The sequence below is a fragment of the Sulfuricurvum sp. PD_MW2 genome, assembly GCF_002633015.1.
GTDB lineage: Bacteria > Campylobacterota > Campylobacteria > Campylobacterales > Sulfurimonadaceae > Sulfuricurvum.
On sequence record NZ_NSIU01000007.1, the window covers coordinates 1 to 57,671 of the forward strand.

Consider the following 57,671-nt stretch of genomic DNA (forward strand, 5'->3'; position numbering starts at 1 on the left):
ATGTGTAAGAGACAAGTATCACAGTGTGAATATTACACATTTCAAGAAAATTACGTATATTTTTATGAAATTCAGAAATATTTTAGTGGCATAACAAAGATTAACACTTAAGCGTCTGGTCAATCTCAAATTATTAAGGTTCTCTAAGCGTCTTTGGATAAACTTCTAACTCGGCGACCTTCCTGGTGTGTTGGTCGCTTAGAATTTTCTAATTTTACTCTTTGTGCATGAGTAATAGCTACAGCCATTGCATCCGTTATATCTAACGGCTTGATCTCTTTTGTTATCCCCAATATTTGTTTTACCATAAACGCCACTTGTTCTTTTGCCGCTTTCGCTTTCCCTGTCAACGCTTTTTTCACCTGAAGGGGCGTATATTCCGCAAACATCCCATACTCTTGTAAAAGCTTCAAGGTAATAGCTCCGCGAAACTGGGCAAGTTTTAAAACCGTTTTCGGATTGTGTGCGTAAAAGATATCTTCCATCGCCACTTCGTCTATTGTATGTGCGTGAAATAGCTGTTCGATTGCTTCGGCGACCTGAGGGATTTGATATTGAAGCGATTCGGCTTTAATCTTTATCAATCCGGCTTCAACCAGACGAATTTTTTGACCTTCGATAGTAACGATAGCATATCCGCAATTTCGTGTTCCAGGATCGATCCCTAAAATATTCATTATATTCCTTATTCACATGAGTGAAAAACTTCTATTCACTCCTTCTTTGATCCTAATTATAGGGAAATATCGGTATGATTTGGCAATTTATTCACAGGGGTTGAAAAAACGATGAATTCGATCGGTATACAGGTTTTAAATGCTTTAAAAGGTGAAATCAATGAAATTGATTACCTACGATATATTAAACAATTAACCTATGATGAAACCGAATCCAAAAGCAATCTTGCAATCTACCGTGCCCCAAACGCATTGATTGCCAACTGGGTAAGAACCAAATTTTCCGATAAAATTGCCCATCTTTTTGAAATCAAAACCAATATTAAACCGACCGTTTCTATTCTCATACAATCCGCAAGTACATCCGCAGCTCCTGCTCAAAACCAAGCAGTTGTCGTTAATACGGAACGACCAAGCGGTTCATTGCTCAACCCTTCTTATACGTTTCAAAACTTTGTCGTCGGTGATTCGAATAACTTTGCCTTCATCGCCGCCAAAAACGTCAGTGAAAAACCGGGAGTCGTCTACAACCCTCTCTTTATCTACGGAGGGGTAGGATTGGGTAAAACGCACTTGATGCAATCGGTCGGGAATGTTATGCTCGCTCAGGGGAAAACGGTTATTTACACTTCAGTAGAACAGTTTCTCAACGATTTTTCCCGTCATTTGAACAACCGTACTATGGATCGCTTCAAAGATAAATACCGCAAATGTGATTTGCTCCTCATCGACGATATTCAATTTTTGAGCAACAAAAACCAGATTCAAGAAGAATTTTTCCACACATTTGATGCATTGCGTAATGAGAACAAACAAATCATTATCACCTCCGATAAACCCCCCAAAAAAATCGGCGGTCTTGAAGAGCGTCTCAAAAGCCGTTTTGAATCAGGTCTTGTTGCCGATATACAGCCACCTGAACTCGAAACAAAAATTGAGATCATCAAGAAAAAATGTGAAATCAACCGTGTTAAACTCGATCGCGAGGTGATCAACTACGTTGCAACGATTATCGAAAACAACACTCGTGAGATCGAGGGGATTCTCTCCAAACTCAATGCCTATTCACAGCTCATGGGGGTCGACATCACCATCGAATTTGCCCGCAATGTCCTCAAAGAACAAATGGCGGAAAAACGTAGCAACATTACCACCGACCTCATTATGGATACCATTGCAAAAGAGCTCAATATCAAACCTAGCGAGATTCGTTCAAAAAGCCGAAACAGCAATATCGTCTACGCACGCCGTATCGCCATCTATCTCGCCCGTTCACTCACACCGAACTCTATGCCTCAACTCGCTCAATACTTCGGGATGAAAGATCACACTGCCGTCAGCCATACTATGAAAAAAATTCAAGAACTGATGAAAAACGATGAAGATTTCCGAATGAAAATCGAAGAACTCTCCAATAAAGTCTCAATTGCTACTCCTGAATAACGTTTTATGTTTGTAAAGGGGTTTTAAAAAAGATATAATTCCCATTACGTGAATAGATGTGAATGAAAAAGTATCCGTTCATCACATGCTGATAATAGGCGAGATGGGAGTTTTGGAGTGGTTTTCACCCATTCACACCCCCTTATTACTAACTACTACAATTAATGCTTTATATAATAAAAGGAGTCTTTTATGAAAATTACCGTTGAAAAATCGGTTTTGGAAAATATCCTTCTACACCTACAACCTTTTTTAGAGAAAAAAGATACATCTCAAATCACATCCCATATTTTGCTCTCAACAGACGGTAGAACCTTATTCGCAAAAGCAACCGATTATGAAATCGGTCTTGTGATTCAAACAAACTCCATCAGTGTTGAAGAGCCTGGATCACTTACTGCTAACGGTAAAAAACTTTTGGATATCATTCGTATTCTCAAAGATGAAGAGGTAGAACTCTCTTTGGAAAAAGAGACGTTGATCATTCGACAAAAACGATCCAATTTCAAACTCCCAACCTATAAAAGCTCAGAATTTCCTTCTTTCCCAACAACGGATGGAAAACCGAACATCGCCATTAATTCACACTTGTTGATTGAATCATTGAAAAAAATCACACCTGCTGCCGATACCAATAACCCTAAATTTGAACTCAACGGTGCTTTGATCGATATCAAAAGCAATCAAATCAATTTCGTATCAACCGATACACGGCGCCTAGCACTCGTTCAAATCGACAGTCAAAGCGATGCAGAACTCTCCATCATTGTCCCTAAAAAGGCGATTATCGAAATTCAAAAACTTTTCAACAACAATATCGAGATTTATTACGATAACACCCATCTCATCATTAAATCAGAAGATTCTCTTTTCTATACCAAACTGATCAATGGAAAATTTCCTGATTACAGCCGTATTATCCCAAGAGAAGCTCAACGTGTTCTAACACTTCCAAAAAGCGTCATTGTTACTGCAATCAAACAGATTACGACGATCTCCAATGATTTGAAACTTACTTTCCAAAGTGATTCCATCTTGTTTGAAAGCTTGAGTGATGATAACATCGAAGCAAAAACAACTGTTGAAATCGAAAATGGATTTGAATCTCCGTTTATCCTTGCAATCAACAGTCGTTATATTTTGGATTTTTTATCTCAAGTAAACAGCACTGAATTCATCCTTGAAGCAAATGAATCGAATCAACCTTTTGTCTTGAAAGATCAAAATTTTAAAACAATCGTCATGCCGATTGTTATTTAAAAACCCTTCGTCATCCCATAGTTAAGAGGGGATGGCAATCAAATCTCCATAAAACCTTCTTTTTAGTTTCATTACGGTAAAATAAAGCACTATAACACGCAAAATCGCGGGAGCAATCATGGAACAAAATTACGGTGCCAGCAATATTAAAGTCCTAAAAGGTCTCGAAGCCGTTCGTAAACGACCGGGTATGTATATCGGAGATACTGGACATCGCGGACTTCATCATTTAATTTATGAAGTTGTCGATAACTCAATCGATGAAGCGATGGCGGGACATTGTGACACTATCACGGTAACATTGACCAAAAACGGTACAGCCATCGTAAACGATAACGGTCGCGGTATTCCAACCGATATGCATCCGACGGAAGGGATCTCTGCTGCTACTGTTGTTTTGACCGTATTGCATGCCGGCGGAAAGTTTGACAAAGACACCTATAAAGTCTCCGGAGGTTTGCACGGGGTTGGGGTTTCGGTTGTTAATGCTCTCTCAAGTGATTTGAAAATGACCATTCACCGTGAGGGTCAAATCCATGAACAAAACTTTAAATGCGGTATTCCGCAAGAGCCGTTGGCCGTTACTGGAACAACACGCAAACGTGGAACAACCATCGAGTTTTTCCCGGATCCGACGATCTTTACCGAAACTATCATTTTCGATTATGACTATTTGGCAAAACGGTTCCGTGAACTTGCTTACCTCAATCCTAAAATTACGATCATCTTCAAAGATGAGCGCAACGGTGCAGAAAATACCTACCACTACGAAGGTGGTATCAGCCAATTTGTTACCGATGTGAATAAAAAAACCGTTGTAGCAACTCCGTTTGCATTCACCGAAAAAATCGAAGATATCGAGATGGATATCGCATTGATGTACAACGAAAGCTATGATGATAAAACGTTTACGTTTGTCAATAACATCAATACCCCTAACGGCGGTACTCACGAAGCGGGTTTCCGAGCAGGATTAACCCGTGTTATCTCAAACTACAACAAACAAAACGGTAATGCCAAAGAAAAAGACGTACCTCTCACCGGTGAGGATGTTTCAGAAGGTCTTATCTGTGTAGTATCGGTTCGTGTACCGGAACCTCAGTTCGAAGGACAAACCAAAGGGAAACTCGGAAATACCTACGTTCGACCGTTGGTACAAAAAGTTACCTACGAAAAACTGACCAAATATTTCGAGGAAAATCCGCTTCAAGCCAAAGCAATCGTCCAAAAAGCGCTAATGGCGGCTCGCGGACGTGAAGCGGCGAAAAAAGCGCGTGAACTGACCCGTCGTAAAGATGCGATGACAGTGGGAACATTGCCGGGTAAATTGGCAGACTGCCAAAGCAAAGATCCATCAATCAGCGAACTCTATCTGGTGGAAGGGGACTCTGCGGGAGGATCTGCGAAACAGGGGCGTGATCGTGTGTTTCAAGCAATTTTGCCGCTCAAAGGTAAAATCCTTAACGTTGAGAAAGCACGTTTGGACAAAATCCTAAAATCGGATGAAATCACCAACATGATTACCGCTCTTGGATGCGGAATCGGCGATGAATTCAATGAAGAAAAACTCCGTTATCATAAAATCATCATCATGACCGATGCTGACGTCGACGGTAGCCATATCCAAACGTTGTTATTGACATTCTTCTTCCGTTATTTGCCGAAAGTTGTTGAAAACGGCTATCTCTATTTGGCACAACCGCCATTGTATCGCTACCAAAAAGGGAAAAAAGAGATCTATTTCAAAGACGATCGTGTGATGAATGCATTCTTGATCGAAAACGGTATCGGTGCGCTTGAAGTTGAGAGTATCGGTGCGAACGATTTGGTCAGCTTTTTCAAAATGGTAGATCATTACCGTTCAACTCTCGATGCTCTTGAGCGTCGTTATGCATTGGTAGATCTCATCCGTTATTTCATCGAAAATCCTGATATCGTAGGATTGCCGATCCATGAAATGTATACAAAAGTTGAAGCGTTTTTGAGTGCTAAAAACAATAATATTTTGAGCAAAAGTGTTAATGACGAACAAATGCATATTTTTGTTCAAACCGAAAGCGGTTTGGAAGAGTTAATTATCAACGATGAATTATTCACATCCCCTCATTTTGCGGAAGCAAACTATATCTACCAAAAAATCCAAGAGTGGAATTTACCGTTAGAGGGAGATTTGCTTGAACTTTTGACTAAAATCACCGATTTCGCTAAGAAGGGATCGTATATTCAACGTTATAAAGGTTTGGGGGAAATGAATCCTGAACAGCTTTGGGAAACAACAATGACACCTGAAAATCGTGTGTTGCTTCGTATTGCCGTCGATGATGCCGAAGCAGCAAGCGAAGCATTCAATCTCTTTATGGGAGATGATGTAGAGCCGCGCCGTAACTATATCGAAACGCATGCGAAAGACGTTAAACATTTGGATATCTAACTTTTTATGACCTATCCTGAAAAAAAAGAGAGAGAACATCGTTTTGTACTTGCATTACGGATGGGATTACCGATCTTTTTTTTGAGTACGGTCTCTCTTTTTGCACTTCTTACACAACACTACACCACATTCTCATCGCTGATTGTCCTATCCATCGCTATTTTGGGAGTAATGATCTATTTTATTTTTTATCTTATTTACCAAAGCAGTCGGGAAAATATTACCGATCCTATCACACATACATTTACCTCTGAATTTTTTTTCCGATTAGCAACAAAAGCGTTTGCAAAAAAAACGCACACAATGGTTATGATCAGTGTAGAAAATTTATGGTCGATCAATGAACGCTACGGATTTAAAAATGGAGACGATGCACTTCAAAATACAGTCTATAAAATAGATCAGTTTTTTCGTGAAAAAGGGGTAGAAAAGCTCCCTATAGGACGTCATAAAGGGGGTGATTTTTTAATTTTGCTCGCGGGTGAAAAAGAGAAATACACAGCGTTGTTAGAACTGTTTTTGAGTAAATACCAAAATTTTGTTCATAACGAAATTGAGATACGCCTCGAAGCGGTTATGATCGATTCACGTTTATCACAAGAGATCGAATTGCTAACAAGCCGTTTGTATGAACTGCACAATGACCGTATTAACAGCGATAGAGAAGAACTTTATTCCATTAGTGATCTTGAAACCGAAATTTTAAATGCACTAAGTGAAAAACGTTTTTCCATCGGATTTTTACCTGTTTGCTGCGATGAAAATCAAATTTATGATACTACGGTGAAACTGATCGACTCGCAAGGGCGTTTCATCCATCAAAGCCGCTATATTCCGGCATTGAACCGACTCAACAAAATGCGTCTGTTTGAAAGTGAAATTCTTGAACATTTGGGATCGCTATGCGATGAATCGACTCGAAATTTTATCGTTACAATTTCATCGGTTACGTTACGAAATCCCCATTTTTTTGAACATGCTTTGACTCTTTTTGAGCGTTATCCAAAAGCGCGTTATAAAATAACGATGTTATTTGAAGAGAAAGAGTATTGTCACCAATTGGAGCGGTTTGCTCAACAAATCGCACATTATCGAAAAGCGGGATACAAAATCGCTTTGGATAAGCTCGGAGGACATCATACCGCTCTTTTATATTTGAAAGAGCTGGAGATAGATGTCGTCCGATTTGATACTAACTATAGCCGTAACATTCGAAAAGAAGGGTATCGAAATATTCTCCAGGGGCTTAATCTTAGTGCGCATTTGTGCGGAGCAAATACATGGATTTCGATGATTGAAGATGAAGAATCGGATCACATTGCCCAATCGCTGAAGATTAATTATCGAGAGGGAAATTATCTGGGTAAAATTTTGAATGAAGAACAATTAAAAGGAAAAGAATGAAATACGGTGAACAAATTGTTGAAAATTTTGATGTAGAAAAAGATTTTGAAATTTGGCCGAATCAACATGAACGCGATTATGTGATCAAAGTAACACTACCGGAATTTACCTGTTTATGTCCGCGCAGCGGCTATCCCGATTTTGCAACGATTTACGTCGAATATACGCCGGATAAATGGGTAGCAGAACTCAAAGCGATCAAACTATATATTAATTCATTCAGAAACCGTCATATTTCGCACGAAAACAGTGCAAACGAGATTTACAGCACATTCGAGAAAAAAATCGCTCCTAAGCGATTAAAAGTGGTTGCAGACTATTATCCGCGCGGAAATGTTCATACGGTAGTGGAAATTGATAGCGAACAAATGGTAAAAGAGAAAAAGTAATTTCCCGGTAAATCAAAAAGGATATACTTCTCAGCAAAAAAGGTTCATTATGCGCTTTTTTGCCCTTTTGCTCATCCCGTTATGGATGAGTGCTTCAAACCTCAAAGATAAAATAGACCACATTATCGTTATCTATCTCGAAAACCGCAGTTTCGATAATCTGTTTTATGGTTTTCACGGAGCAGATACCTCGGATGCCCCTTTACAATCTTATCCACTTCAAATAAATGGTGAGGGAAAAACCTATTCACATATTGAGATGGGTCCTAATGCAATACAATCGGGATTTCCAAAACAGATCAATAACACCCCATTTTTGCTTGACGAGTTCATATCTCAAGAGGGGATGATTCCCGACATGGTACACCGTTTTTACCAAAACATCCTCCAAATCAATAACGGAAAAAATGACCGGTTTGCTTATATCAGTAATGAAAAAGCTCTTGTGATGGGGTATCACAATATGCGTGAAAGTCATATGTGGCGATACGCAAAAGAGTTTACGCTGTGTGACCGATTTTTTGCTGCGGCATATGGGGGGTCGTTTTTAAATCATCAGTGGCTGATTGCGGCGCAAACACCCTATGTTGGAAAAGAGAGCAATATTTCCCGCTATGAATTGGATGAAAATGGCGAAATTATCAAAGACGGTATATTAACCCCTGATGGATATGCGGTTAATACGATTCAGCCATTTTACCCGCCTTTTAAAGCTAAATATTCCGATTCGGCATTGCGGTTAAAACCACTAATGCATGATACGATCGGGGATCGGCTGAGTGAACGAAATATTTCATGGGGTTGGTACAGCGGTGGCTATCGTAAAGCGCTTGAGGGTAAAGGGGATGAAATTCACTACCAATACCATCACAATCCGTTTTTGTATTTTGAACGCTATAAGCCCGGCAGTGAGGGGCGTCGCCACTTGCATGACGAAGAGGAACTGATAAAGCAGATCAATAACTCATTATTGCCGAATGTGGTGTTTTTTAAGCCTTCTGCCGAAGATAATCAGCATCCTGGTTATGCGAGTGTGAAAGCGGCGGATGAGAAACTCTATCAAATCGTAGAGCTGATTCGTTCAAACAAACCTTTATGGGAGAAGTCACTCATTTTGGTTACATACGATGAGAACGGAGGATTGTGGGACCATGTTGCACCTCCTGCGGCAGATCGTTGGGGTCCGGGGACGCGGGTACCCGCATTAGTCATATCTCCGTATGCAAAAAAAGGGTATGTGGACCATACACTTTATGACACCACTTCTATTTTACGCTTTATCGAATGGCGACACAATTTGAAACTTGTTGGAGAACGTCAAAGCGCCAATATGCTTAATGCTTTTGAAGAGTAAATTTGTTATATGGAATATCGTTACTGAATGGATGCAATGTGAAGCGGTGAAGAAAAAAAGGAGCAAAAGCTCCGAGGAATCACCCGAATTTACCGGTGATATATTCTTGTGTCAATTTTTCTTTCGGGGTAACGAAGAGTTCTTCAGTGTGCCCCAACTCGATCAAATCCCCTAAATACATAAATCCGGTGTAATCACTCACACGAGCTGCTTGCTGCATATTATGGGTAACGATGATGATCGAAACACGCTCTTTGAGTTCAATAACCAGTTTTTCAATTCCTTGGGTTGAAATCGGATCAAGTGCCGAGGTCGGTTCGTCGAAGAGGAGAACTTCAGGCTCAACCGCAATCGCACGTGCGATACATAAACGCTGCTGTTGACCTCCGGAGAGACCGTTGGCATCGTGTTTGAGGCGGTCTTTTACCTCTTTCCAAATAGCGGCGTCTTGGAGCGCTTTTTCAACACGCCCTTCCAACTCGGTTTTGTTTTTAATCCCTTGAAGACGCATACCATACGCGACATTATCGAAAATCGACATCGGAAACGCCGTCGGTTTTTGGAAAATCATCCCGATTTTGGTGCGTAAATGGATCAAATCTTCTTTAGGATCGAGGATATTGCGACCTTCAAACTCGATCTCACCTTCGTATTTGTTCCCCGGATAGAGATCGTGCATACGGTTGAATGAACGAAGTAAGGTTGTTTTTCCGCATCCTGATGGTCCGATCAATGCCGTAACGGAGTGTTTGGCGATCGGCATCGTTACTTTTTTCAAACTTGGCGTAGTAGCACCTTTGTAGGTGAAACTAAAATTACGGACGTGGAGTGAACATTCATCTTTGATATCGATAATACTTGCCATAATTATTTCCTTTTTCCGGCTAATAAAATAAGTCGTCCCACAATATTGAGACCTAAAATAAACATTGAGAGGATAAATGCTGCCGCCCATCCGAGTTGTTGCCAGTCATCGTAGGGACTGATTGCATAGTTAAACATCGTAACTGTAAGCGAAGGCATTGCTTCATTCAAATCGGTGGTGAAAAAGTTATCGTTAAATGAAGTGAATAACAACGGTGCCGTTTCGCCTCCGACACGGGCGATACCGAGCAATACACCGGTCAAAATACCCGCTTTTGCACCGCGATAAACGACATCCATAATCACTTTGTATTTTGGTGCACCAAGTGCAAATGCCGCTTCTCTAAGCGTTCCGGGTACCAGTTGGAGCATATCGTCCGTTGTACGCAAAATGATCGGAATCATGATAATCGCGAGTGCGATCGCTCCGGCCCATGCACTGAAGTGCCCCATCGGCATAACGACCACAGCGTAGACGAAAGCTCCGATAACAATCGAAGGTGCCGACATCATGATATCACTGATATCGCGGATTGTGTGGGCAAGTTTTGAGTTTTTACCGTATTCGCTCAAATACGTTCCCGCCATAATTCCGAGGGGAACACCGATGAGAGTTGCCAAACCGACAAGGATGAGCTGTCCGACAAGAGCGTGTTTAAGACCGCTTTCGGCATAGCCCGGAGGTGATCCCTCGAACATAAAGATGCTCCAACTCAACGAGTCGACCCCTTTCATCACTAAAACCCCGAGGATCCAAAACAAAAAGGCGAGGGCGATAATCGCGCTTAGCGTCGAGAATCCAAGAGCGATGCGGTTGATGATGATCCGTTTTTGGGTTGCGGTCATTGTCCTTTCCTCACTTTACGTAAAAAGTAAAATTTTGCGATAGCGATGACGACAAAGCTCATTACAAGCAGGGTTAGCGCCAATCCAAACAGGCTCGAGAAATAGAGTGACGAATCGGCTTCGGTAAATTCGTTTGCCAATGTAACCGGAATCGAAGTCGTCGGATCAAGAATGGTTTTTGGGGTGTGGTGGACATTCCCCATTACAAACGTTACCGCCATAGTCTCTCCGATTGCCCGACCCAGAGCGAGAATGAGTGAACCGATAATCCCGGCTTTGGCGTAAGGGATGATGATATCTTTGATCACATCCCACTGGGTTCCACCCAGAGCGTAGGCCGATTCTTTCAAAATATCGGGAGTGGTGTTCATCGCATCGCGGGTGACAGCTGCCATAAACGGCAAAATCATAATCGCCAAAACGATTCCTGCCGCCAATAGACCGATCCCCATCCCGCCGAAAATATCACGTAGAATCGGTACGAAGAAAAAGAGTCCCCACATCCCGTAGATAACGGAAGGGATGGCGGCGAGAAGCTCGACGCTCACTCCGAAGAACCCTTTGATTTTATCGTGAGCAATTTCACTGAGGAAAATAGCAACACCGATAGCCACGGGAATTGCCAATAGCATCGCCAAAAACGTCGAAGCGACAGAACCGAAAATCGCCGCATACGCGCCGAATTTTTCGAGGTTCGGTGCCCATTCGTCTTTGGTAATGAAATCAAAACCGAACGTTTGCATCGCTTCGATCGAGTGATTAAAGAGGACCACAAAAATCCAGGCAACGATGAAAAGGATCAACAGTGCGCTGGTACGGGTCATATTTAGGAAGATTTTATCAATCATGCCAAGCCCTTGAGCAAAAAATTAGGGCAATTTTATTGCAAGATGATTACAGTTGAGTTACGAGCCACTCAAGTGCTTCTTCATGGGTCGAAAAAACTTGATCGAGTTGGGCATGATAGGCCTGTTCCAAAATACCTTTAAATGTCTCCGATGGGGTTAATCCATACGAAATTAAATCCCGTCCCATAAGTAATGGTTTTGGAGGCTCAAATAAAACATTCAATGCCGATGCACGTTCGTAAAGCCACTCTCCTGCCTCAAAGGTTTTTGGAACAGGGGTATTGAAAGAGCGTCCGTAAAAATCAGCTTTTGCAACACGTATCAGATCATGAATGCAAACGTGTGTGCTTAAATGTAAAATAGCTCTGTCATCGGCGCTAGAGCGATAAAGTTTACGCGGGAAACCGTGATAGCGGATGAGAGGAAGAATACGCTCAACCAAATCTTTATCATCGGTTATGCGAGATAACCAATCTCTAGCAATTTCGACACCTGCTTCTGCATGTTTCGGGGCATTTAATTGGCCGTTTTCGATGAGCGTGGTCTGAGGTTTTCCGATGTCGTGCAATAGCATCGTAAGCATCAATACCATATCATCACGCCATTGTCCGCTTCGTAACGATGCCATTGTATCAAGTGCCATTAGGGTGTGATTCCATACCGACCCTTCAGGATGAGACTCTTTTTCTTGGGGGGTTGTTTCAAGTTGATCCAAAGGAGAAAAGAACTCCAATCCTCCCATTTCTCGAAACAGCGCAAATCCGATGGAGGGGCGGTCACTTTGTAAAAGAAGTTTTTTTAACTCTTCAAAAATCCGCTCTTTCGGAAGCTCTGCGAGGGCACCTTCTGCAATCATGTTGCGGCAAAGATCAAGGAGTGTTGTATCGCATGTGAGCTCATATCGGGCGGCAAACTGTACGGCGCGCAATACTCGCAAAGGATCATCGACAAATGTTTCGGGATCGACACAGCGGAGAATTTTGTTTTCCAAATCGTTCAAGCCGTCGTAGGGATCCAGTAATTTTTTTTCTATCGGATCGTATCCTATCGCATTGATTGTGAAATCACGGCGACGTGCTGCGGCTGAAAAATCGAGATGGCTATGCCATGCCATCTCAAAACCTTTGTGTCCAAAGCCCGATTTGGATTCGGTACGAGGAGGAGAAAAATCGATTGCATAGCCCTCATAGGAGAGTTTTATGACGCCGAAGCTTTTGCCGTAAAGCCCCATTTTTCCGAAAGGCTTTAGGAGTGTTTCGAGTGTTTCGAGAGAGGTGACGCCGTAGAGTTCGATATCGAGATCTTGAGTCATGTGACCAGTAAAATGATCCCGAACAAATCCACCTACAAAAATGGCTCTGATCCCGTGGTACGAGAGATGTTCAACCAGTCGTACCAAAGGGAGAGGGAGGTGTATCATTTTTTTGACTTACCCTTTTTTTCGATCATGGAGACAAGAGAAAATCCAAACGTTGATCCAACCCCTTGCGTGCTCTCGATCGTAAGAGCCGAATCATGTAATTTGAGGATGTAGCTGACGATAGAGAGCCCTAACCCCATCGAGTTATCCCACCGGTTTTTCTGGACGCGATAGAATTTTGAGGTTATTTTATCGAGTTCGTTCGAGGCGATACCGATCCCTTTGTCGGTAATGCTGATCGTAGACTCGGTGAGGGTAACACTTACTTCTTCTTCGGAGTATTTCAAGGCGTTGTCTATCAGGTTGGTTATGACGAGTTCCAGCATCGTTTTATCTGCAAATACATTTTTGGAGGAACCTTCAAAACGGATGGAGCGTTCCGGATATTTCGCTTGCAAGATTGAAATAGAATCCAAACAGACGTTAGCCAAGTCAAAGGTGCTCGGCTTGATCGAGAGATCATTGTTTTCCAGTTTTACCGATAGGGCGAGACGATCGAGCATGAGTGTAACACGATGGGTATTGGAGAGAATTTTTTCCAAAAACTTTTGACGGATTTTCGGATCGATATTAATATCATCGCGGAGTGTTTCGGCATATCCCATGATGGCAGCGATCGGATTTTTAAACTCATGGCTGATTGCCGAGAGAATATCGTTTTGCTGTTTGTTGATCAAGCGGAGTTTGGCCGTGTGTTTGCGTTTTTGTTTATCACGGTTATGGAGTTTTTTGACTAAATTTTTGAGGAGTATCGAGATTTGCAAAAACTCCCGAAAATATTCGGGTTTGAGTATGGCCCGATAATTCTTAGCCGAAACCTCATCCAGATAGCGGGTAATTTGGAGAATATCGTAACGGGCTTTTTTGGAGATGTTATAAGCGATAATGAGTGCAATGACCATTAAAAGGATAAAGGCGATAAAAAGCTTGATCCACAGGGAATAAAAGTGTTCCATAACGCTTCGCAAACTCATTGAAAGCCTGAAATAAACGCTCCCGTCCGGTTTGGAAATTTTTTTGGCAACATAGACAAAATCACTTTTTAATGTCTTGGAATAACGGATGGTCATCCCGTAGGGATTTTGCATGGCCTCCATGATTTCGACACGATTGGAGTGGTTTTCCATTTTAGTCTTGTCGGTATCGCTCTCAGCGATTACTGCACCGTCTTCAGCAACGACGGTTACTCGTAAATGGGCTTTTTGAGCGATGGAGGATGCAAGAGAATCAAGATTTTTTGATTCGATGATTTGAGGTTCGAGAAGCTCAATATTCTGGATCAATCGCTCTTTTCCATCTTCGATGATCATACTTTTTAGGGCGAAAAAACTGATGAGTGAAGCGACCAAAAGAGCCGCGATAAAAAGTCCTAAAATGTTCAGAAAAAAGAGCTGATGAATTCTTAGCACAGCGTGTATCCGACTCCCCGTACGGTTTTGATATAGTCTTTGTTTTTATCGGGATCGATTTTTTCTTTGAGGCGGTTGATAGCCACGTTTACAGTGCGGTCTTGATAGACCTCATCGCTCCCCCACACGTTTTCGAGAAGATAGTCACGATCAAGCACAACATTTTCATTCACGATAAGAGCATGCAGAAGATCGAATTCTAGTTTTGTTAGTTCTACTGGTTTACCCTCGATAAAAGCACTTCGTGCGCCGAGATTGAGAGAGATGTCTCGATAGGTGACATCGCCTGCGGCAGAGAGTTTTTTGGTTCGGCGCAATACCGCTTTCACCCGTAAAATCAACTCTTTCATACTAAAGGGTTTGGTGATGTAATCATCACCGCCGCGTTCAAATCCCTGTTCGATCTCTTCATCTTTGTGTTTTGCACTCACAAAAATAACAGGGGTGTGAATTCCCCGCTTGCGGAGTGATTCGACAAACTCGGATCCCTCGGCACCGGGAAGATTGCGATCCATTAAAATCAGGTCGATATGTTCTTCTTCCAATGCTGCCAAAACATGTTTTGTATTCAGAAATCCGATGGTTTCAAATCCCTCTTTGGAGAGATGATATTCCATCAGTTCCAAAATATCCTGTTCGTCTTCGACAATCAGTATCAACGCATTCACGATTGATTCCTTTCTTCGCAGTTTCACGTCTATTCTTTAGAACTAATTGTGTAAATTTAATTCGCCGCCTTTTTGAGCAAAAAGCATTAACGATGCGATATTGACGGTACGATCTCCGATACGTTCCAATTTTCGAAGTGTTCCCAATACTCTAACGTACTCTACAGCGAGGTCATCTGCATCGATGATGAGATTTAAGAGCTCTTTTTCCATAATAGAGAAAAGATCGTCATTTTTAGACTCTTCAACCATCACTTTGCGGTAAACGTCTTCTGCATCACACGACTCAATAGAGTCCAAACATTCAGTAATGTATTGTAACGCATTGATGGTCGTTTTATGCAATTGGATGATTGCATTTGTCAGCACGGACATATCACATCCTCCGATGCAGTGATCATGAAGGCGTTTGCTGTATTTTTTGAGTCCGTCGCCGATACGGTCAATTTCATTGGTCATTTTTAGATACGCAACGAGAAGACGTAACTCATCAGCTTCAGGGCCGAAGAGGGCAAACGTTTTGATAATTTCGTTATCGATTTTGTTAGCGTCGCTTTGGAGATTTTTGATATGGGTACGTGATGTTTCATACAGTTCCATATTTCCTGTTTCAAAAGCGGCGAGAGTCTCTTCGCTCGATTGAATGATTTGAGAGAGGATGGCTGAAATCATTGAGCGGATTTCATTGAGCTTATTTTCATAGCGTGGTAGCATGGATGTGCCTTTGTATAAATGATGTGCGCGATTATAACGGCGCTTTATAACCGTGAGATTACAAACATCGTTTTATTTGTAATCATTTTGTTACCCGCTAATTTTACAATCGCACTATCAAAATTCCAAAAGGATTCCACAATGCTAAAGAGCGTAACAAAAGGTTTGGTCATTGCAGCAATCGCAGCAACCTCAATGGTTGCAGCAGATAAAATCAATGGTGCGGGAGCTACATTTCCGGCTCCATGTTATTATGACTGGGCGTATAACTACCAAAAAGCGACCCATACACGTGTTAACTACCAAGCTATCGGTTCAGGCGGAGGGGTTAAGCAGATCTCTGAGCGCATTGTTGATTTTGGTGCGACCGATGCTCCATTGACACCAAAAGAGTTGGATGCGGCAAAATTGACTCAATTTCCGGCCGTTATCGGTTCTATCGTTGTGGCGCATAATATTCCCGGTATTGCGGATGAAAAATTAAAACTCAAAAATAGCGTTGTAGCAGAAATTTTTGCGGGTCAAATCACTATGTGGAACGATCCTAAAATTGCTGCGGATAATCCAGGAATCAATTTGCCGGCACAAAAAATCATCGTTGCACATCGTTCTGACGGATCGGGGACAACATTTGTTTTCACAGATTATTTGAGTGAAGCCTCCAAAATGTGGAAAAGCAAATTCGGAACCGGTAAAGCGATCGGTTGGGCAACCGGTGTCGGTGGAAAAGGAAATGAAGGGGTAACCAACCTCATCAAACAAACACCATACTCTATTGGGTACATCGAAAATGCGTATAAAGAGAAGAATAATCTCGCAGCTGCTACGCTACAAACTGCGGAAGGAAAATGGGTGAGTGCGACTCTTCCAAATTTCCAAGCAGCGGTAAAACAAGCCAAATGGTCGAAAAAAGATCATTTTTACAGCTCGTTGGTTCTTCAAGACAATGCCTATCCGATCGTAGCAGCAACATTTATTTTGATGCCTCGTGATGCCGATAAAGCGGATACACGAAATGACGTGATCCGATTCTTTGATTTTTCATTCAAAAACGGAGATGCGGCAGCTCAAAAGCTTGGCTATATCCCATTGCCGGTTGAAACGACGAATCTTGTTCGCCAATACTGGAATGAAACCAAATAAATTTCTCTCTACCTATCCTTTCTGGATGGGCACCTTCGTTTCTCTCTTCCTCAACACCTTAAGTTTTATTTCCTCTATCCTGGCGTATGCGTTTAGAGGGTGTTTTCCGTTTATTTCCACTTTTGTAACCGCTTTGCAATGTAACATTGACGTAATCTATTTTTTCTACAATGACAGTACTAAAAAACAGGAGTGATTCTTATGAAAAAAGTTGCATTATCTGCCCTTGCTGCGGCGATGATTAGCGGAGTTGCATCGGCGGATGCGTTGACTCTCTACAGTGATCCTAAAACAGGTCAAGTATTTACGACTCCGGGTCAGGGTCGTGTAGAGATGGGCGATTTCATCAGTGCTAAAGATGTTGATATGCAAGTACGTGATTTGGAATCAAAAAATTCTGAATACCAAGACAAAATGTCTAAATATGTTAATGTGAAATCAAAAGCAAAAACACTTGAATTCAGCGGTACGCACTATTTTGGATTGACATCTGCTAGTCCTTCAACCTTGAATACCAATGCCGGTGCAGGTGTTACATCATCGTATCCAGGAACATCAAGCGGGTTTGAACTTCGCCGTAACTACCTCCAAGTAAAAGCGTATTTCAATGATAAAGACTATTTCCGCGTAACGATGGATACGACAAAAGAGATCGGTGCCGATGAAACAAAACGTGCGGGTTATGCTAATATGTATGCAAAATATGCGTACCTCTATTTGGACAAAGTGCTTCCATACACAGGTGTAGAAATCGGTATTGCTCACCGCCCATGGATCGATTATGAAGAACACAATGCATGGCACTACCGTTCATTCAATAAAGTTGTTTTGGAAGAGAAAAATACACGAACTGAAACAGGGGTTGACCTTGTCAACTCAGCTGACTTAGGGGTAAATTTTCAAACCAAAACAGATGCATTCAGCTCTGAAATCGGTATTTTCAACGGTGAAGGGTATCACGCGGATAAAGCAGCGGCTAACCAAGCTAGCGATTCTAAACTTTCCCTTGAATGGCGTTTGACAGGACATATTCTTGGAGACGGAACCAAAGTGGGTAAAAACGATCGTACGAAAGACACGTATGCAAATATCTCTACGTATGGATTGATCTCTAAAAACCATAAAGATGACGATACCGATCTTCAAGGTACATTGAGTCCGAATGAATACGATCGCAGTATTTATGGACTCCATGCTGTTTATAATCAACCGGAATTCTTGATTGCGGGGCAGTACTTCACTGCAAAAGACGATAAGCGTACAAAAGATGTTGCAACAACTTTTGATACCAAAGACTACAAAGGATGGTCTATCAATGCCGAGTATCGTCCGATTAAAGATTGGACTGTTATCGGACGTTATGATAACTATGAAATTGAGCAAGAACTTAACGGCGCGAAGAATTCTAGAATCAAAGGTGATAAAATCATTGCCGGTTTAGGATATAACTACAGTAAAAACGTGAATTTTATTGCGTCAGCAAAATTTGCGGATGAAAAAGATGAGTTAGTTGCGGCAAAAGTGAATGATACGGGTGCATCTAAAGATGTTTACATGTTGACAACTGAGGTTAAGTGGTAAAACCCGCTTAAACAAGCTGCTAGATCCCTTTCGTTGATGCGGAAGGGATTCCCCTTCAACTATTTTCCGCTACAATACCTCCATATCACATTAAAAGAAATTATTATGATGACAGCGAATCTAATACTTATGATTGCCGGTTTATTGTTTCTTTTGGTCGCTTTGGTGGTTCTATACATATGGATCGGAAAAAGCAAACCAGCCCCCATCCCTGCGCAACCGCAAAAAATTGAGACCTTTGAATCACTGAGTGAAATAATCAAAAACAGATCATCGAGCAGCAGTGATCTCAATCATGCGGTAGAGATTATTTTGAGCCGTTTTGGACAGATCAATTCGCACACTCTCAGTAAATACCAACATCTATTAGAGGCATTATGCACGCATCCATACACCGACTCGAAACTTATTTTACGGTTTGAAAAAACACTTCGGACGGCGAATCCCGACTACACACATGAAATCGAAAAAGCCCTTTCGATAGGGCTTGCTTCCAGAGGGTAGTTTATCGGAGTTTATACGAGATAGGGACACTGATCCGTACCGATTTTTTTGGTTTAGGAAATTCGGAGGAGGAGTTTTCGATTAACTCTTTTGCTGCATCGTCCAATAGCTCAAAACCAGAACTTTGCGTAAGTGTAATCTGGTGAACCTCTCTTGATGGTTCAAGTGTAAACGTAACAATACATTCACCTTGCTGTTTCAAGCGTTGTGCATTCTTGGGATATTTTAGCCGTTCTGCCAAGATGGAGCGGATTTTCCCCAAATTCTCTTCTTCATAATTTTCCTCTACTTTGGGAGGTGAGGGTGGCGCTTTAGGAGCAGCAACGATAACGCTCTCAGCAGGTTTCGGTGTCGGGGGGATAACCGCTTGAGCTGTTTGTACTGCAGGAACAACGGGTTTGGTTTGGATCGGTAAAGGTGTTTTGATTTGCGGTATAACCTCAGGTTGTTTTGTCAGAGATTGTGGTTGAGATTTTTGTATGGGCTGCTGGATTTGTTGTGGCGCAGCGAAATGTACTACGGGTGACACATCGGCAGGTTCTGGGGCATTCAACAGAATTTTGAGTTTTGTTTTTTCCGGCACCGTCAATACTTTTTTATGGACAATACTCACTGCCCCTATGAGAAGGGCGGCGATACCAAAATGGATACCTACGGAGAGAAAAAAAGATTGAGTTGTGCGCACGTGATCCAAAAACGACTTAGATTTTGATTTCGACTTTTGCGGCAGAACGGAGACCATCGGTCGTTTTGTTCATAAGCGCTTTAAATTTTTCAACTTTCAAAAATTGTGAAATCTCTTTTTTGGCTTGTTCATAAGGTACTTTTTTATCTCCCTGTTTCATTTTATCGCTGTTAGCGTCATAAAAATCTTTGGTTTCTTTGTCGGTAACCGTGATTTTACTCATTTGCTGTTTCATCCACATATCAACCGCTAAGTCATCTTTGATAGCAGCGTATTGGGCTTTGAATGCAGGAGTGTTTTGCAGACCGCTTTTGAGTACTTGATTTTTGATGAGTGCTTGATTGACAAGTTGATCGACAACTTGACGTTTCATTTTAGGATCAAGTTTGTCAAAACTCATCCCAGGGATTGCTTTTGCTAAAAACGCATTGGCATCATTGGTTGTGATCGCAGCTCCGTTTATGGTAGCAAGGGTAGAGGGCGCGGCTAAAGCAATCGTAGAGCCAAGTACGAGCGAAGCGAGTATGAGGGATAATTTCATAATGTAAACATTCCTTTGGGAAAAAATTACAGCTATTATAGTATGTGTTTGATTCGATTACGTTAATGTAGATCAAATCAAAGAGCAACTTAAAATAAATAGCTTGCAAAAAGTCTAAATTGAACCGAATCGGGATCGCTGCCATTTGTAAGATAGATTACGCGCCCCTCTAAAACAATCTCTTCGATGGCTTTTCCTAGAGTTAACGATGTTTCATGGTAGTGGCTGCCGTGTTCGACAAGATCGGTATGTGCTGTTTTTATGCCAAGATTGTGAAAGGTTTCATCACCCCATTGAGCTTCCACTTTATATCCACGTGCACCGTGACGGCTATGCGCTGATTCATAATAACCTGAGGTAAAGAGAACATCTCCTGACCCGTAACAAAGATCGGGAGAACCTTGGCTTTGATCATGGCTTTTTGCCCAAGCTTGATTGTATGCCGCCGTGAATGTTATACCGCTTTCTGGTTCATTCCATGAGCCTTTAATTCCTAAAATAGTATCGTTGATTCCGATAGCCGAACCCGATTCTCTGTAATTTTTAAGGGCGCCGATCATCTCTTGACGCAATGCTTGAAATGCCACCGATGCGTCATCGAGAGTATATTCGGTTTCAAAATAAAATTGATTCATAATATTATTGACGTTTCCACCCCATAGTTGCGAGGTTTGATTTTCTAGCTTATAGGTTAATCCAACGATACTTACGGAAGTATTATCGGTAGCATACGGCGATGCAAAAAATCCCGGCATCGAACCTGATAGAGCATCAGAAATAGGGGTAAATGAGAATGGATCCCCTCCATTTTCCCATCCCGCCATTTTTCGGGCATGCCCTAGAGTCAATTCCCATTGCTCCCCATAGCGGGCGTGTATATCAAGCGCTTCAAAGAGATTCGGCATCAACGATACGTCGTTGGAATTTAAAAGAGGCCAATCCAGACGCATTCTTCCAATTTGGGCAGATACACCCTCATTTTCCGCTTTAATCCATGCCTCTCCTATAACACCGTTTGTATGACCGTGAGGCCCGAGAAGTTCACCGGGTGTTGAACGCAACGGTAGCGCTCCGTAGGCGGCGACTCCCACTTTTAGATAGGAGGTCAGTTCAGATTCGGCCCCGAGTTTTAATATCATGGCACTTTCTGTATGGCGTATATCAGAATAGCGGTCTTGCTGGAGAATCATACGAAGTTCGTTGGAGTATTCGAGTGCACTGAGGGAGGATAATGAAAATACACCAGTGCAAAAAAGTAATAAACGGTATTTAATCATAGTGATTCCCTTAATACAATAAGTTTTTTGAATACTATTATAGTCAAGAAAATAGAAAATGAAAGAAGTAGTTTGTGTTTCAAATGTATAGATTTGGCACAACGGTGTGATATAACAAAAAGAATCTAGGGGTATAAAATATAGATTTAAAATGTTCGTGGTAGAAGATTTGGTGGACCCTAGCGGGATCGAACCGCTGACCTCGTCGCTGCCAGCGACGCGCTCTCCCAGCTGAGCTAAGGGCCCAAAGTAGATATTTGGATCGAAATTATACGATGCAGGGTCTTAAATGTCAATGTGAACGAAAAAGGTAAAGTTTTAAAAAAATATGACGATATATCGGACATGAAAAAGTTAGCCCTAATTATGATGTTTAGTACGATAAGTGTAGTGTTGAGTGCGGAGGAATATACGATTCAGGCGATCAGCGCCCAAAAAGAGGCATCGATCACTCCCGCTTTTGAGAAAAAAATAGAGAAAAGTGCTCTTCCTGTCACCAAGAAAAAAGAGGGTACCTGCAATATTGTTACTGTAGGGAAGTATCCTTCCGTGAAAGCCGCAAAGCAAGATCTTGCAAAAGCAAAAGCGATTAGTAAAGATGCGTTTGTCCGTTCTGTTGAACGTGCTACCCCAAAAGGGTGTGAAAACACAAATGCTGTAAAAGCAAATGAGAAAAAGGCAAGCGTAGAACAAACGGTTAACAAAACTGTAGCGGTTCAGGTTATGGCAGTACAACCTAAAAAAGAAGAGGTAGTGGCTGTAGTAACTCCGGTTGTGCAACCGGTCGCTGCTTCTGTAGCACAAGAGAATAAAAGCGAGCCTTGCAAAACAAAACCGTGTGAAAACGTTGTTAAACCGGTCTATGTGTATGACCGCAATCTTGCACGCAAAAGCGACATCGAAGATGCGATCGAGTATTACAAACGATCACCTTACTATACGTTTAAGCCGGTTTTGACTCAACGCAATTAAGGTTCTTTATTGGCTGCGCTGTAGAGGCAGTCAAGATCGATTAGAAGGCTTTTTCTTGCTTCCGCATGAAGAGATTCTAGCAATTCGGATGGATTTTCTCCATTTGAGGGATAGCAGACCGCGGCAGAGGGTATAGCTTTCTCGAACAGGTCTTCGATCATTTTTTTAACGATTCCGCATCCGTATTTGTCTGTGTAGGGCATGACAAAGAAATAATAGTCATCACAATGGACAATTGAATCGGAAGTACGAAGTAAGCTTTGAAGATTGGTTTTGACGATGGAGGATTCAAACCCTGTAAAATCGCAAAACAAAATTGTAAAGCTTTCTGAACGGTTTTCATCCAACCGATCTGACATACCGATATTGAGATCGATGAGCGAAGAAAAATTGTAAAACGAAAACAGTACGCCTGCCATGGGTGACTCCTAAAAAATATAGTACCCTTAGTATAGCGTTAATTTAATCAAACTAATCATGGTTTAACAACAGAGTGAGTACACTCTAGTTTATAAAGTATCCAAGGAGCTACCCATATGCTTGAAGAGATAAAAACCCTTCCGCCTTTGCCTGATTCGGTAGTAAAAATCCAAGAATTATGCATGAAAAGCGATACCAATATTGATGAGCTCTCTATGGTGATCGAGCGTGATCCCATGCTGAGTGCCAATATTTTGAAATCGGTCAATTCCCCATTATACGGAATGAGCAAAGAGATATCTTCGATACCCAAAGCGATTATGCTCTTTGGAATCGCAATGATCCGCGGTTTTGCGGCAGCGAGTGCGATCAAAAAGACAATGACGATCGATTTAACCCCTTATAATACCAATATTGATGGATTGACAAACGTATCATCGGTTCAGTCCGCTCTCGTGAGAGAGTGGTATCGCAACGTCGATAAGAGTATGCTTCCACTTTTGCAAAGCGGCGCTTTTTTGATGGAACTGGGGAAACTTGCAGGTGCAATGAATATTATCAAAAGCGGTAAAACTCAATTGTTTACTGCGGAAATAGCTCAAAAAGGGTCTTCACTTGAAGAGATTGAGCGAAAATATCTTGGATCGAGCAGTTATGAAATTTCAGCGAGTATGTTTGAACATTGGAATTTTGAATCGGCATTAACCGATGCGCTCAGAGAGATCTCAAGTCCCTCAACGAAAAATCCGTATTCACAGGTATTGAGTGTTGTTGCCTGCGCGGTCAATATTCAGGGGATTTTTACCGATGAGGGGCTAAATGAGGCTTTTGAGCTGATCCACACGTTTGGATTGGACAAAAAAATATTTGCAGATGCGGTGCGTACTATTAAATTTGCCGAATAATCAGTGTTATATCGGCAAATCAAAAAAGTACGCTAATCCATAATAAACACTGTAAAGACCGTAGATGAGAATCGCTAATGCCGCGATTCGGTTCATGGTTTGACGAAACGCTATCTCTTTAAAAAAACTCACCGATTGCCCTAGCGCGAGGAGTGTTGGAACGGTTGCAAGGCCAAAGAGCGCCATAACCATTCCTCCCTCAATAATGGATGCCGAAGCCGCAGCTTTCGCTGCAAAGAAAAATACAAATCCGCAGGGAAAGAAACCGTTCATCACCCCAAGGGCAAAAAAACTTCCGATATTTTTACTTTTGATAAGGCGTGAAAAGAGGGTTTTAAAAAGTGAATTGCTTGAGAATCCCCGCTCCAACAAATGAATCAGTTTGGATAATCCGAACATCCCCAGTGCAGTGATGATCATAATTATTCCGGCGAGAATGAAAAGGGCTCCGTGAAATTCCATACTTACACTAAAGAGTGCACCGATTCCGCCGAAAATCATCCCCAAAACGATATAAGAACTCACGCGTCCAAGATTATAGGCACTGTGACGAATCAGTTGTGCGGTACGAGACATGGAAGCATCAATTTTAGTAGAACTGTAAGCGACGATAAATCCTCCGCACATACCGACACAATGGCCGAAACTTCCGGCAAATGCAATCGAGATTATGAGCCACCATTCGATATCGTGCATGCAATAACCTTTTTTAAATAGGGTAATAGTCTAAATTGTTTTTGTTACAAGAGTGTTAAGGCTTAACACTTCTTTAACACTTCTATGAAACAATAGCATGAAATTATTTAAAGGATTCGGGAATGAAAAAAGTTCTATTTTCACTTATGGCTTTGGGCGCAGTTTTGAGTGCGGATCAGACGATTAAATTGAATGTGAGCGGTATGACATGTCCGGCGTGTGTCAAAAATGTAAAAGGAACGTTGAATGATGTTTCCGGAGTGAAAGAGTCTACCGTCTATCTCAAAGAGGGAAAAGCGGAAGTGAAAACTCAAGATGGCACCAAGGCTGAGAACCTTTGTGATGCCGTAAAAAAAGCGGGATATGGGTGTTCAGTCGCTAAATAACAGAGTCTAAACTTCGTGTGAGTCTTGCTCCATCGAGCGCTTAAATAAAGTATTGCTGCGCATCGTTACGGCTTAGATCGCTGAGCGTGGCTAATGCAGTCCCTTCAAAATCGAGGGTTTGCTCCCCTTCAAAGCCCGGTTTGCAATAAGCAAGGATCAATTTTGCCGCTAAAAGTTTATCTTGGTCGCTCGCATTACGTGAGATCATTGCGTGAGGCCCTACAAGTTCCGTGGTGATATGGAGATATTTAGCGTTATTGACACCTTTTAAAATTTCGTTATCTTCCGCATTTCGTCCGATGATGAGTTTCGCTTTATCCGGAAGGCGCAGCTGACGACCGTATTTGATCGTTGGGATATCTTCGACACTAAAGGTGTCATGGGCAATAAAATCACGAATTTTATTTGAGAAGTTTTCATCGGTGAGCAAACACCCTCCGCCCGGTGCTTCGTAATCTTTTAATCCGAATTGGTCTGCGAGTTCCATTTGGCGTTCGCGATTGCGACCGCTAATGTTCTCAAGTTTTTCGCGATCTACCCATCCCTCGATTTCTGGAATGGTCGGAGCCAGTGATTTCGCAGACATAGGACGGAGCAGCAACCCCTCGCAGTTACTGAGATTGAGTACTTTTTGGAGCGAATCACTATTTTGACTCATGGGACGCTGTCCTAAGACTTCGCCGCTAATCAAAAAGCTCGCTCCCCACTCTTCCATAAGCCGTTTTGCCACTTCAAACATTTTGGCATGGCAGTCAATGCAGGGATTGAAGTTTTTTCCATAGCCGTATTTAGGGGTGAAAAGAACCTCGCGTATGTACTCGTCTCGTATATCGACGCTTCGGAATTCGGCTCCGATTTGTTGGCACATATTTTTCATATGAGCAAGACGATCCTTTGTCGAACCAAAGCCTGTGTTGATATTGCAGGCGATCACTTCGATCCCTTGATCGATGATGAGTTTTGCCGCGAGAGTAGAGTCAAGACCGCCGCTAAAGAGGGCAATAGCTTTCATTGAAGTTATCCTTAGATTATGTCAGTGGGACCAGTTCGCCTCGTTTTAAGCGTTCAATTTTATCCCGATACTGACGTATTAAATACGATTTTTGATCGAATGATACCGTATTTTGGGTTGTCACTTTTTTGAGTTCACGATTATAATGGGCAATCAAGAAAGTGATAAGCTCCGTTCGGATTCCCTCATCTCCTTCAAACGTTCGGATTCGATCATCCATCATTAATGCGCTGAGCCGGTGATCATCATTGCGCCCTTGAAGAGCGGCTTCAAACTCACTGGCGTGGTACTGCAATAAGGATGCATCGATAAAATCGAGCAATGTATCGGCAATCTGAGGACGTTCCAACAGGGTTTTGATAAAACTCAGCTCCCAAATATCATGATGGGAAAAGTTGATCGGCTGCGGCGCCGTATTTTTTTTATGAGCGATTTGTATCAGAGATGGAGATATCCCCAGTTTGGAAGCGATAAAGGGGCGATATTCTTCCTGAAGCAGCGGTGAGAGACTTTTTAAAAATGCTATATTTTCATGAAGGGCTGTCTCTTTGGCTTTGGGATCTTGAAGATCATAGGCGCTGATCATTTCAGAGATGACAAATTCGATAAAGGGGATAGGACGGCGTAGAAGGGTATTGAGTTGTTCGATTTGAGCGTTTTTAATCATGTCGGCAGGATCAAGTCCCCCTTCAAACAACACTACTCCACCGTCAAACCCTGACATGCTCAGCAGCTTTGATGCTTTGAAGGCTGCGGCTCGACCCGCTTTATCTCCATCGTAGGCCAAAAATATTTTTGGTTCCCCTTTACGCAGTAGAGGTAAGTGCTCGGCGGTTAGAGCTGTTCCGAGTGTTGCGACGGCATGGGTAAATCCCGCCTGATGGAGCATGACAACGTCCAAATACCCCTCGGTAACGATGATTTCTTTGCGGCGGTAAATTGCCTCACGGGCGAGATGGTACGCATACAGTAGACGTGATTTGTTAAAAATGGCACTTTGGGAGGAGTTGACGTATTTTGCCTGATGTCCTGTGATGGTACGACCGCCGAATCCGACGATGGCACCGCTGGTGGAGTGGATCGGAAACGTAATCCGTTCGATAAAACGGGCAAAAAGGCGTCCCTCCTCTCCTCGACCGATCGCCCCTTGCTCAATTGCATCGGCGGTAGGGAATTTTTGCTGTTCTAAGAATCGAAGTGTTTCGGGTGATGTCGGGGCATAGCCTATACCGAAGCGCTCGATACTGGAGGCATAGATCCCACGTTCATGCAGATAATCTTGCGCGGTTTTGTTTTGCTCGAGAAGCTTTTGATACCAATCATTGAGTGTTTCGAGGAGATTTGAGCGTTTTTTTTGTTTGGTATCGTCGGTGTAGTGTAGGGTGAAGTTCGTGGATGCGGCAAGTTTTTCAATCGCTTCGGGATAGTTGAGCTTTTCATATTCCATGACAAATTTGATACTATCACCATGCACACCGCATCCGAAACAGTGGTAGCTTTGGCGAGACGGATTAACGACAAAACTGGGGGATTTTTCATCATGAAACGGACAGGGTGCTTTAAAACTGCTGCCTGCACGTTTGAGCTCGATATAAGAGCCGACGATATCGACAATATCAAGTCGGGCTTTCAGCGCCTCAATGGAGTCTTGGGTTATCATGGAGATATTGTAGCCAAAAGCCCCTTATGACAATGTCGTAAATTGTCCGAGTTGGGTATCCAGCGCTTTTGCCGAGGTATCGATAGAGGTGACGATTTCAGAGAGTTGCTGCATCGAGAGTTCATTCGATGCGGTCAGTTCCCCCAGAATTTTGATATGGGAAATCATATCGTCAATATGATCGGCAATGGTTTGGGAATCATTGACGCTTTGGATGGTTCGATCGTTTGTTTGTTCCATCGCTTTGACCGTTTGCGTGATACTGTGATCGACTCTTTCAGAAATAGCCGATATCTCGCGTAGCGATTGTGAATTGTGATGCATCTGTTCGGTGGAATCGTTGATGCTTTGAACGATGATATTGATGGTGGCATTGATCTCTACCAAAGAGTGTTGAGTTTTTTCGGCCAGTTTTCTAACCTCATCGGCTACGACGGCAAATCCTCTTCCGTGTTCTCCGGCTCGGGCTGCTTCGATTGCAGCATTAAGTGCCAGTAAGTTCGTTTGATCGGCAATATCGTTGATGACACTAAGGACGGCTTTGACTTGTGATGCATCGGCGCTTAGCTGCGTGAGTTTCGTTTCAAGCTCTTCTTCAAGCTGTGCATTATGCGACAGGGTGGAGAGGAGGGTGGAGAGCTCTTCTCTCCCCCTATGCAGTTGATCCATCGAATTGGTCATATTTTCGAGCGTGAGTGATAGATTGCTGACACTGTGATCAACGGTCGATTGGACCGAGGAGGCTTTTTCGGAGGCATTTTGTCCGATTGCGTATCCTTGGTCGGCTCTCGATTTGACTTCCGCACTGATAGAATCGAGTCGATTCGCGGCCGAAAGATTGTCGGCAGCAATCGATTTTGCATGTGAGATGGAGCGTTCAATTTCTCCGATAAATCGGTTGAGGCTGTCCATCATAGTCCCCGTTTCATCACGGGTTGAGCCGGTAAATGATTTGGTGAGATTGAAAATATCGGTTTTGAGATTGAGGTTTAGATGTTTGATCGGACGGGTTACCTGAGCGACGAGCAGGGAAACGTTAAGAGCGGAGATAGCAATGCCGATAATGCCGATAGCTATGTTTTTGTGCAGAGCGGTTGCGATATCGGTATGCTGCATCGATAATAATATGACATTGAGCAACCCCATGATTACGGTAATGCCGATTAAGGTGGTGAAAATCGAAAGAGCCATTTTTTTCCCAAAAGAGATGAAGGGATAGCGTTCGCTCAGAGCGATAGGAGAAGTCCACTCTTCCAGCCGGATGACGAAGAGGATAAAAACCGGAATAACAAAAAGCAATAACAGGGGCAAAACGGATGCTTGTGCCAAGATGAACCGCTCTACACTCATGAAAGGTTTGCCCCATAAAACAGCAAGGGGACCCGGCAAAATATAAAAGAGCTGTCCGATTAAAAAACGATAGGGCATTTGCGAAACGAGGATAACGGTTTCATTGTATCGGCTAGGAGCGTGAAGGCCTGATTCGATTTTGCTCAAAAAGGTGTTGAACACAACCAGCATCACCGTTGTGGCAATAGCCATATAAATGAGCATCTGCGGTGAAAATAAGATACTGAAAAGCTCATCAAACGTGAACAAAGTAGAATAGTATAAGAAAAGAATCCACGCCATCGGCGGAACCATCATTCCTATAAACACAAGGATCATCAGCCGGGTTTTAGAATGCATATACTCTCCGAGCTTATCGTGGAATTTGATAACTTTTAGATAATTTCATTATGGGTATAATATCCTTATAAAATGCTAATATAGCTCTGTAAATAACTATTTTTTGAAAAATAGGGTATAATTCGCGTTCGAAAATTTTAAATAGAAAGTGGGTGATTGCATGCCTGGTATTATCTTACGCCAAGATGATAATTTTGATGCAGCTTACCGCCGTTTCAAGAAACAAACAGATCGTAATCTGATTGTTACTGAAGCTCGTGCTCGCCGTAACCACGTTACAGAGACCGAAAAGCGTAAACAATTCAAAATCAGCGCTCGCAAAAAGATGTTGAAACGTCTTTATATGATGAGACGTTACGAATCGCGCCTGTAATCTCTTGCGCTTCGGCGCTGGGGTTACACCTCTTTATTCCTCCAATTTTTCCCTTTGTAACAAAACCTTTACTAACCCTATGATACACTTCGTGTAAACATTTTTGCACAAGGCTCTTGTTATGCTCTTTAGCGCACCTCTCAAAACCAATTCCAAAAAAATCATGTTGTTAGGCTCCGGCGAACTCGGTAAAGAAGTAGCGATCGAGGCACAGCGTCTCGGTATGGAAGTGATTGCAGTAGACCGTTATGCGCACGCTCCGGCACACTTGGTTGCGAACCGCTCGCATGTGGTCAATATGCAAGATAAAGAGGCGGTTCTTAAACTGATCCGCAAAGAGAAACCCGATTTTATCCTTCCTGAGATCGAAGCGATCAGTATCGATGCGCTGTTTGCCGCAGAAGCGGAAGGATTTTGCGTGATCCCGAACGCCGAAGCGGTGAATAAAACCATGAACCGAAAAAATATCCGCCGTTTTGCCGCCGAAGAGTTGGGGCTTAAAACAAGCCGTTATCATTTCGTGAGCACGTTCGAAGATATGTGTACCGCAGCTGAGGATGTCGGATTTCCGTGTGTGATCAAGCCGGTTATGAGCTCATCAGGGCATGGTCAAAGTATTGCCCGCAGTGCAGAAGATCTTCCTGCTTCATGGGAGATGGCGAAAGAAGCGCGCGGCGATGCGAGCGAGTTGATCGTCGAAGAGTTCATCCGTTTTGATTATGAGATCACGTTGCTAACAGCACGCAATGGTGTCGAGACCGTATTTTGTGAGCCGATCGGACATATCCAAAAAGACGGTGATTATATTTTCAGCTGGCAGCCGATGGAGATGTCGAAAAAAGCGCTCAAACGTTCCCAAAAGATTGCCAAAGCGATAACAGATGGTTTGGGCGGCAAAGGGTTGTTCGGTGTAGAATTGTTCGTGAGAGGCGATGAGGTCTATTTCAGCGAAGTGAGCCCAAGACCTCACGATACTGGGATGGTGACCCTTATCACCCAAAGCCAAAGCGAGTTTGCTCTTCACGTTCGTGCCGTACTTGGATTGCCGTTAGGCTTCACGTTTTACGGCGACGGAGCAAGTGCTGCATATAAATCAGGTGTCGAATCGCATGAACCGGTGATCGATGTTGCGGATGAGCTGTTTGATGAGAAAACGTTTGTACGTGTATTCGGTAAACCAGAAGCCCATATCGGACGTCGTATGGCGGTAGTACTCGTATTTGATAAAGTGAACAAAGCACTCAAAAAAGCAAAAAAATTGATTAAAAAAATCAAGGATGCATAATCGGATGAAGATTATAATCCTTGATGCACTAACGTATGGTGATACTTCGTTAGTTGGTTTTGAAGCGCTGGGGGATGTAGCTGTTTATCAGACCACATCTGCTGATGAAACGATGGAACGTGTACGAGAAGCGGAAGTAATTGTTACCAACAAAGTGGTGATTAACGATGCCGTGATGGAAGTAGCACGGTCGCTCAAACTGATCTGTGTGGCGGCGACGGGAACCAACAATATCGATCACGATGCCGCCGCGCTTCGGGGGATAACTGTCAAAAACGTTGCGGGATATTCGACGGATGCGGTAGTGCAACATACTTTCTCAATGCTCTTTTATCTAATGGGGCATAGCCGTTATTACGATGAGTATGTCAAGAACGGTTCATGGCAAAAAGAAGCGGTATTTGCCCACATCGGTCCCTCGTTCAGTGAATTGCGCGGCAAAACATGGGGGATCATCGGACTGGGTGAGATCGGGAGAAATGTAGCACGAATTGCAACAGCATTTGGGGCTAACGTCTGGTATCACTCCACTTCGGGGAAAAACGAGAACAGCGAGTATGAGAAAACAACGCTTAGCCGTTTGATCGAAAACAGCGATGTTATCTCTATCCATGCTCCGCTCAATCCATCAACAGAAAACCTGATCTCCCACTCCGAATTGCTGCAGATGAAAGATGGTGCCGTATTGCTCAATCTTGGTCGGGGTGGGATCGTCGATGAGGATGCCCTGTCGGTTATCATCGATGTGAAACCGATTTTTGTAGGGCTCGATGTTCTTACCAAAGAGCCGATGAAAACGCCTCATCCTCTTTTGGCTGTTAAACATCCGGAGCGTCTTTATATCACTCCCCATATCGCATGGACATCCCGTGAAGCGCGGGAACGTTTGATTGTCGCGACGATCGAAAATATCAAAACATTTGTAATAGCGTAGGCAAAAAGAAAGCAATCCCCAAAAACAGTGTCGAGGTCGTAAAGACTTCCACCGTCACGGTTCGCGGTGCACAGTTATAGAGGGATGCGAGGTTGACGTTCGCTACTGCCAGCGGGACGATCAGCTCCAAAAACAAAATCCCCTTCACCGCTCTATCCATCTCAATATTCTGCAACGTGATAAAAGCAATCAATGGGATGAGTAGAAATTTTGTTCCGTTGACCCATGCAGTGAGACGAAGATTGATCTCACGCAATTTAATCCCGTACAAATAGATCCCAAACAATACCAACTGCATGGTCATCGAAGCATACGCCCCCATCATCAACGTTTTATCGACGGCCGGGCTGGGCTGATAGCCGATGAGGTTGAGGGCGATGGCGACCATCGCTGCCCAAAGAACAGGAAGTTTGAGAATATTCATGAGCGAATCACGTGCACTAAATTCACCACGTGAATAATAAAAGACCCCAATGGTATAAACGACAAATACGTTCACGAGATTGATAAGGGTGAGATAGGGGACGCTCATCTCTCCAAACAGTGCGATTCCTAACGGGATACCGAGATTGCCCGTATTGCCGATAAGTGCGGCAACGGTCGCGATAGAGCGCTCTTTGGTATCGTGAAATAGCAGTTTTGCTAAGGGGATCATCAATAGAAGGGATAAAAGCGAAATACCCAGATACAAAGCGGGAGCAAAGAGAAGCTCAGTATCGATAGGACGTTTCAGCAATCCCCAAAAGGTAAGAAATATTTGTAAAAAATAGACACTCAGCAACGTTATGGTTCGGTCGTCAATTTTTTCTTTGAATGACCATTTGGCTCCATATCCGACAGCGATAAAAAGGTAGATACCCATGATAGAAAAAAGAGTTTGCATATAGTCACTTGGATGTTAGAGTCAATAAAAAAGGAATTGTAACATGATCAATGCAGGAATTCGATTTAATATGTTATAATCAAAAACAACTATAATTGATGGTTGTATCTTGTTGAAAAAAGGATATGAAGATGATAAAGTATGCACTCGTAGCGGGATTATTGACAAGTTCATTGATGGCTGCAGGACCGTATGTCGGTCTTGATATGGGTCGAGTTGATGTTGATTATAAGGCGGCAGGGACGTCCAGTAGTGTAGACGATACCGGCGTGACCTTAAAAGGGGGATATTATTTCAACCAAAATAACCGTGTTTATGCATTTTATCAATACGTTGATCCAAATGTTGATAATGCTTCTTTCAAGCAATACGGTGTCGGTTATGATTATTTGATCGGTGAGGGGCCGCTAAAGCCGTTTGTGGGTGTCATGATCGGGCGAGCTAACAGCAAAGTCAATAACATACACGATAATTTTGACATTAGCGGAACGCTTGTCGGAGTACAAGGGGGTGTGAGTTATTCATTTAACTCCAATGTATCAATTGAAGCAGGATATAGATACATCGATTATACCGGTGCAGATGCCTATGAAAGTGTTGATGGTGTCAATGTAGAAGCGACATCGGCACAAAATTGGTTTGCTGGATTGAACTTTAAATTTTAACTACAACTTCTCGGGTTCCTCACTTAGGAACCCTCTATGCATATCTGTCTTTGATTATTCTCACAATAAATAAAACTAACATATCCTTTTTAGTCGCCTAAGAGTGGGAATAAAGTACAATTGCTTTTAATGTAAAGGAGTTATGCGTATGTCAAAAGTATTGATTATCGGTAGCGGTGGTGCCGGTTTGGTGAGCGCGTTATCGGCTCATGAATCGGGTGCCGAGGTGATTGTCGCTTCCAAAACGCTTCCGACCCGCTCGCAAACCTCGATGGCGCAAGGGGGGATGAATGCGGTATTGGATTCAAATGACAGCATCGAAAATCATATTGCTGACACCCTAAAATCTTCCGCAGGTCTGGGAGATGAAGATCAAATCAGAGTGATGTGCGAAAAAGCCGAAGATGCCATACGGTGGTGTAACCGTATCGGACTTCCCTTCAGCCGTGATGAAAACGGAGAGATTGCCCGTCGTCGTCTGGGCGGAGCTTCGGCTCCCCGAGCGTGTTATGCGCAAGATTATACGGGACTCAAACTGCTTCACACGTTGTATGATCAATGTCTCAAAGCGGGGATAGTGTTTAAAAACGGGCGGTATCTGCTCAATCTGATTATGGATGATGAGACTAACCGTGTGTTAGGGGCTACATTTTTGGTGATCGAGAGCGGTGAAGTAGAAGAGATCCGTGCCGATACCGTGATTATGGCGACAGGCGGTTATGGTGCACTCTATGGCAAACATTCGACAAACTCGACGCAAGCAACCGGCGATGGGTTAGCCGCTGCAGTTCGTGCAGGGGCAAAGCTTGCCGATATGGAATTTATCCAGTTTCATCCTACCGCACTCAAAAACTCTTCGATTCTGATCTCTGAGAGTGCTCGGGGTGCGGGGGGATATTTGCTCAATGCGCAGTTAGAGCGATTTACCGATGAGCTGGCTCCACGCGATATCGTCGCACGCGCAATCCATGACGAGATGGCTGCAAGCGGAGCTGTTTATCTTGATATTCGCCATTTGGGTGAAGAATTTATTGCGCATGAACTCCCGCAAGAACGTAAGCTTGCACAGATCTATGAAGGGATCGATCCGGTGCATGAGCTGATCCCGATCAAACCCTCTGCCCATTACAGTATGGGAGGGATCGCAGTTAACGCTCAGTGCATGAGTGCGGTGAATGGATTATTTGCCGTAGGTGAATGTGCAAATCACAAAACGCATGGAGCGAATCGTCTGGGAGGCAATTCGTTGCTCGAACTTGTAGTTTTTGGTCGGGAATGCGGTCGAAATGCGACGGAATACGGAGCAAAATATCCAGTGCCTATCGTTGAAAATTCACAATACACTAAAGATACCAATTTTATTCGAGGGGTGATGTACTTCACCAACCAGATCGATTTTTACCAAAAACAGGAGATGTTAGCGAATATTTTCTATAACAACGTCGGTTTGGTGCGTGATGACATGGGGCTCAAAGCGGTTCTCGGAGCGATACGTCAGATGCAAAAGGAATTGCCGTTTATGGGACCGCGTGATAAATCCAAAGGATGCAATACCAATCTTGTCGAGTTTATCGAGTTTGGAAACAAAATTGAGTTAGCGGAGATGATTGTAGTGAGTGCTATCAGCCGCGTGGAGAGCAGGGGCGCTCATTATCGTATTGATGCCCCGCAGCGAAATGACATGATGTTCGGTGGCCATACGATCACATGGAAAGAGGATGGAGTACTATGCGCCGATTTTATGAAATAAAATGCACGGGTGATGATAAAGCGTGGGAAGAGGATTCAGAGCACGAAGGCTGCTGTGAAGACCCTTATGATGATGACGAAGAGTATGAGAAAGAGTGGTGTGATTAATGAATATTTCAATACAGCGTTCGCAAAACAATGAATACCAAACCTATAACGTCGAGTTAGAGAACGTTACGTTATTAACCATTATCAATCACATCAAAACAAAAATGGATCCGACTCTGACCTATTCACATGGATGCCGAAGTGGTGTATGCGGCAGCTGCGCTGTTCGTGTGAATGGTCGTGAACAACTGATGTGTGAGTATAAACCTTCCGATGGTGATACGATTGAGCCGATTCGTAATGCCCGAGTGATTCGTGATTTGATAGTCGATAGCTCAATGGTGGATAGCTGTAACGCAACTGCAATAGCGTGGAGCGAATCAACAAAAGAAGAGGGTGTTAGTAATCATGAGATGGAACGGATTGAGACGCAGAGCGATTGTATTTTGTGTACATCGTGTTATAGTGCATGTCCGGTCTATAGTGTAAACCCTCAGTTTATCGGTCCGTTTGCGTTGACGCGGGTATGGCGGTATGTGAACGATCCTCGCGAACAGGAATCATCAAGTAAAATGGCTGCGATCCAAACCAACGGCATTTGGGATTGTACCCTTTGCGGTGAGTGTGTTCCGGTTTGTCCGCAGGGGATTGCTCCGAAACAGGATATTTTAATGTTGCGAACAAAAAGTGTCATGATGGGATACAGCGATCCGAATGCTGCAGCTGCTTTTGGAGGCGGTTTAGACTTTGGAGCTCCGATCTTTTAAAACATTAAGGTGTTGTTGTGTTATACTAACTGTTATAAAAAAATAATTTTTAGGACGTGGTATGGCATCTGAACACTCTCTCGATATTTCTGCAAAAATTGATCTCCAAGCATTTAAAGATGCGATTGCTCAAGCTGAAAAAGAGGTAATCGGACGCTACGATTTCAAAGGGATTACCTATGAAATCAACTATCGTGAAAAAGAGAAACAGCTCATCCTTTTGGCTTCAAGTGATAACAAACTCGATGCTCTCAAAGATATCGTCGTTGCAAAATTAATCAAACGCGGACTCTCCTCCAAAGCGCTAAACGAACTTAAAACCGAAGATGCAAGCGGCGGAACCCGTAAAGCCACGTATAAAATCGTCGATACCATCGATGCCAAAGAGGCAAAGAAAATTGTAGCCGAAATCAAAAACCTCAAAACCAAAGCAACAGCTCAAATTGAGGGGGAACACATTCGCGTGAAATCAAAACAAATCGACGAACTCCAAAAAATCATGGGGGCGATCAAAGCGATGGAGTGGGAAGCTCCATTGGTCTTTGATAATTTCCGATGAAAGCGGACGCATGAAGGCAAAAAAATATAAGCGGATTGATAAGCGGCTCATTACAGAGGGGTCTCAAATCGATTTTAACCTTTTTTTGCCCGATGAAACCAAAACGGCAATGAGTCTCTTTTTGCAGAGTGATACGGCTGTTGATGGGACAGCAAAAGTCAAACTGCGCGAAATCGAAGGGCTTTACATCAGCGAAGAAGATGAAGCGTTGTACCAAGAGTACGTTACACGGCATCTTCAAAGTATTGCCAGAAACAGTGATATTCCTACCGATCAAAAAGCAAAAATTGTCTACGAAAAGGCGACAGAGACGATTGATGCGATGTTTAAAAATCCTGAATCGCTTGAAAATGTGAAGAGCGCACAGGATATTGTTCACAGCACCTTGGAGATGATCCTGAACGATGACAGTGCTGTTGAGTCGTTGATGAAGATTACCGCGCATGACTACTATACTCATACCCACTCCCTAAACGTCAGTATTTATACCCTTAGTCTAGGGGCTTTTTTGGGGATTGCCGGAAAAGATCTGGAAACTCTTGGGATGGCAGCCGTATTGCATGATTTAGGGAAGAGCAAAATCGATTACGAGATTATTAATAAAAACGGCAAACTCACAAATGAAGAGTTTGAACAAATGAAGCTCCATCCTACTTTCGGACATGAAATCGCATTGCATCTGGGCATTGATGATGAGAGGGTACTCAGCGGTATTCGCCATCACCATGAAAAGATTCGAGGGGGAGGATATCCTGATAACCTTCAAGGAGATCAAATCAGCTATTTTGCCCGTATTATCGGTGTGTGCGATGTTTTTGATGCGCTCTCAACGAAGCGCTCCTATAAAGATCCTATGAGCTCATTTGAATCGCTTTTGTTGATGAAACAGCAGATGTCCGAGCATTTGGATATGGATATTGTCAATGCGTTTATTAAGATGTTACACAAACAAGGAAAATCATGAAAAAGATGACGATTGCGGATGCTGCAGAGTATTTCAATGTCTCTAAAGAGGCTATTCATAACCGTATCCGACGGGGCAGTTTGGATTGTATTGTCGATAACGGTGTTAAATATGTCGCGGTAGCATCGGCAAAAGGAAATAACGATTCAACTAACATCGCAAACGATAACCGCTATACGCACTACATCGAACAAGAGAACGAACGGCTTCGCGAAAAAGTGGATGTGCTCGAAAAAGAGACGACCCGATTGCGTGATCAGCGAGAACAGATGCTCATTGATGAGCGGATAAAAGTGGAGCAAATCTATAAAGAGCGCGATGCACAGTTGCGAAGCGTACTGCATGTTGTGGCGACAAAATTCCTTTCTCATGTGAATACGGAAACCGTGATGGAAGAGGCCAATGCGATAGATGCTATCAATGCGGATGTTGTAGAGGGGACGATTGATGAGTGGGTAGCTTTGAAGTCGTTTCTAAAACTCAAGCGCTACAGTGACAAAGAGAGAAAAAAGATCAAGAACCGTTTTGAAGCGATAGCGGATCAAGACACCCGCCTGCATCTCCGTAACGGGAAAATTTATTTGAACCCCTCCGAATACGATTATTCGGATTTACTGCGATAGGGGATTATCGCCGTTTTGGAGGATGACGTTTTTCTCCTCCCAATAGACGTGATTGCTGTGCTTTGGCTCGGTTGAGGTTATTGAAACAACTTTGGCAAATCGCAAATTCGGCATTCGGCGCCAATGGTTTGCCGCATGTTTTGCATCGCGGAACGAAATGGCTTTGTTGGAGTGAGTTTTCGATAAAACGATTGAGCTCCCCACGAAACGTACGTGCTTTTTCGGCATCGACGAAAAATTCCCCCATTCGATAAGATAGCCACAGATATAAACTGATCTCTTTGATCCGATCTTCCGCATCCTGAAGTTCATCCATTGATAATGCGTAGTTTCCTAACCGCTGTGGCGGGATATAGGCAATCGGTTTTTTCTGCTCCAACGCACGTACATATCGTTCGAACGCCGCCATTACCAGCGGTGATGAGGTGGAGAGGGGTGCTGTGGCGAGGGTATATTTGGTGCGCATATCCAGATCGTATCGATCCACAATAGCCGAAGCCTCTTGCATCGATTCGAGATTCGCGGCACGGAACGGCCCTTCAAATTTCATATTTCGGACAAAAAAATCGATGATAGCTGAGAGGGATCTCTCTTCCAAGATATTCGAGACGAGCATGATATGATCGAAGTTCGCCATGACGTTAAATGGCAATGCTATCGGTTCGATATTTTTCGTAAAAAGGGACGAGACGGTTCGCAGTACATCGGGGGTGAGTGCTCCGACATACCCTTTTTCACTCAGTCCGTAGCGTCCCGCCCGTCCGGCGATTTGGCGTACTTCGGTCGCGGTGAGATTGCGCTGATTTTGACCGTCGAATTTATCGGCTTTGGAAAAGAGGAGTGTTTTGATGGGGAGGTTCAGCCCCATACTGATCGCGTCGGTAGCGACGAGAATATCGGTTTCTCCCTCACGGAAACGACGAGCCTCTTCACGGCGTACCTCAGGGCTGAGATTGCCGTAGATGACACTGGTGCGATAAGTTTTAGAAAGTTGTTGTTTGAGCCGCAGGGCATTGGAACGGGTAAATGCGATCACAGCAGTCTTCGGCTCGATGGCGTTGATCGGTGTGGCGGTTTTGAGCAGTTCCAGAGAATTTTTACGTTCAAACTCGACAATCTCCAACGGTTCACCGAGATATTCCGCTAACGCAACAATTGCTTCACGAGCATTTGGTGATCCCGTCATAATGACTGTTTTTGCAGGAGCACCGATGATGGCATTCGCCCATGCCCATCCACGATCACGATCATCGATCATCTGTACCTCATCGATGACACAGCAATCCACTTCAACTTCGAAGCTGAGCATCTCAATGGTGGAACTGATGTGGGTGGCATCTTCATCGAGGAGCTGTTCTTCTCCGGTGATGAGTGAAGCATTGACACCATTTTCTCGTAGTGTCTCATACCCCTCTAACGCCAACAAACGTAATGGCGCGAGATAGTATCCCGTCCCCGCTTTTTTGAGGTGCTCAAATGCAGTGTATGTTTTACCGCTGTTAGTCGGTCCCGTGTGAAAAATGAGTCGACGACGCAGGGATCGTGCGAGGGGGAAGAGATTTTTAAAATCGCGTACCGTTCGGGCTAATAGTGCTTGACGTTGACGCTTGAGGAGTTCTCCTGCAATCCGTTGATCAAAGGAAAACAGTACCCGACGAGAGGTCTTAGCGCTGATATGAGGTGCAGCAGCGAGATAAGGTAAAAGCAATTCATATACGATGCTATGCAAATAGACGTTATCCATCTCTAAGAGTTTGGAGCGCTCTCGACACTCATCAACGAGATGAGCCAACTCGCTCAAAAAGGCACGCTCTTCGTGTGCACTTTGTTCCTCAATCATCGATGCAATAGTGAGTTCTTCTTCGCTCCATATTTGGCGGCTCAGTTCATGAGCATCGAGATGCAGTGCTAGGGTATACTCAATCGGAGAATCTCGGTAGGGGAGTGAGAGTGATTTGTCGATTTCGATGATCAAATCATCGCTTCCGACCGAGGTGAGGGGAGTATGCAGATGGCGTGCCAAAACATCCCGCACGATCTCTGTACTGAGTATTCCGTACGTTTGGGTTGAGGGGGGAGCGCTTTTGAGTGAAGCAATGATCTGATCAGAGGTGAGATAGCGGTGAGTAGCAAGATTGAGTGAAGCTAAAGATGCATTGGTTTGTTCTTGTTTTTGATGTGTTAGTGCCGATTTTAGCTCAGTTATTTCTCTAACTAGTACGTCGATGTTCTCTTCGTGGAGCCGTTTTTCGTTTAGCGGTGGAGTTTTAAGGACATGGATCTTGGTAAAATTTTCACCACCGATGTCATAGGCAATAGGGGCATAATATTCCAGTGAATCATCGTAGTTAAATTTTCCCTCGAGAGCTTTTTCTAAAATTTCTCGTTTACGAGTATAGCGGATGTACTCAAGTTTGGCAGCGATTTTCTCAGGGGTGATTTTACGGGTGCGGATATCGATAAACGCTGCATGCAGATCACGTCGTTCTGCATCGGTAATATCAAATGCTTCTAATAGCTCATCAATTTTTTCTTCGCGCTCATGAGGTTTTTCACGCGGCTTTGGATTGGGATAGATTTTTCCCTCATGTTTGAAGAATGTCACAATCATTTCACGGTTGTCGGTCTCACCCTCCGACCACAAACGACGAAAGGTTTTTATCAATGTTGTCTTATCGGTTGTTCCGTTAAATATTCCGAGTGTGTGCGCGAGGGCGATAAGTACCTCGGTCGGGACTCTTTCAATACCCTCGTCAAATCCCTCATCGCCGAAAAAATGGCGAATGGACTGGTTGAGTTTGATCATTTTTTTCTTTTTCTTTGCCATAGTGTAAGTGTAGCCTAAAATCCTAAGGCTAAAGCCTTTATAGTTTTGATAAACTTTCGCAAAATGACAAAACAGGGGATAAAAATGGTCGATCTTAGCGTCGATGAATGGACCCAAGAAGAATTTTTACGAAACAAAAAAGAGCTCGAAGAAAACGGAATCAAAGTGTTGCTGATCGATACGATTCTGAACTCTATCGATGGTGCTGAGACAACTCTCTACGCTCCGCCGCTTCTCAAAAATGAGCCGGAGGGGAGTGTGTTTGTTTTCTATTGTGACAGCGGAAAATCAACCAAAGCACGACTGGGTGAGTTTCGTTCCAAGTTTCCAAACCATGTGTGTATCAGCTTGCGTGGAGGGAGAGGGTATTGGCGCAAGAATCTACGGGTATAACCGAAGCGTGTGAGGCGTTTGTCCGATCTATTTGCGAATCACGTTATTACGATGCGCATGAAGATTTTGAGCGGTTATGGTATCCTCGTCGGTTTGAGGAAAACCACGAGATAAAACTTTGGAAGGGTTTTATCAATGCTGCGGTCTCATTTGAACTGATCAAACGAGGACGTTATGAAGCTTCGCTTAGAGCATGGCAAACGTATCTCAAATATAAACCTTTTTTGGATCATTGTGTTGCTCCGAATAAAGAACTCTACGTTAAAATAGTACAAACAATAGAACAAGAAAGAGGTAGAGTATGTCCGAGTTCTTAGAAGCAATGGCATTTCGTCATGCGTGTAAAGCATTCGATGCCGAAAAGCAGATTCCATCAGAGCAATTTGAATCGATGTTGGACGTGGTACAAAAATCCCCTTCATCTTTTGGAATGGAGCCGTGGAGAGTGATTGTAGTACGCAATCCAAACTTGCGAAAAGCACTCAAAAGTGCGTGCTGGAACCAAAATCAGATTACGGATTGTTCCGAACTGGTGATTTTTACCACCGATAACGATACGGTACGCAGCGGTACACCGTATGTACGAAAGATGTTTGAACGTCGGGGACTCCCTTCTGAAGCGGTCGATACGTACATGGGGGTCTATAAAAACTATTTGGAACCGATCGAAGCCGATGAGGTGCTGTTGGAAAACTGGACAGCCAAACAATGTTATATCGCGATGGCGAACATGATGACCTATGCAGCTACGCTCAAAATCGACAGTTGTCCGATCGAGGGGTTTGACAAAGAAGAGGTTGAGGCAATTTTGGATCTAGAATACGGACACAGCGTTGCGGTGATTTGTGCCTTTGGATATCGCGCTAAAGCACAAAGTGAGCAAAAACGGCTTGAGTTAAAACAAATCGTCGAGTATCGTTAAAAGGGAAAATGATGTTACAAAAAATCGAACACGTTGAAACCAAAATCGAGCACTACACCGATTTGGCAATAAACTACACTACCGAGTACGGCTTAAAACTTCTTGGTGCGTTAGCCATCTTTTTTATTGGAAAATGGATTGTTCGAAAACTCCTAGTATTGATGCGTAAAGGGATGGTGAAGTCCCATGTCGATGAGACGCTGATCAGTTTTGCTTCCAATGCCATTTACGTAGCGTTGATGGTTGCCGTTTTGGTTGCTGCAGCCAGCAATTTGGGGATCAACACCACCTCATTCGTAGCGGTATTCGGTGCGGCAGGTTTGGCTATCGGGTTGGCGCTCAAAGATACATTGGCCAACGTTGGTGCGGCGGTACTGATTATCTTTTTCCGACCGTTCAAAGTGGGTGATTTTATCGAAGTATCCGGAGTAATGGGGACCGTGAAAATTATCAATCTTTTTTCGACGACACTGACTACTTCGGATAACCGTTCAATCATTATTCCTAACGGAGCGCTAATTGCCGGAAATATTATCAACTATACGGGAAATGAATCACGCCGCATTGATATGACATTTGAAATCGACTATAAAGATGATCTGAAATTGGCGAAATCGATCATTATGGATATTTTGGTTGAGCACAAGATGGTATTGAGCGATCCTGAGCCTCTCGTAGCCGTAGGTGCATTGGGACAAAATGCGGTCGAGTTGGTAGCCCGTCCATGGGTCAAAGTCGACGATTACTGGAACGCTAAATTTGAGATTACCGAAGCGGTTAAATTAGCGTTCGATGAACATCATATTACCGTGCCGTTTCCTCAGATGGTGACACACGTTAAACGTGAGGATGGTTAACGCGGTTATTGAGTACAAACGCAATCGTCGCACCCGCAGCGGCGATTGAGCCTGCAATAAAAAGTGTAGATGGGGCATATTGATAGACAAATCCTGCCCCGATAGCCCCGATAAATCCCCCTAGACCATATGAAATTCCGAAGAAAAACTGCTGTGCCAAACGACGAGCCTTGTAGAGCGAGAATAAGACACTGATGGCTGCGGTATGAAACAGGGCAAAACTAAAGGCATGAAGGCTTTGGGATGCGAACAATACGAACAATGAACTTGGAAACAAAGCAACTAAAATCCATCGCAATGAGGTGACTGCAGCAGTTATCCACAATAGAGCATGTAAATTATTTTTGAGTAATTTGCCTTGATAATAGAACATGATAATTTCGGCAATGACACCAAAGCTCCATAGCCATACCGTAGTGTCCAAGGAAACCCCGTGATCGGTTGCATAAATCGTGAAAAAGTTATAAAACGGTCCAAAGCTCACTTGCATCATAAAAAAACCGATCCAGAGCGGAATATGGTTACGAATGGAAAACCCACATTCATCTTCTAAAGCGTTACAGTCATGATGTCTCGAATGATGCTCTTTTTGTCCGATCCAAGCTCCAAAAAAGAGCGTCATGGATGCCATAGCAATCAAAAAGACAATTCCGATATGGGGAGTGCTGAGGTATTTGACCAATATCAGAGCAATAGCAATGAATCCGAATGAACCGAAAAGACGGATTTTTCCATAGCGCTCTTTTCCGATATGTTCAAGGGCGATCACTTCGATAAAAGGGAGAATGAGAGCAATTCCGATCCCAAAGAGAATATTGACAAGCAATAAAGGCCAAAAAAAATCGAGTGCCGGATAAAATCCGATGGCTCCCAGAGTCATAAGTGCTAACGCACTAAAAAACGTTTTTTGATCGAGCTGAAACCCTTTGAGGAATAAAAACGGTATGGCAAAGCGCACAAGCGGTGCAGATGCTAGGATCAGTCCGATATCGGAGGGTACATAACCTACCATAGAGAGGATTTTTGGGACAAAAATCACGTGTACCCCGATAAGGGCAAAATAGAAAAAATAAAACGATGCGATTAAAACAGCCACGTTAGGGGACGCGTATAACGGCTGTGCCGCTAATGAGATCGTGCAGCGCACGTTTGTCTTTTCTAAAGAGGCCGATAAAAAAACCGATCAGAGTAATAAACGAGAGAAAATATCCGATAAATCGGAGAATCAGTTTCCAATAGGGGGCATTCTGAAGCGTTGTGATATCGACGACGCGGATGCGGGCAAGTTTTTTTCCCGGAGTTTGACCGCTCCTGTGCCAAAACCATACATATGTGATTAGAAAAAGGGTAACTTGCACGAGCGAGGCAATCGGATTTGGGGGATTTGTTTGTGCTTTCGGATCATGAACTAAAACATCGAGCCCGCTTGCACTGTGCATTTGATCGTAGCCAAACAAGCTCATGGCAATGAGTGATATAGGAATTCCGATCATAAAAATATCGGTTGCAAATCCTGCTGCACGTGACCAAAATGGGGCAAATAGGGTAAGTGGTTTGGAAAGTTTGGGTTGTTTTTTGGTTTTAAGGGTTCGCCATCTCATGAGTGGAAGTATAACGTTATTACTGTTGGTTTACCAAGTTGATTCATAATGTCGTTATCCCAAACGACAGCAGCAGGTCATGGGTAACCTTTTCTCATTCATCACTCCTTAAGTTTCAAAGTTCCGGCGTTCATCCTTCTCGCCGGATCCTTTTTCTCAAATAATGACTGTATAAATTTTATGAACTTTTTTGCCTCACAGAGGCAAAAAATATTAACGTTTGATACCCAACAGTGTTTCAAGGAGGGTATCAGAAGTAGTAATGGTTTTACCGTTTGCCTGATAACCGCGTTGAATGATAATGAGCTGTGTCAGCGCTTTTGAGAGGTCGACGTTAGAAGCTTCCAATGCAGAGGATTGCATAAAACCCCGCCCTGCGGTTGCAGCAGTACCGATGATCGGATCCCCCGAGTTCGCCGATTGCAAATAGACGTTACCGCCATCGGTGACCAATCCTTCGTTATTTGAAAATTTCGCCATACCGATTTGTGCCAAACCGAATGAACGGCCGTTCGAGAATGATCCGATCAATGTACCGCTTTGATCGATTCGGATACCGACGAGGTCTCCCCCCGGATAACCGTCTTGACTGATACCGCTGGTTCCGGATGGATTATCAAAACTGGTCATTCCATCAAATGCATTGATCGTACCGAAGTTCAAATTGATCGTTTGATTCGGTGCAGAACCATTGTTCGCCGTATAGGTGAGACTCGGGATTGTTGCCAACGCGAGGGCTCCGGTATTGGTAAAGCTGATGCGACCGGAATCCAAGTTTGTCAATTCATTTTTATTGATGGATCCCCCGATGTCACCCGGTGCAGGAACGCTGATTTCATAGGTCCATTCTGTTCCTCCGCTTGAAGAGAGGGATGTTTTACGAAAGTCAAGACGAAGTGTATGTTTTGTTCCCAGTGAATCGTACACGTCGATACTCGCTGAGTGGGTAGCGGCATTAAATGCTTGGCTCAGACGTGTCGTTGCTGAACCGGTTGTCAATGTTCCAGATAAAGTTTGGAGGTTTTGAGTGAATCGGGTATTTTCAGTGACACCCGCTGAGGTGAGACCGGTTACGGCAATACGTAGATCGTATTCATCCGTTCCCGCACTTCCTGGATTTTTAATCTGAAATTGACCTTTGTCATTGATCTCTACGGTAATAGCACTGTCAAAGACATTGTTGTTAGCAACGGTATGATCATCCCCTATAAGACGGGCGTCATGCTGCATTTGAGCACGCAAATCTTCGGTGGTTGTAAATTGGCGTTGAGCGGTTGTCGCATTTGTTTCACCAATCGGTACCGCTCCTGCGTTCACAAAGGTATATTGAAATGCTGTGATATCGCCACCATTGGTTAGACCGGTAGCAGCAACGTCTGAGGTTACGACGAAGTCGATATTTTTGCTTGCCGCAGTTGTCCCTCGGGTATTGTCATTCGTAAAAATTAAATTTGCGGGATTGGTTGGATCGGGTGCTGCACTGACGCCTGTCGTTGCTGTTTCCGCATTGATTTTTGCTGCAATCATACTGGTAGCTTGGGAGGCTGTTTCCGTCCCTGCAAACGTCATAGACATCGCTACACCGTTGATCGTGAAAGATAAAGCACCGGCTCCGGGTGCTGCAACTGATCGAGTAATGGTTGATGGCTTATAGCTCGTCCACATCCCCTGTCCCGATTGGAGGTTCAAAGCACTTCCGCTTGCGTCGAACAAAACATTGAAAAACTCAGCCCGATCGTCATCGGATGTATTGGCGAGACCATCCACACCCGTCGTATTGAGGCTATTGGTATCAAGTGTATAAATAGGTTTGAATTGTGTTACTTTATCACCCGAACTAAGATTCGCTTTAATGGTTACTTCTGAGGTCTGTTGTGCCGGAGTAGTGAGTCCCGGTGGAATTTGGATATTAGAGATCGGAGCGGTTGAATCAACGAGTCCCGTTTTCTCATCGCGCACCCATCCTTGAACGATAAATCCGTTGTTATCAACAAAGTTACCGGCTGCGTCAAATTTAAAGTCGCCTGAACGACTGTATTTATAGGTATTTCCACCATCGGCACTGACGATAAAAAATCCGTCCCCTTGGATCGCGACGTCGGTATTTTTGTCGGTATTTTGGATCGAACCTTGTGAATGGATACGGGTAATAGAGCTGACCGTTGTACCCAGTCCGATTTGAACGGCATTTTTACCACCGATTTGACCTTGCGGAGCAGTCGCGATTTGATTGGTTTGTGCGAGCAAATCTGAAAAGTTGGCACGTGAGTACTTATATCCGATAGTATTTACGTTAGCAATATTGTTAGATTCAACGTCCATTGCGATCTGATGCGATTGCAATCCGGTAACACCTGCGAAAAGTGATCGTAACATGATATGTCCTTTTTATGACAAAGTAAAATTTACAAGCAAAAATTATTCCAATTAACGGTGCATCTGCAACGCTTTTTGAATTAATTCATCTCCGGTAGTGATCGTTTTAGCATTAGCCTGATACGCACGTTGCATAATAATCATATCGGTAAGACCTACGTCTAGGCGAACATTGGAGTTCTCAAGTTGTCCGCTGTTGATAATAGCTCCGGTAATGACATTTCCCGAAGCATCAGTCCAAAAGAGTGGTTTTCCGCTACCGCTGCTCTCTTGAAATTCTGTGTTCCCGATGCGGTTGAGTCCTTGATCATTTTGGAAATGATAAATGGCAATTCGTCCGATGGCACTTTGGCGGCCGTTGGAAAAATCGGCAACAATAACGCCGTTTGGATTGATACCGTATTTGGTGAGGGTTCCACCCGAAACGCCATCTGAGCGGGATGATCCGCTTGCTTGAAGTCCATCAATGGAGATAACCCCATTGAAACTGCTTCCCAAATCGACGGCTACAGGCATACCGTCATTGTCCATGGACGTGATACTGCAGCTGCTGAGCCCTCCGCTTCCATCGAAAATTGCTTGGCCTGTCTGTGTATCGTATACTTTGCTTCCATCATTGGAGGTAACGGTAGCGGTAACATCCCATGCAACACCCGTAGTCGGTTGAACGGCGCTTTGAGTAAACGTCAATTTTAAACGGTTTCGTTCATTGTTGCCGCTGATAACATCGGCACTGATTGTATGCACCTGATTATCCGGTGGCAAATTACCGAAAAACTGCGCTTTAGTTGTCGGTTCGACCGGATAAGCCAGACGCGTTGGAAATTCTAGTTTTCCTTGCGAATCAACATCTTTTAACTCTGCTTCGTTGGTCGCATCGGTTACGACGTATGCACCGGTTACACCGTTAACCGTTTTATCACCGTAATCAAATTTCTCGTTATAGGAGTAGTTGGTAAGCATCGTACCGGTAACGTATTTTCCATCGGTAGTGGTAAGGCGTGCGACCGAAGAATTTACATCTCCTGCCGTTTTTTGATATTCATCAAAAACAAAATTCCCCGCACGAGTATACGAAGTCTCTTTTCCTGAGACGATTCCAAACCATCCGTTTCCGCTGATGGCCAGGTCGTTAAAACGCTCAGATGCCAATAATGAGCCGTTTTGCATTTGAACCGTGGTACTTTGAAGGCGTGATCCGATCCCTATATCATTGGCTGTGGGAGTTTTCCCTGCACTTGTGAGTACTTCGGAAAAAAGATTGGCAAATTCGGCGGTTGAACCTTTGAATCCTACGGTGTTGACGTTGGCAATGTTATCAGATACGACATCCAGCCCTAGCTGGTAGGTCATAACCCCCGATATCCCTGTAAAATAAGCCTGATTCATTTTAGAGCCTTCAATTTGCCGATACTTCTTTGATCGTGCTGAAATCTACATAACCTGATCCAAGTTTTGCATAGGTTTTTCCGCTGTCAAATTTGATCGATTCGATCGGATAGGTTCCGACGCGGGAAGAGCCACTGGTTCCATCTGCTTTCGTATACGATGCTTCAACGTAGTAAACTCCTTCATCGAGGGCTTTTCCGCTTGCATTTAAACCATCCCATGAATATTGAGCAACACCGGCATTGGTAGCTCCAATTGTCATGCTGCGGAGGACATTTCCTTTATTATCGAGAATATTCACGCTTCCTCTGGTCAAATTGTCTGGAAAGTAGAGTTCAAAATCAGCGGTTTTTCCAGCTTCTTTCAAGATCGCATTACTTCCGGTATCGGCAATTTTTCCGATAGCCGAAATCCCTTGATATTGCATAGAAGAGCTGAGAGACGCAGCTAATGTTTCAAGCGCTGTATTGGTGTTTTCGGCAGATTCGAGTGTTGCCAATTGCGATGTTTGAGATAAAATTTTCTCACTGTCCATCGGTTGAGTCGGGTCTTGGTATTTTAGTTCCAACATCAATAGTTTTAGAAAGTCATCTTTGCTCAGACTTGTTTTATCGGCAACGGTTGTTGTTGTCGTATTGGTAGTTGTTGAAGTAGTTTTGGCGGTATTACCGTATGCATCAATAGCCATAATAATCTCCTTATGCGTAGTGTGGGATAATGATTTCTAGAGCACTTAATTGCTCTTCGTTGAGTTGAAGTTCTTCGAACGACTCATAGGCACGGAAGCGGTTATGCTGCCCTTGCTGCTGCTGTTGACCTTGTTGCTGGTTATTTTGACCATCGCCTCCCGACATAAAGTTCATGGTTGCATTGGTGATCCCTTGGGATGCAAGTTGTGCTTTGAGCTCCGTAGCATTGTGAGCTAAAAAGGCAACGCTGTTGGTATTGTTGGATTGAATATTGACATGAACGTTATTGCCGCGTTGAACAAGCGTCACTTCAACCTCTCCCAATTTCTCTGGATTGAGTTTCATTGTGAGGCGGGTAAATGGAGGCTTGTACTCTTGAACTGCCTCTTTTAAATCACTTGCAAAATAGCGCATGCTTTGAGCCGCTTCTTTCGATTTTACTTCCAAAGATTCGGCTTTGGGAATATGAGCGGTTCGTTGTGCTTCGCCATCGATTTTTGAGAGACTGGCTGTTTCGCTTTTGGTCTCTTTTGTCTCATTCGAGCCTTGTAAAAGGGAAATCAACAGATCGCTTTTCGGTGTTGTGGCCGCTGTTGTTAGCGGAGTAAGGTTGCTCTCTGTTTTCTCCGTTACTGTCGAGCTATTTTCAGGAGTATGTTTAAGCGGTTGCTCAATGGTTTGTAAGAGCGCTTTTAGTGGCTCTTTTTCATTTTTTTCCGCTTTTTCAGATCCAGCCTCACTTACGGAAGATGTGGAACCTTTTTGCTCTTTGTTTTTAAACTCACTTAAAAGCTGAGTAATCGTTTCCATCGTTGCCGTATCTTCGGTATTTTTTGTTGGCAGTACTGCGATCGCTTTTGCATCGAAAAGAGGTTTGGAGAGAATTTCGGGTGCTAGAGCAACTTTTTCTTCCGGTTCCGTGATAAGTGTTGAAAGGGTGATTTTTTGAGGTTCAAGTCCTAGCTTATCGGCGAGTTGAACCAATCCTCCTAACGTTTTCGGAAGAGGTTTGGCGTCATTTTGATACTCCGGATTCTTGGCGGTGATCTCATTTTTAAGATAATCTTTCGCCTTTTGGATCAGCGTTTTGATCTGATTTTCGGAGAGAGTGCCAAATGCTTCTTTGGAGATAAGAAGCGTCTCTTTCTCTTCAGTCGCGCCTAAAAGAGATTGCAGTTCTTTGAGTTGAGATACTTTGGTGTCACTGTTTTTTGTCTCTACGGTTTTTGTAGAGGTATTTTTTGGATCGATAATCGCTTTGAAATCATTGCTTTTGTGTGTTTTAGTATCATCGGTTTTTGTTTGCATTCCGAATGAGTTCAGCAGTTTGGCAAAGAGATCGTTCGATTTTGAATTCGAAGAAGCGGCTTTTTTTGTAGAGCCACCCAACAGATCGATTAGGGATTGTTGAGTTTTTGTCTCTTTTGTTTGTACGATCATTGATGATCCTTAGGTGAGCGGACAGAATACGCTCTTTGGTTTAATGTAAGAGCATAAAGCAAAAAATATTCCACTATAGTGATTTTAATAGAATGAAAGCATATTGTTTTGCCTTAACATTTCCTTAACATAATATAAGATATAATCCGCGAAAATCTTTGCCCTAATTTAAAGGACAGCAATGCAAAAAATTCGTAATATTGCCGTTATCGCGCACGTTGACCACGGTAAAACAACTCTAGTTGACGGATTGCTCAAACAATCTGGAACATTCGGTACACACGAACAAGTAAATGAACGAGCCATGGACTCTAACGCCCTTGAAAAAGAGCGCGGGATTACCATTCTTTCTAAAAATACTGCAATCCGCTACGGTGAGCACAAAATCAACATCATCGACACTCCGGGCCACGCCGATTTCGGTGGAGAGGTTGAGCGTGTTTTGAAAATGGTTGACGGTGCGTTGTTGCTCGTCGATGCGTATGAAGGGGTTATGCCTCAGACAAAATTCGTTGTTAAAAAAATGCTCGGGCTTGGAATCAAACCGATCGTTGTTATCAACAAAATCGATAAACCATCCGCAGATCCTGAGCGTGTAGTCGATGAAGTATTCGATCTTTTCGTAGCGATGGACGCGACCGAAGATCAACTCGATTTCCCGATTATTTACGCCGCAGCGCGTGACGGTATCGCGAAAATGGATATGTCTGAGCCGGACGGTGACTTCACATGTATGTTCAACACTATTTTGGAAAAAGTACCTGAACCGACCGGTGATGCTGAAAACCCGACTCAATTGCAAGTTTTCACACTTGACTACGACAACTATGTTGGTAAAATCGGTATCGCTCGTATCTTCAACGGTAAAATTGCAAAAGGGGACAACATCCTTCTTGCAAAAGCGGACGGAGAGATGGTCAAAGGGCGTATCTCTAAATTGATCGGATTCTTGGGTCTTAACCGTATGGAAATCCAAGAAGCGGAAGCAGGTGATATCGTTGCGGTAGCAGGTATTGAGACGGTAGACGTAGGAGACACTATTTGTGATCCTAACAACCCGATGCCGCTTGATCCGATGCACATCGAAGAGCCGACATTGACAGTTGTTTTCTCGGTTAACGATTCTCCGCTTGCAGGTCAAGAGGGTAAACACGTTACGGCAAACAAAATCCGTGAGCGTTTGGATGCTGAGATGAACACCAACGTAGCAATGCGCTATGAGACGGTTGGAGAGGGTAAATTTATCGTTTCCGGTCGTGGTGAGCTTCAAATCACCATCCTTGCAGAAAACATGCGCCGTGAGGGGTATGAGTTCGGTATCGGACGTCCTGAAGTTATCGTTAAAGAGATCGAAGGGGTCAAATGTGAACCGTTCGAGCACCTTGTTGTTGACCTTCCGGCAGATTTCGCTGGAACCATCATCGAGCGTCTGGGTCGCCGTAAAGCGGAAATGAAAGCAATGGTACCAATGGGTGAGGGCTTTACTCGCGTAGAGTTCGAAATCCCTGCGCGCGGTTTGATCGGTTTCCGTGGACAATTCTTGACCGATACCAAAGGTGAGGGGGTTATGAACCACTCATTCTTGGAATTCCGCCCTTACACAGGGAACGTTGAGAGCCGCCAGTACGGAGCATTGATCTCTATGGAAGATGGTGTTGCCCTTGCATACTCATTGTTCAACCTTCAAGATCGCGGTGTCCTTTTCGTAGCACCGCAAACGAAAGTGTACAAAGGGATGATTATCGGTGAGCACAGCCGTTCAAACGACCTTGACGTTAACCCGATCAAAGGGAAAGCGCAATCAAACGTCCGTTCTTCTGGAGCAGACGAAGCGATTAAACTTGTCCCACCACGTGATATGAACCTTGAGCGTGCGTTAGAGTGGATCGAAGACGATGAACTTCTCGAAGTTACTCCGTTGAATATCCGTATGCGTAAAAAATGGTTGGATCCGACCGACCGTAAACGTTACGCGAAAAAGTAATCTTTTTCCGTTCGTGGTAAGCCTGTCGAGCCATGAACGTCCGTACCCTGAGCAAATGCGAAGGGTGAACGGAATATAGCTTTTTACTTCTCTTCTTTATTGTCCTTTTTCGCACATAAATTGACTTGCTTGCTCACACCCACCTAAGCATTTTACAACACCCAAGTTGGATACGGCTGATCCCCCACCTTGAATTGTCGAACAATAAATAATTCCAAGGCTATTTTGCTTACATTCGCCTTTTCCACACACTACTGTACCAAATTGGTTTACTTCAGCACCACCAGAAGGATACTTTGAGCAATAGATAGTACCAAATGAATTTTCTTTGCATGTTGCATTTGCTTGATTTGAAAACAACAAGAGGTTTAAAATAAAAACTAAAATTTTAACCATAATCTTTATTTTCCTTATTTATTAAATTTTTTACTAAAATTTTCTATGCGAACACTTCTGTTATTTTTCACCCAAAACACTTCTATTTCAATTGATTGTAAAGTCTTTTGAATGTCTTTAATTATTGCAAGATGTTTTGTTGTTTCAGGTAAAGCAATCCCAGCATAAGCATTGTTTTGGTCTTTCATTTTTATAGCTCGATACAGTGCTCTTGAAACATGTGATAACTTTTGAGAATCACTGAATTCTTTTCCAAAAGATTTAGTGTATATTTTGGATGATGTTTGACCTTTTGCTTCAATATAGAAATATTCACCTCGATTATTCACGGCAATAATGTCATCCCCACGTTCCTGCTCATTTAGTTGTTGTTTAATCATGTAATTGTGATTTTGTAAAAAATCACATACAGATTCTATTACATCAGATTCCGTCAGCATATAACTCATTCAAAACCTTTGATAAATTTTTCAAAATCTTTCACTAAAACTGCTTCGACATTTCCTAGTAAATCTTTGCTATCATACTTGAAAGGTTTTTGATAAATTTCTCCACCAATAACCCTTATAGCATTTATGATCGCTAAGTAAAGGGCTATTTGTTCATTCATCGCATAAAACCCTACATTTTTTGTTACTTCATCGCGCACAGAGATATATCCATTTTCTCTAATTTCTACATATACGGGATGAACATCCCAATTCATTTGATTACGAAGTCTCTCATATTTACTTGCTAGAATAGTATTTAATCCATCGGAGATAGTTTGACAAAATTCATCTTTATTCTCTAAAAAAACAGGATCAGATTCGAAAAGCTCAACAAGCTCATTCCAACTGCTTCTTCCTGATGGCAAATTATTTCCAGAGAACGGATATTGATAAACCCAATCTTGCATATTCTACCCCCTTTTCATTATACACACACATTTATGTACGCTAACAAATATTTACTTTGCTATCTCTTTTCCAGCAATCATACCACTAGCCCACGCAAAGTTAAAATTATAACCACCACGTTTGCCGACAATATCGAGCACTTCACCTGCAAAATAAAGCCCCTCTACGAGTTTTGATTCCATTGTTTTAGGATTTACTTGTATTGTACTGACACCGCCGCCACTCACTTCGGCATGTTTGAATCCATGCGTATCGGTAACGTCAAATTTCCATTCCCCGATCAAGTAGGCAAGTTTTTTGATCTCTTTTGGATTTAGCGTCGATACACGTGCAGAGAGTGCTATTGCTGCATCTTCGAGTAGATAGGTGACAATCTTGGCAGGGAGTAGACCGCATAGGGCATTTTGGATCGTTTGTGTCGGAATGGAAGTAAAGAGTTTTTCAAGTGTATTTGTAAGTGTCTGTCTATCAAATTGCGGTAAAAGATTGAGAGTGAGGCTAACACGCTGTTTGTGAAGTAGTGCGTACGAAGCTTTCTGGCTGATGTCGAGGATTGCCAGTCCTGAAATACCGTAGGATGCAAAGAGGATATCTCCTGTTACTTTCGTGTTACTTTTTCCATCGATAACGAGCGTAACTTCGGCTACCGTTTTTACCCCTGCCATTTTAGGAGCGTGCTTGGAAGAGAGATGGAGCTGCACAAGGCTCGGATAGGTAGGGATAATCTCATGTCCGAAAGAGCGTGCGAATGCGTATCCATCCCCTGCCGCACCAAGTTGAGGAGCGGCTTCAGAACCCGTAGCGATTAAAACGTTATCATAACGGCGTTTGTCATGAGCAGATGCGACAATAAAACCGTTTGAATCTTTTGACAGGGACGTTACGGCACATTCTGTGAGTATTTTCACACCTGCATCGACTATTGCCCCTTTGAGAGAGATTAGAACCGATTTGGCTTCATTGGAGAGAGGGTAACATCTTCCGTCGTCTTTAACATCGAGGAGAAGCCCTATAGAGCTGCAAAAACTCTGAAAATAGTGAAAATTCATCTGTTTGAGTGCATAGGTTACAAATTGAGGATCACTTCCTGCATAATCAGCATGAGTGGCCGTAGTATTGATGATATTGCATCGACCGTTACCGGAAGCCAATATCTTTTTCCCTACGCTGGTATTGTGTTCGTAAAGGGTGACATTTGCACCCGAACGTGCGGCAAAAAGCGCCGCCATAAGTCCTGATGCACCGCCACCGATAATTGCTATATGTTTCATGTTGGTATTGTAGCTAAATGCAAAGGAGTAGAGGAAGGACAAAGAGGGATAGACCCTCTTTGAGTAAGATTATTTAAGCATATCCGCGCGCGGGAATGTAAAGGTAGATTGTCGGAGAACAACCACTTTATCTTTGGCATCAACCGCATACGCTTTGATGGTAATAGGGATAACGGTATCTTTACGATCATCATTGACCAAGAGCTCATCGGTATACAAAACAACAACTTTTTTCTTTACTACACCCGGTTTTACGGTAAACGCTTTTTCAGGTTCAAGAATTTTGATTTTACCTTCCATACCTGCTGGGGCAATAACGTCAAAATAGTACTCATGATCTTCGTTCAGCGTATTTTGGAGCAAGAACGTATACGCGTTATCAACTTGCGTTTTCCCTTCATCAGTGGTGCTGATAGAGTACAAGCGGTTCTCCTTATTGATATTAAGGAGCATATATTCTTTTTTGCTTCCCATCATCGCCAAAATAACGCTGACAATAATCAAAATAGCGGCATAACCCATGATTTTCGGACGGAAATAATGTGTTTTCCCTTTTTGGAATAATGTTTCTTTTTCACTTGACCACTCTACGAGTGTCGGTTTACCGAGATTGCCCATGACTTCTGTACAAGCATCTACACATTCAAGACAGTTGATACACTCAAGTTGCAGCCCTTTACGGATATCGATATGGGTTGGACATACGGTCACGCAGCTTTCACAGGTTGTACATTCGGCATTTGTATTGACTGCAAGAAGATCTTTTTGTTTTGTAAACATCTTCTCTTTGTGTTCGTTATAGATCTCTCCCCCACGGTTTGGATTATAGATAGCCATAACGGTGTCATCATCGTACAATACTGATTGTATACGTGAATACGGGCATACATAGACACAAAAGTTTTCTTTTAGGAAAATGACATCATAAACCAAGAAAAGGACGATACCGATAATTGTTCCCACAAGAACAGTATGTTCCATAGGGTTTTGGATATAAGCGAGAAAATCTTCCGGCGGTACGAAATACCACATTAAATCCGCAGCTGCGATGAATGCCAACCCCGTCCAGAGTAAAAGTGCAACGACGCGTTTGATTTTGTTTTCAGCGAGAGAATAATCCGGCTCTTGTTGTTTGTTTTTAATCCGTTTGCGAAGACCCAAAAGTTTTGTTTCGATCAAATCACGGTAGACGACACGGAAAATCGTTTGAGGACACATCCATCCGCAGAATACACGCCCTCCGAGTACGGTGATACCAAAGATACCGATGAAAAGGATCATCAACAAAAATGGCATCAAATAGAGCTCTTGCATATCGAACTGCACAAACATCAAATGGAGTTTGAGTTTATCAAAGCTCAATAAAAAAAGGTGATTTCCTTCAATTCTAATCCATGGAATGACCAATGCGGCTACGGTCACCAATCCATAGAACCAGTACCGTTTGATCCGCCAAGGAGTCCATCCCGCTAAATATTCTTTCCCTTTTTTGGAAACTGTTTCTTCACTCATTACACGACCTCCATTATATGGTTGATTCATCGACTGGACACCGAATGGTTCCAATCACGGTTGCTTCGGCATCGGCATCGTCTCCGATATTGCTGATACCGCTTACGACTTCTTTGAGTTCACGTGATTCAATATAATCTTTAAGTGAGCTTCGACTCACACCAAGAACACGTGCAATCTCGCTGACACTTTTTCTTTGTTTTAATAATTGGATAATCTCTTCCAAATAAATATCAAATTTTGATGATGATTTGGAGCCTTTAGGACGACCAATCCCTTTTTTGGCATCATCTTGCAGAATTTGGCGCAATTGATCAATGAGACCTAAAACGACCATTGTATCACTTTTGCGATCGATTACGACCCCCGGTTTGACAAAATGGATCGTATTATTATTTTTGAGAAGGCAGCTAAACATTTGGACAACATCTTCAATGTAGCTGCTTAATGTCCATGTATCATAAACGATTAGGGTATCGCCGTCTAATGAACGAAAAAATCGGACAACTTCATGACGATCTGTAAGCCGTTTATTTTGCGAGGTTTGATCTACCATCTCTTCATTGATAGTAAGCTCTTTTTGAGCAGCATAACCGTTGATTAGCTTAAGTTGCTCATAAACACCGTCAAAATCTTTATCGGGACGGATATAACTAACAATCATTGTATGTTGTAATCCTTTACAATATTTTAGTTTCATCGTCATTTTAACGAAGTATGACGACTAAAGTCAATATAAAAGATTATTTTTTCGTCATATGTTTTTATCGATGATAACAACTTCACATTGTAAATCGATGTCAAACTCCCGTTTTATGCGACTTTGTGCTTCATGTATCAATGTAAGTGCGTCATTGTATGTTCCACCGCCGGTATTGACGAGAAAATTGGCATGAACATTACTAAATGACATGGCTCCTTGAAAAAGCCCTTTGAGCCCTACCGCTTCGATAAGTCTCCCCGCGTAGTCGTTTGGCGGGTTTTTAAAACAGCTTCCGGCACTTGGATCACTCGGCTGATTGGATCGCATTTGATTGAACATTTCATAACGATCCTGAGAATAGCCC

Annotated in this window: 58 protein-coding genes and 1 tRNA gene (1 of these 59 running past the window's edge); 27 read left to right on the forward strand and 32 right to left on the reverse strand. The window is 43.1% G+C overall.

Features of this window, described 5'->3' with window-relative positions:
- Positions 1-143: 143 nt before the first annotated feature.
- On the reverse strand, positions 144-677 hold the full coding sequence (ruvC, locus tag CJD30_RS04790) for a crossover junction endodeoxyribonuclease RuvC (RefSeq protein WP_294916844.1): 534 nt from the start codon (positions 675-677) through the stop codon (positions 144-146).
- A gap of 111 nt (positions 678-788) precedes the next feature.
- Between ruvC and dnaA the strand changes: the two genes are divergently transcribed.
- From dnaA to CJD30_RS04820, 6 genes are all read left to right on the forward strand, one after another.
- Positions 789-2,120 carry a chromosomal replication initiator protein DnaA gene (gene dnaA / locus CJD30_RS04795; RefSeq protein ID WP_294916846.1) on the forward strand — a complete coding sequence of 444 codons (1,332 nt, stop codon included), beginning with the start codon at positions 789-791 and terminating at the stop codon, positions 2,118-2,120.
- A 192-nt stretch (positions 2,121-2,312) separates the two neighbouring features.
- Positions 2,313-3,380, forward strand: a complete 1,068-nt coding sequence (gene dnaN / locus CJD30_RS04800) for a DNA polymerase III subunit beta (RefSeq protein WP_294916848.1) — start codon at positions 2,313-2,315, stop codon at positions 3,378-3,380.
- 118 nt (positions 3,381-3,498) lie between these two features.
- The gene (gyrB, locus tag CJD30_RS04805; protein ID WP_294916850.1) at positions 3,499-5,811 is read left to right on the forward strand and encodes a DNA topoisomerase (ATP-hydrolyzing) subunit B; all 2,313 of its coding nucleotides are present in this window, start codon (positions 3,499-3,501) and stop codon (positions 5,809-5,811) included.
- Between the two features lie 6 nt (positions 5,812-5,817).
- The gene (locus CJD30_RS04810) at positions 5,818-7,215 is read left to right on the forward strand and encodes an EAL domain-containing protein (protein WP_294916852.1); all 1,398 of its coding nucleotides are present in this window, start codon (positions 5,818-5,820) and stop codon (positions 7,213-7,215) included.
- Positions 7,212-7,604: a preQ(1) synthase gene (gene queF / locus CJD30_RS04815; RefSeq protein ID WP_294916854.1), complete on the forward strand. Its 393-nt coding sequence runs from the start codon at positions 7,212-7,214 to the stop codon at positions 7,602-7,604. The genes CJD30_RS04810 and queF overlap by 4 nt, the downstream gene beginning before the upstream one ends.
- A 49-nt stretch (positions 7,605-7,653) precedes the next feature.
- Positions 7,654-8,958, forward strand: coding sequence for an alkaline phosphatase family protein (locus tag CJD30_RS04820; RefSeq protein ID WP_294916856.1), 1,305 nt, complete (start codon positions 7,654-7,656; stop codon positions 8,956-8,958).
- A gap of 79 nt (positions 8,959-9,037) precedes the next feature.
- Here CJD30_RS04820 and pstB read toward each other — a convergent pair whose 3' ends face one another.
- The 7 genes from pstB to CJD30_RS04855 are packed head-to-tail and all read right to left on the reverse strand — an operon-like array spanning position 9,038 to position 15,727.
- The gene (gene pstB / locus CJD30_RS04825) at positions 9,038-9,823 is read right to left on the reverse strand and encodes a phosphate ABC transporter ATP-binding protein PstB (protein ID WP_294916859.1); all 786 of its coding nucleotides are present in this window, start codon (positions 9,821-9,823) and stop codon (positions 9,038-9,040) included.
- Positions 9,824-9,825: 2 nt separating this feature from the next.
- The gene (gene pstA / locus CJD30_RS04830; RefSeq protein ID WP_294916861.1) at positions 9,826-10,668 is read right to left on the reverse strand and encodes a phosphate ABC transporter permease PstA; all 843 of its coding nucleotides are present in this window, start codon (positions 10,666-10,668) and stop codon (positions 9,826-9,828) included.
- Entirely contained in the window at positions 10,665-11,516 is an 852-nt protein-coding gene (pstC, locus tag CJD30_RS04835; protein WP_294916864.1) for a phosphate ABC transporter permease subunit PstC, read from the reverse strand. Before pstC ends, pstA begins: the two co-directional genes overlap by 4 nt.
- A 46-nt stretch (positions 11,517-11,562) precedes the next feature.
- Positions 11,563-12,936: an HD domain-containing protein gene (locus CJD30_RS04840; protein WP_294916866.1), complete on the reverse strand. Its 1,374-nt coding sequence runs from the start codon at positions 12,934-12,936 to the stop codon at positions 11,563-11,565.
- Positions 12,933-14,345, reverse strand: a complete 1,413-nt coding sequence (locus CJD30_RS04845; RefSeq protein WP_294916868.1) for a HAMP domain-containing sensor histidine kinase — start codon at positions 14,343-14,345, stop codon at positions 12,933-12,935. The genes CJD30_RS04840 and CJD30_RS04845 overlap by 4 nt, the downstream gene beginning before the upstream one ends.
- Positions 14,339-15,013 (reverse strand): response regulator transcription factor, encoded by a 675-nt coding sequence (locus tag CJD30_RS04850; RefSeq protein WP_294916870.1) that lies wholly within the window; start codon positions 15,011-15,013, stop codon positions 14,339-14,341. The genes CJD30_RS04845 and CJD30_RS04850 overlap by 7 nt, the downstream gene beginning before the upstream one ends.
- Before the next feature lie 42 nt (positions 15,014-15,055).
- Entirely contained in the window at positions 15,056-15,727 is a 672-nt protein-coding gene (locus tag CJD30_RS04855) for a PhoU domain-containing protein (protein WP_294916872.1), read from the reverse strand.
- Between the two features lie 141 nt (positions 15,728-15,868).
- Between CJD30_RS04855 and pstS the strand changes: the two genes are divergently transcribed.
- The 3 genes from pstS to CJD30_RS04870 all read left to right on the forward strand — a co-directional run bounded on the left by pstS (position 15,869) and on the right by CJD30_RS04870 (position 18,955).
- A complete protein-coding gene (gene pstS / locus CJD30_RS04860) occupies positions 15,869-16,870 on the forward strand; it encodes a phosphate ABC transporter substrate-binding protein PstS (RefSeq protein WP_294916874.1) in 1,002 nt (333 codons plus the stop codon).
- A gap of 201 nt (positions 16,871-17,071) precedes the next feature.
- Entirely contained in the window at positions 17,072-18,451 is a 1,380-nt protein-coding gene (locus CJD30_RS04865; protein WP_294916876.1) for a hypothetical protein, read from the forward strand.
- Between the two features lie 105 nt (positions 18,452-18,556).
- Positions 18,557-18,955, forward strand: a complete 399-nt coding sequence (locus tag CJD30_RS04870; protein WP_294916878.1) for a hypothetical protein — start codon at positions 18,557-18,559, stop codon at positions 18,953-18,955.
- A 1-nt stretch (position 18,956) separates the two neighbouring features.
- Here CJD30_RS04870 and CJD30_RS04875 read toward each other — a convergent pair whose 3' ends face one another.
- The 4 genes from CJD30_RS04875 to CJD30_RS04890 all read right to left on the reverse strand — a co-directional run bounded on the left by CJD30_RS04875 (position 18,957) and on the right by CJD30_RS04890 (position 21,704).
- Positions 18,957-19,697 (reverse strand): energy transducer TonB, encoded by a 741-nt coding sequence (locus CJD30_RS04875; RefSeq protein ID WP_294916880.1) that lies wholly within the window; start codon positions 19,695-19,697, stop codon positions 18,957-18,959.
- The gene (locus CJD30_RS04880) at positions 19,657-20,181 is read right to left on the reverse strand and encodes a hypothetical protein (RefSeq protein ID WP_294916882.1); all 525 of its coding nucleotides are present in this window, start codon (positions 20,179-20,181) and stop codon (positions 19,657-19,659) included. Before CJD30_RS04880 ends, CJD30_RS04875 begins: the two co-directional genes overlap by 41 nt.
- Before the next feature lie 89 nt (positions 20,182-20,270).
- The gene (locus tag CJD30_RS04885) at positions 20,271-21,458 is read right to left on the reverse strand and encodes an OprD family outer membrane porin (RefSeq protein WP_294916885.1); all 1,188 of its coding nucleotides are present in this window, start codon (positions 21,456-21,458) and stop codon (positions 20,271-20,273) included.
- 170 nt (positions 21,459-21,628) lie between these two features.
- Positions 21,629-21,704, reverse strand: a tRNA-Ala gene (locus CJD30_RS04890).
- A gap of 99 nt (positions 21,705-21,803) precedes the next feature.
- Here CJD30_RS04890 and CJD30_RS04895 point away from each other — a divergent pair.
- Positions 21,804-22,430 (forward strand): hypothetical protein, encoded by a 627-nt coding sequence (locus tag CJD30_RS04895; protein WP_294916887.1) that lies wholly within the window; start codon positions 21,804-21,806, stop codon positions 22,428-22,430.
- Here CJD30_RS04895 and CJD30_RS04900 read toward each other — a convergent pair.
- On the reverse strand, positions 22,427-22,849 hold the full coding sequence (locus CJD30_RS04900) for a hypothetical protein (protein ID WP_294916889.1): 423 nt from the start codon (positions 22,847-22,849) through the stop codon (positions 22,427-22,429). The genes CJD30_RS04895 and CJD30_RS04900 overlap by 4 nt on opposite strands.
- 117 nt (positions 22,850-22,966) lie before the next feature.
- On the opposite strand from CJD30_RS04900, the gene CJD30_RS04905 reads away from it, so the two are divergent.
- Positions 22,967-23,755, forward strand: coding sequence for an HDOD domain-containing protein (locus CJD30_RS04905; RefSeq protein ID WP_294916891.1), 789 nt, complete (start codon positions 22,967-22,969; stop codon positions 23,753-23,755).
- A 6-nt stretch (positions 23,756-23,761) separates the two neighbouring features.
- Here the strand turns inward: CJD30_RS04905 and CJD30_RS04910 are convergent, their stop codons facing one another.
- Positions 23,762-24,451 carry a sulfite exporter TauE/SafE family protein gene (locus CJD30_RS04910; RefSeq protein ID WP_294916893.1) on the reverse strand — a complete coding sequence of 230 codons (690 nt, stop codon included), beginning with the start codon at positions 24,449-24,451 and terminating at the stop codon, positions 23,762-23,764.
- 122 nt (positions 24,452-24,573) lie between these two features.
- Here CJD30_RS04910 and CJD30_RS04915 point away from each other — a divergent pair, with 122 nt between their 5' ends.
- Positions 24,574-24,837, forward strand: a complete 264-nt coding sequence (locus CJD30_RS04915) for a heavy metal-associated domain-containing protein (protein ID WP_294916896.1) — start codon at positions 24,574-24,576, stop codon at positions 24,835-24,837.
- A 40-nt stretch (positions 24,838-24,877) separates the two neighbouring features.
- Here the strand turns inward: CJD30_RS04915 and CJD30_RS04920 are convergent, their stop codons facing one another.
- From CJD30_RS04920 to CJD30_RS04930, 3 genes are read right to left on the reverse strand one after another with little or no spacing between them, the layout of a single operon-like run.
- Entirely contained in the window at positions 24,878-25,849 is a 972-nt protein-coding gene (locus CJD30_RS04920) for an argininosuccinate synthase domain-containing protein (RefSeq protein ID WP_294916897.1), read from the reverse strand.
- 16 nt (positions 25,850-25,865) lie between these two features.
- Positions 25,866-27,509 (reverse strand): DNA primase, encoded by a 1,644-nt coding sequence (dnaG, locus tag CJD30_RS04925; RefSeq protein WP_294916899.1) that lies wholly within the window; start codon positions 27,507-27,509, stop codon positions 25,866-25,868.
- Positions 27,510-27,533: 24 nt separating this feature from the next.
- Positions 27,534-29,198: a methyl-accepting chemotaxis protein gene (locus CJD30_RS04930; protein WP_294916901.1), complete on the reverse strand. Its 1,665-nt coding sequence runs from the start codon at positions 29,196-29,198 to the stop codon at positions 27,534-27,536.
- A gap of 160 nt (positions 29,199-29,358) precedes the next feature.
- Here CJD30_RS04930 and rpsU point away from each other — a divergent pair, with 160 nt between their 5' ends.
- The 3 genes from rpsU (at position 29,359) to CJD30_RS04945 (ending at position 31,790) form a co-directional block, all read left to right on the forward strand.
- A complete protein-coding gene (rpsU, locus tag CJD30_RS04935; RefSeq protein WP_013458942.1) occupies positions 29,359-29,571 on the forward strand; it encodes a 30S ribosomal protein S21 in 213 nt (70 codons plus the stop codon).
- 121 nt (positions 29,572-29,692) lie between these two features.
- Positions 29,693-30,856: a formate-dependent phosphoribosylglycinamide formyltransferase gene (gene purT / locus CJD30_RS04940; RefSeq protein WP_294916904.1), complete on the forward strand. Its 1,164-nt coding sequence runs from the start codon at positions 29,693-29,695 to the stop codon at positions 30,854-30,856.
- 4 nt (positions 30,857-30,860) lie between these two features.
- The gene (locus tag CJD30_RS04945; protein ID WP_294916907.1) at positions 30,861-31,790 is read left to right on the forward strand and encodes a D-2-hydroxyacid dehydrogenase; all 930 of its coding nucleotides are present in this window, start codon (positions 30,861-30,863) and stop codon (positions 31,788-31,790) included.
- Here CJD30_RS04945 and CJD30_RS04950 read toward each other — a convergent pair.
- The gene (locus tag CJD30_RS04950) at positions 31,768-32,673 is read right to left on the reverse strand and encodes an AEC family transporter (RefSeq protein WP_294916910.1); all 906 of its coding nucleotides are present in this window, start codon (positions 32,671-32,673) and stop codon (positions 31,768-31,770) included. The genes CJD30_RS04945 and CJD30_RS04950 overlap by 23 nt on opposite strands.
- 131 nt (positions 32,674-32,804) lie before the next feature.
- Here CJD30_RS04950 and CJD30_RS04955 point away from each other — a divergent pair, with 131 nt between their 5' ends.
- The 7 genes from CJD30_RS04955 (at position 32,805) to CJD30_RS04985 (ending at position 38,048) form a co-directional block, all read left to right on the forward strand.
- Positions 32,805-33,338, forward strand: coding sequence for an outer membrane beta-barrel protein (locus CJD30_RS04955; RefSeq protein ID WP_294916912.1), 534 nt, complete (start codon positions 32,805-32,807; stop codon positions 33,336-33,338).
- Positions 33,339-33,486: 148 nt separating this feature from the next.
- Positions 33,487-35,088 (forward strand): FAD-dependent oxidoreductase, encoded by a 1,602-nt coding sequence (locus CJD30_RS04960; RefSeq protein ID WP_294916914.1) that lies wholly within the window; start codon positions 33,487-33,489, stop codon positions 35,086-35,088.
- Positions 35,067-35,195 carry a hypothetical protein gene (locus CJD30_RS04965; protein ID WP_294916916.1) on the forward strand — a complete coding sequence of 43 codons (129 nt, stop codon included), beginning with the start codon at positions 35,067-35,069 and terminating at the stop codon, positions 35,193-35,195. Before CJD30_RS04960 ends, CJD30_RS04965 begins: the two co-directional genes overlap by 22 nt.
- The gene (locus CJD30_RS04970) at positions 35,195-35,902 is read left to right on the forward strand and encodes a 2Fe-2S iron-sulfur cluster-binding protein (RefSeq protein WP_294916919.1); all 708 of its coding nucleotides are present in this window, start codon (positions 35,195-35,197) and stop codon (positions 35,900-35,902) included. The genes CJD30_RS04965 and CJD30_RS04970 overlap by 1 nt, the downstream gene beginning before the upstream one ends.
- 61 nt (positions 35,903-35,963) lie before the next feature.
- Positions 35,964-36,461, forward strand: a complete 498-nt coding sequence (locus CJD30_RS04975) for a YajQ family cyclic di-GMP-binding protein (protein ID WP_294916922.1) — start codon at positions 35,964-35,966, stop codon at positions 36,459-36,461.
- A gap of 10 nt (positions 36,462-36,471) precedes the next feature.
- On the forward strand, positions 36,472-37,425 hold the full coding sequence (locus CJD30_RS04980) for an HD domain-containing phosphohydrolase (RefSeq protein WP_294916925.1): 954 nt from the start codon (positions 36,472-36,474) through the stop codon (positions 37,423-37,425).
- Positions 37,422-38,048: a DNA-binding protein gene (locus CJD30_RS04985; protein WP_294916927.1), complete on the forward strand. Its 627-nt coding sequence runs from the start codon at positions 37,422-37,424 to the stop codon at positions 38,046-38,048. The genes CJD30_RS04980 and CJD30_RS04985 overlap by 4 nt, the downstream gene beginning before the upstream one ends.
- Positions 38,049-38,052: 4 nt before the next feature.
- Here the strand turns inward: CJD30_RS04985 and CJD30_RS04990 are convergent, their stop codons facing one another.
- On the reverse strand, positions 38,053-40,875 hold the full coding sequence (locus CJD30_RS04990) for a helicase-related protein (protein WP_294916930.1): 2,823 nt from the start codon (positions 40,873-40,875) through the stop codon (positions 38,053-38,055).
- A gap of 84 nt (positions 40,876-40,959) precedes the next feature.
- Here CJD30_RS04990 and CJD30_RS04995 point away from each other — a divergent pair, with 84 nt between their 5' ends.
- From CJD30_RS04995 to CJD30_RS05010, 4 genes are read left to right on the forward strand one after another with little or no spacing between them, the layout of a single operon-like run.
- The gene (locus tag CJD30_RS04995; protein WP_294916932.1) at positions 40,960-41,268 is read left to right on the forward strand and encodes a hypothetical protein; all 309 of its coding nucleotides are present in this window, start codon (positions 40,960-40,962) and stop codon (positions 41,266-41,268) included.
- Complete coding sequence (locus tag CJD30_RS05000; protein ID WP_294916934.1) at positions 41,244-41,585, forward strand: DUF309 domain-containing protein; 342 nt, start codon at positions 41,244-41,246, stop codon at positions 41,583-41,585. The genes CJD30_RS04995 and CJD30_RS05000 overlap by 25 nt, the downstream gene beginning before the upstream one ends.
- Positions 41,570-42,190, forward strand: coding sequence for an NAD(P)H-dependent oxidoreductase (locus CJD30_RS05005; RefSeq protein WP_294916936.1), 621 nt, complete (start codon positions 41,570-41,572; stop codon positions 42,188-42,190). The genes CJD30_RS05000 and CJD30_RS05005 overlap by 16 nt, the downstream gene beginning before the upstream one ends.
- An 11-nt stretch (positions 42,191-42,201) precedes the next feature.
- Complete coding sequence (locus CJD30_RS05010) at positions 42,202-43,047, forward strand: mechanosensitive ion channel domain-containing protein (RefSeq protein WP_294916939.1); 846 nt, start codon at positions 42,202-42,204, stop codon at positions 43,045-43,047.
- Here CJD30_RS05010 and CJD30_RS05015 read toward each other — a convergent pair.
- From CJD30_RS05015 to CJD30_RS05040, 6 genes are all read right to left on the reverse strand, one after another.
- Positions 43,028-44,194 carry an MFS transporter gene (locus CJD30_RS05015; protein WP_294916942.1) on the reverse strand — a complete coding sequence of 389 codons (1,167 nt, stop codon included), beginning with the start codon at positions 44,192-44,194 and terminating at the stop codon, positions 43,028-43,030. The genes CJD30_RS05010 and CJD30_RS05015 overlap by 20 nt on opposite strands.
- A complete protein-coding gene (locus tag CJD30_RS05020) occupies positions 44,145-44,648 on the reverse strand; it encodes an RDD family protein (protein WP_294916944.1) in 504 nt (167 codons plus the stop codon). The genes CJD30_RS05015 and CJD30_RS05020 overlap by 50 nt, the downstream gene beginning before the upstream one ends.
- Positions 44,649-44,861: 213 nt before the next feature.
- The gene (gene flgE, locus CJD30_RS05025) at positions 44,862-47,024 is read right to left on the reverse strand and encodes a flagellar hook protein FlgE (RefSeq protein ID WP_294916946.1); all 2,163 of its coding nucleotides are present in this window, start codon (positions 47,022-47,024) and stop codon (positions 44,862-44,864) included.
- Positions 47,025-47,075: 51 nt separating this feature from the next.
- Positions 47,076-48,413: a flagellar hook-basal body complex protein gene (locus tag CJD30_RS05030; protein ID WP_294916947.1), complete on the reverse strand. Its 1,338-nt coding sequence runs from the start codon at positions 48,411-48,413 to the stop codon at positions 47,076-47,078.
- A gap of 10 nt (positions 48,414-48,423) precedes the next feature.
- Positions 48,424-49,101, reverse strand: a complete 678-nt coding sequence (locus CJD30_RS05035) for a flagellar hook capping FlgD N-terminal domain-containing protein (RefSeq protein ID WP_294916949.1) — start codon at positions 49,099-49,101, stop codon at positions 48,424-48,426.
- A gap of 10 nt (positions 49,102-49,111) precedes the next feature.
- Positions 49,112-50,542 carry a flagellar hook-length control protein FliK gene (locus CJD30_RS05040; RefSeq protein WP_294916951.1) on the reverse strand — a complete coding sequence of 477 codons (1,431 nt, stop codon included), beginning with the start codon at positions 50,540-50,542 and terminating at the stop codon, positions 49,112-49,114.
- A gap of 181 nt (positions 50,543-50,723) precedes the next feature.
- Here CJD30_RS05040 and typA point away from each other — a divergent pair, with 181 nt between their 5' ends.
- Positions 50,724-52,526: a translational GTPase TypA gene (gene typA, locus CJD30_RS05045; RefSeq protein ID WP_294916953.1), complete on the forward strand. Its 1,803-nt coding sequence runs from the start codon at positions 50,724-50,726 to the stop codon at positions 52,524-52,526.
- Between the two features lie 96 nt (positions 52,527-52,622).
- Here the strand turns inward: typA and CJD30_RS05050 are convergent, their stop codons facing one another.
- From CJD30_RS05050 to CJD30_RS05080, 7 genes are all read right to left on the reverse strand, one after another.
- On the reverse strand, positions 52,623-52,922 hold the full coding sequence (locus CJD30_RS05050) for a hypothetical protein (RefSeq protein WP_294916955.1): 300 nt from the start codon (positions 52,920-52,922) through the stop codon (positions 52,623-52,625).
- Positions 52,923-52,936: 14 nt separating this feature from the next.
- On the reverse strand, positions 52,937-53,371 hold the full coding sequence (locus CJD30_RS05055) for a hypothetical protein (RefSeq protein WP_294916957.1): 435 nt from the start codon (positions 53,369-53,371) through the stop codon (positions 52,937-52,939).
- Positions 53,368-53,820, reverse strand: a complete 453-nt coding sequence (locus CJD30_RS05060) for a hypothetical protein (protein ID WP_294916959.1) — start codon at positions 53,818-53,820, stop codon at positions 53,368-53,370. Before CJD30_RS05060 ends, CJD30_RS05055 begins: the two co-directional genes overlap by 4 nt.
- A gap of 51 nt (positions 53,821-53,871) precedes the next feature.
- On the reverse strand, positions 53,872-55,092 hold the full coding sequence (locus CJD30_RS05065; RefSeq protein WP_294916961.1) for an NAD(P)/FAD-dependent oxidoreductase: 1,221 nt from the start codon (positions 55,090-55,092) through the stop codon (positions 53,872-53,874).
- A 69-nt stretch (positions 55,093-55,161) separates the two neighbouring features.
- Positions 55,162-56,604 (reverse strand): cytochrome c oxidase accessory protein CcoG, encoded by a 1,443-nt coding sequence (gene ccoG / locus CJD30_RS05070; protein WP_294916963.1) that lies wholly within the window; start codon positions 56,602-56,604, stop codon positions 55,162-55,164.
- A 13-nt stretch (positions 56,605-56,617) separates the two neighbouring features.
- Positions 56,618-57,268: a helix-turn-helix domain-containing protein gene (locus CJD30_RS05075; protein ID WP_294916965.1), complete on the reverse strand. Its 651-nt coding sequence runs from the start codon at positions 57,266-57,268 to the stop codon at positions 56,618-56,620.
- A gap of 90 nt (positions 57,269-57,358) precedes the next feature.
- Positions 57,359-57,671, reverse strand: the 3' end of a protein-coding gene (locus CJD30_RS05080) for a UDP-N-acetylmuramate dehydrogenase (RefSeq protein WP_294916968.1). The gene runs 473 nt beyond the window's last position; the window shows 313 of its 786 coding nt (coding positions 474-786); its start codon lies off the right edge, out of view; its stop codon occupies positions 57,359-57,361.

Bases quoted from the DNA above. Each gene is read 5' to 3' on its own strand.
- CJD30_RS04995 (WP_294916932.1), top strand. From the start codon at position 40,960: ATGGTCGATCTTAGCGTCGATGAATGGACCCAAGAAGAATTTTTACGA.
- CJD30_RS04990 (WP_294916930.1), bottom strand. From the start codon at position 40,875: ATGGCAAAGAAAAAGAAAAAAATGATCAAACTCAACCAGTCCATTCGC.
- CJD30_RS05040 (WP_294916951.1), bottom strand. From the start codon at position 50,542: ATGATCGTACAAACAAAAGAGACAAAAACTCAACAATCCCTAATCGAT.
- CJD30_RS04900 (WP_294916889.1), bottom strand. From the start codon at position 22,849: ATGGCAGGCGTACTGTTTTCGTTTTACAATTTTTCTTCGCTCATCGAT.
- CJD30_RS04955 (WP_294916912.1), top strand. From the start codon at position 32,805: ATGATAAAGTATGCACTCGTAGCGGGATTATTGACAAGTTCATTGATG.
- gyrB (WP_294916850.1), top strand. From the start codon at position 3,499: ATGGAACAAAATTACGGTGCCAGCAATATTAAAGTCCTAAAAGGTCTC.
- typA (WP_294916953.1), top strand. From the start codon at position 50,724: ATGCAAAAAATTCGTAATATTGCCGTTATCGCGCACGTTGACCACGGT.
- flgE (WP_294916946.1), bottom strand. From the start codon at position 47,024: ATGTTACGATCACTTTTCGCAGGTGTTACCGGATTGCAATCGCATCAG.
- CJD30_RS04895 (WP_294916887.1), top strand. From the start codon at position 21,804: ATGAAAAAGTTAGCCCTAATTATGATGTTTAGTACGATAAGTGTAGTG.
- CJD30_RS04965 (WP_294916916.1), top strand. From the start codon at position 35,067: ATGCGCCGATTTTATGAAATAAAATGCACGGGTGATGATAAAGCGTGG.
- CJD30_RS04855 (WP_294916872.1), bottom strand. From the start codon at position 15,727: ATGCTACCACGCTATGAAAATAAGCTCAATGAAATCCGCTCAATGATT.
- CJD30_RS05050 (WP_294916955.1), bottom strand. From the start codon at position 52,922: ATGGTTAAAATTTTAGTTTTTATTTTAAACCTCTTGTTGTTTTCAAAT.
- CJD30_RS04980 (WP_294916925.1), top strand. From the start codon at position 36,472: ATGAAGGCAAAAAAATATAAGCGGATTGATAAGCGGCTCATTACAGAG.
- CJD30_RS04905 (WP_294916891.1), top strand. From the start codon at position 22,967: ATGCTTGAAGAGATAAAAACCCTTCCGCCTTTGCCTGATTCGGTAGTA.
- CJD30_RS04875 (WP_294916880.1), bottom strand. From the start codon at position 19,697: ATGGTCTCCGTTCTGCCGCAAAAGTCGAAATCAAAATCTAAGTCGTTT.
- CJD30_RS04885 (WP_294916885.1), bottom strand. From the start codon at position 21,458: ATGATTAAATACCGTTTATTACTTTTTTGCACTGGTGTATTTTCATTA.
- ruvC (WP_294916844.1), bottom strand. From the start codon at position 677: ATGAATATTTTAGGGATCGATCCTGGAACACGAAATTGCGGATATGCT.
- CJD30_RS04915 (WP_294916896.1), top strand. From the start codon at position 24,574: ATGAAAAAAGTTCTATTTTCACTTATGGCTTTGGGCGCAGTTTTGAGT.
- CJD30_RS04880 (WP_294916882.1), bottom strand. From the start codon at position 20,181: ATGAAATTATCCCTCATACTCGCTTCGCTCGTACTTGGCTCTACGATT.
- dnaN (WP_294916848.1), top strand. From the start codon at position 2,313: ATGAAAATTACCGTTGAAAAATCGGTTTTGGAAAATATCCTTCTACAC.
- CJD30_RS04960 (WP_294916914.1), top strand. From the start codon at position 33,487: ATGTCAAAAGTATTGATTATCGGTAGCGGTGGTGCCGGTTTGGTGAGC.
- CJD30_RS05055 (WP_294916957.1), bottom strand. From the start codon at position 53,371: ATGAGTTATATGCTGACGGAATCTGATGTAATAGAATCTGTATGTGAT.
- CJD30_RS05065 (WP_294916961.1), bottom strand. From the start codon at position 55,092: ATGAAACATATAGCAATTATCGGTGGCGGTGCATCAGGACTTATGGCG.
- CJD30_RS04975 (WP_294916922.1), top strand. From the start codon at position 35,964: ATGGCATCTGAACACTCTCTCGATATTTCTGCAAAAATTGATCTCCAA.
- CJD30_RS04865 (WP_294916876.1), top strand. From the start codon at position 17,072: ATGAAAAAAGTTGCATTATCTGCCCTTGCTGCGGCGATGATTAGCGGA.
- CJD30_RS04930 (WP_294916901.1), bottom strand. From the start codon at position 29,198: ATGCATTCTAAAACCCGGCTGATGATCCTTGTGTTTATAGGAATGATG.
- rpsU (WP_013458942.1), top strand. From the start codon at position 29,359: ATGCCTGGTATTATCTTACGCCAAGATGATAATTTTGATGCAGCTTAC.
- CJD30_RS04970 (WP_294916919.1), top strand. From the start codon at position 35,195: ATGAATATTTCAATACAGCGTTCGCAAAACAATGAATACCAAACCTAT.
- CJD30_RS04870 (WP_294916878.1), top strand. From the start codon at position 18,557: ATGATGACAGCGAATCTAATACTTATGATTGCCGGTTTATTGTTTCTT.
- CJD30_RS04910 (WP_294916893.1), bottom strand. From the start codon at position 24,451: ATGCACGATATCGAATGGTGGCTCATAATCTCGATTGCATTTGCCGGA.
- queF (WP_294916854.1), top strand. From the start codon at position 7,212: ATGAAATACGGTGAACAAATTGTTGAAAATTTTGATGTAGAAAAAGAT.
- CJD30_RS04985 (WP_294916927.1), top strand. From the start codon at position 37,422: ATGAAAAAGATGACGATTGCGGATGCTGCAGAGTATTTCAATGTCTCT.
- CJD30_RS05030 (WP_294916947.1), bottom strand. From the start codon at position 48,413: ATGAATCAGGCTTATTTTACAGGGATATCGGGGGTTATGACCTACCAG.
- pstA (WP_294916861.1), bottom strand. From the start codon at position 10,668: ATGACCGCAACCCAAAAACGGATCATCATCAACCGCATCGCTCTTGGA.
- CJD30_RS04950 (WP_294916910.1), bottom strand. From the start codon at position 32,673: ATGCAAACTCTTTTTTCTATCATGGGTATCTACCTTTTTATCGCTGTC.
- CJD30_RS05005 (WP_294916936.1), top strand. From the start codon at position 41,570: ATGTCCGAGTTCTTAGAAGCAATGGCATTTCGTCATGCGTGTAAAGCA.
- ccoG (WP_294916963.1), bottom strand. From the start codon at position 56,604: ATGAGTGAAGAAACAGTTTCCAAAAAAGGGAAAGAATATTTAGCGGGA.
- dnaA (WP_294916846.1), top strand. From the start codon at position 789: ATGAATTCGATCGGTATACAGGTTTTAAATGCTTTAAAAGGTGAAATC.
- CJD30_RS04810 (WP_294916852.1), top strand. From the start codon at position 5,818: ATGACCTATCCTGAAAAAAAAGAGAGAGAACATCGTTTTGTACTTGCA.
- dnaG (WP_294916899.1), bottom strand. From the start codon at position 27,509: ATGATAACCCAAGACTCCATTGAGGCGCTGAAAGCCCGACTTGATATT.
- CJD30_RS05075 (WP_294916965.1), bottom strand. From the start codon at position 57,268: ATGATTGTTAGTTATATCCGTCCCGATAAAGATTTTGACGGTGTTTAT.
- CJD30_RS05035 (WP_294916949.1), bottom strand. From the start codon at position 49,101: ATGGCTATTGATGCATACGGTAATACCGCCAAAACTACTTCAACAACT.
- purT (WP_294916904.1), top strand. From the start codon at position 29,693: ATGCTCTTTAGCGCACCTCTCAAAACCAATTCCAAAAAAATCATGTTG.
- pstB (WP_294916859.1), bottom strand. From the start codon at position 9,823: ATGGCAAGTATTATCGATATCAAAGATGAATGTTCACTCCACGTCCGT.
- CJD30_RS04945 (WP_294916907.1), top strand. From the start codon at position 30,861: ATGAAGATTATAATCCTTGATGCACTAACGTATGGTGATACTTCGTTA.
- CJD30_RS05060 (WP_294916959.1), bottom strand. From the start codon at position 53,820: ATGCAAGATTGGGTTTATCAATATCCGTTCTCTGGAAATAATTTGCCA.
- pstC (WP_294916864.1), bottom strand. From the start codon at position 11,516: ATGATTGATAAAATCTTCCTAAATATGACCCGTACCAGCGCACTGTTG.
- CJD30_RS05010 (WP_294916939.1), top strand. From the start codon at position 42,202: ATGTTACAAAAAATCGAACACGTTGAAACCAAAATCGAGCACTACACC.
- CJD30_RS04820 (WP_294916856.1), top strand. From the start codon at position 7,654: ATGCGCTTTTTTGCCCTTTTGCTCATCCCGTTATGGATGAGTGCTTCA.
- CJD30_RS04840 (WP_294916866.1), bottom strand. From the start codon at position 12,936: ATGATACACCTCCCTCTCCCTTTGGTACGACTGGTTGAACATCTCTCG.
- CJD30_RS04920 (WP_294916897.1), bottom strand. From the start codon at position 25,849: ATGAAAGCTATTGCCCTCTTTAGCGGCGGTCTTGACTCTACTCTCGCG.
- CJD30_RS05020 (WP_294916944.1), bottom strand. From the start codon at position 44,648: ATGAGATGGCGAACCCTTAAAACCAAAAAACAACCCAAACTTTCCAAA.
- pstS (WP_294916874.1), top strand. From the start codon at position 15,869: ATGCTAAAGAGCGTAACAAAAGGTTTGGTCATTGCAGCAATCGCAGCA.